This is a genomic window from Flavobacterium azizsancarii, from assembly GCF_027980145.1.
GTDB lineage: Bacteria > Bacteroidota > Bacteroidia > Flavobacteriales > Flavobacteriaceae > Flavobacterium > Flavobacterium azizsancarii.
In genome coordinates this window covers 1-45,172 of record NZ_JAMZNK010000046.1, presented here as the reverse complement: position 1 = coordinate 45,172, position 45,172 = coordinate 1, and the positions used below count along the sequence as shown (strand labels likewise).

General features: G+C 33.5%; 40 protein-coding genes. 13 read left to right on the top strand and 27 right to left on the bottom strand.

The genetic code is table 11. The features are described 5' to 3' along the window. Positions 1 to 509 precede the first annotated feature (509 nt). From NJT12_RS20415 to NJT12_RS20400, 4 genes are all read right to left on the bottom strand, one after another. On the bottom strand, positions 510 to 1,562 hold the full coding sequence (locus tag NJT12_RS20415) for an NAD(P)-dependent alcohol dehydrogenase (protein ID WP_271337794.1): 1,053 nt from the start codon (positions 1,560 to 1,562) through the stop codon (positions 510 to 512). A gap of 324 nt (positions 1,563 to 1,886) precedes the next feature. Beyond that, complete coding sequence (locus NJT12_RS20410; protein ID WP_271337793.1) at positions 1,887 to 2,291, bottom strand: cupin domain-containing protein; 405 nt, start codon at positions 2,289 to 2,291, stop codon at positions 1,887 to 1,889. A 96-nt stretch (positions 2,292 to 2,387) separates the two neighbouring features. After that, a complete protein-coding gene (locus NJT12_RS20405) occupies positions 2,388 to 2,804 on the bottom strand; it encodes a (R)-mandelonitrile lyase (protein ID WP_271337792.1) in 417 nt (138 codons plus the stop codon). A 188-nt stretch (positions 2,805 to 2,992) separates the two neighbouring features. Then, entirely contained in the window at positions 2,993 to 3,865 is an 873-nt protein-coding gene (locus NJT12_RS20400) for a helix-turn-helix domain-containing protein (protein WP_271337791.1), read from the bottom strand. A 385-nt stretch (positions 3,866 to 4,250) separates the two neighbouring features. Here NJT12_RS20400 and NJT12_RS20395 point away from each other — a divergent pair, with 385 nt between their 5' ends. The 4 genes from NJT12_RS20395 (at position 4,251) to NJT12_RS20380 (ending at position 7,578) form a co-directional block, all read left to right on the top strand. Further along, positions 4,251 to 4,841, top strand: a complete 591-nt coding sequence (locus tag NJT12_RS20395; RefSeq protein WP_271337789.1) for a TetR/AcrR family transcriptional regulator — start codon at positions 4,251 to 4,253, stop codon at positions 4,839 to 4,841. Between the two features lie 63 nt (positions 4,842 to 4,904). Beyond that, positions 4,905 to 5,354 carry a PaaI family thioesterase gene (locus tag NJT12_RS20390; RefSeq protein ID WP_271337787.1) on the top strand — a complete coding sequence of 150 codons (450 nt, stop codon included), beginning with the start codon at positions 4,905 to 4,907 and terminating at the stop codon, positions 5,352 to 5,354. Positions 5,355 to 5,669: 315 nt separating this feature from the next. After that, positions 5,670 to 7,220, top strand: coding sequence for a DHA2 family efflux MFS transporter permease subunit (locus NJT12_RS20385; RefSeq protein ID WP_271337786.1), 1,551 nt, complete (start codon positions 5,670 to 5,672; stop codon positions 7,218 to 7,220). Positions 7,221 to 7,350: 130 nt separating this feature from the next. Then, the gene (locus tag NJT12_RS20380; protein ID WP_271337785.1) at positions 7,351 to 7,578 is read left to right on the top strand and encodes a hypothetical protein; all 228 of its coding nucleotides are present in this window, start codon (positions 7,351 to 7,353) and stop codon (positions 7,576 to 7,578) included. A gap of 717 nt (positions 7,579 to 8,295) precedes the next feature. On the opposite strand, the gene NJT12_RS20375 is transcribed toward NJT12_RS20380, so the two are convergent. Then, a complete protein-coding gene (locus NJT12_RS20375; RefSeq protein WP_271337784.1) occupies positions 8,296 to 8,424 on the bottom strand; it encodes a hypothetical protein in 129 nt (42 codons plus the stop codon). A 296-nt stretch (positions 8,425 to 8,720) separates the two neighbouring features. Here NJT12_RS20375 and NJT12_RS20370 point away from each other — a divergent pair, with 296 nt between their 5' ends. Then, on the top strand, positions 8,721 to 9,104 hold the full coding sequence (locus NJT12_RS20370) for a hypothetical protein (RefSeq protein ID WP_271337782.1): 384 nt from the start codon (positions 8,721 to 8,723) through the stop codon (positions 9,102 to 9,104). A gap of 76 nt (positions 9,105 to 9,180) precedes the next feature. Here NJT12_RS20370 and NJT12_RS20365 read toward each other — a convergent pair whose 3' ends face one another. The 4 genes from NJT12_RS20365 to NJT12_RS20350 all read right to left on the bottom strand — a co-directional run bounded on the left by NJT12_RS20365 (position 9,181) and on the right by NJT12_RS20350 (position 11,805). Continuing rightward, positions 9,181 to 9,657 (bottom strand): hypothetical protein, encoded by a 477-nt coding sequence (locus NJT12_RS20365; protein ID WP_271337780.1) that lies wholly within the window; start codon positions 9,655 to 9,657, stop codon positions 9,181 to 9,183. A gap of 26 nt (positions 9,658 to 9,683) precedes the next feature. Beyond that, positions 9,684 to 10,025, bottom strand: coding sequence for a lysozyme inhibitor LprI family protein (locus NJT12_RS20360; protein ID WP_271337778.1), 342 nt, complete (start codon positions 10,023 to 10,025; stop codon positions 9,684 to 9,686). Between the two features lie 127 nt (positions 10,026 to 10,152). Beyond that, positions 10,153 to 11,247, bottom strand: coding sequence for a hypothetical protein (locus NJT12_RS20355; protein WP_271337775.1), 1,095 nt, complete (start codon positions 11,245 to 11,247; stop codon positions 10,153 to 10,155). A 63-nt stretch (positions 11,248 to 11,310) separates the two neighbouring features. Then, positions 11,311 to 11,805 (bottom strand): TlpA family protein disulfide reductase, encoded by a 495-nt coding sequence (locus tag NJT12_RS20350; protein WP_271337774.1) that lies wholly within the window; start codon positions 11,803 to 11,805, stop codon positions 11,311 to 11,313. Positions 11,806 to 12,016: 211 nt separating this feature from the next. On the opposite strand from NJT12_RS20350, the gene NJT12_RS20345 reads away from it, so the two are divergent. Further along, positions 12,017 to 12,319, top strand: a complete 303-nt coding sequence (locus NJT12_RS20345; protein ID WP_271337773.1) for an ArsR/SmtB family transcription factor — start codon at positions 12,017 to 12,019, stop codon at positions 12,317 to 12,319. Positions 12,320 to 12,325: 6 nt separating this feature from the next. Continuing rightward, entirely contained in the window at positions 12,326 to 13,432 is a 1,107-nt protein-coding gene (locus tag NJT12_RS20340) for an NADH:flavin oxidoreductase (protein ID WP_271337772.1), read from the top strand. 302 nt (positions 13,433 to 13,734) lie between these two features. Here NJT12_RS20340 and NJT12_RS20335 read toward each other — a convergent pair whose 3' ends face one another. From NJT12_RS20335 to NJT12_RS20315, 5 genes are all read right to left on the bottom strand, one after another. Further along, the gene (locus NJT12_RS20335; RefSeq protein ID WP_271337770.1) at positions 13,735 to 14,130 is read right to left on the bottom strand and encodes a hypothetical protein; all 396 of its coding nucleotides are present in this window, start codon (positions 14,128 to 14,130) and stop codon (positions 13,735 to 13,737) included. Between the two features lie 397 nt (positions 14,131 to 14,527). Continuing rightward, positions 14,528 to 15,661, bottom strand: a complete 1,134-nt coding sequence (locus NJT12_RS20330; protein WP_271337768.1) for an acyltransferase family protein — start codon at positions 15,659 to 15,661, stop codon at positions 14,528 to 14,530. A 181-nt stretch (positions 15,662 to 15,842) separates the two neighbouring features. Next, the gene (locus tag NJT12_RS20325) at positions 15,843 to 16,490 is read right to left on the bottom strand and encodes a DUF1349 domain-containing protein (protein ID WP_271337766.1); all 648 of its coding nucleotides are present in this window, start codon (positions 16,488 to 16,490) and stop codon (positions 15,843 to 15,845) included. A gap of 277 nt (positions 16,491 to 16,767) precedes the next feature. After that, positions 16,768 to 18,984, bottom strand: coding sequence for a glycoside hydrolase family 3 C-terminal domain-containing protein (locus tag NJT12_RS20320; RefSeq protein ID WP_271337765.1), 2,217 nt, complete (start codon positions 18,982 to 18,984; stop codon positions 16,768 to 16,770). Between the two features lie 211 nt (positions 18,985 to 19,195). Continuing rightward, the gene (locus NJT12_RS20315; RefSeq protein ID WP_271337764.1) at positions 19,196 to 20,839 is read right to left on the bottom strand and encodes a DUF6377 domain-containing protein; all 1,644 of its coding nucleotides are present in this window, start codon (positions 20,837 to 20,839) and stop codon (positions 19,196 to 19,198) included. Positions 20,840 to 21,042: 203 nt separating this feature from the next. On the opposite strand from NJT12_RS20315, the gene NJT12_RS20310 reads away from it, so the two are divergent. Further along, positions 21,043 to 21,387 carry a 5-carboxymethyl-2-hydroxymuconate Delta-isomerase gene (locus NJT12_RS20310; protein WP_271337763.1) on the top strand — a complete coding sequence of 115 codons (345 nt, stop codon included), beginning with the start codon at positions 21,043 to 21,045 and terminating at the stop codon, positions 21,385 to 21,387. A 388-nt stretch (positions 21,388 to 21,775) separates the two neighbouring features. On the opposite strand, the gene NJT12_RS20305 is transcribed toward NJT12_RS20310, so the two are convergent. Both NJT12_RS20305 and NJT12_RS20300 read right to left on the bottom strand, forming a co-directional pair. Then, positions 21,776 to 24,037, bottom strand: coding sequence for an acyl-CoA dehydrogenase family protein (locus NJT12_RS20305; RefSeq protein WP_271337762.1), 2,262 nt, complete (start codon positions 24,035 to 24,037; stop codon positions 21,776 to 21,778). 417 nt (positions 24,038 to 24,454) lie between these two features. Next, the gene (locus NJT12_RS20300; RefSeq protein ID WP_271337761.1) at positions 24,455 to 25,372 is read right to left on the bottom strand and encodes an EamA family transporter; all 918 of its coding nucleotides are present in this window, start codon (positions 25,370 to 25,372) and stop codon (positions 24,455 to 24,457) included. Between the two features lie 176 nt (positions 25,373 to 25,548). Here NJT12_RS20300 and NJT12_RS20295 point away from each other — a divergent pair, with 176 nt between their 5' ends. Continuing rightward, positions 25,549 to 26,967, top strand: a complete 1,419-nt coding sequence (locus NJT12_RS20295) for an aminotransferase-like domain-containing protein (protein WP_271337760.1) — start codon at positions 25,549 to 25,551, stop codon at positions 26,965 to 26,967. 206 nt (positions 26,968 to 27,173) lie between these two features. Here NJT12_RS20295 and NJT12_RS20290 read toward each other — a convergent pair whose 3' ends face one another. From NJT12_RS20290 to aspA, 6 genes are all read right to left on the bottom strand, one after another. Further along, positions 27,174 to 28,121 (bottom strand): bestrophin family protein, encoded by a 948-nt coding sequence (locus NJT12_RS20290; RefSeq protein WP_338083396.1) that lies wholly within the window; start codon positions 28,119 to 28,121, stop codon positions 27,174 to 27,176. A 50-nt stretch (positions 28,122 to 28,171) separates the two neighbouring features. Next, positions 28,172 to 28,894 carry a hypothetical protein gene (locus NJT12_RS20285; protein WP_271337758.1) on the bottom strand — a complete coding sequence of 241 codons (723 nt, stop codon included), beginning with the start codon at positions 28,892 to 28,894 and terminating at the stop codon, positions 28,172 to 28,174. Between the two features lie 77 nt (positions 28,895 to 28,971). Further along, the gene (locus tag NJT12_RS20280) at positions 28,972 to 30,375 is read right to left on the bottom strand and encodes a sensor histidine kinase (RefSeq protein ID WP_271337757.1); all 1,404 of its coding nucleotides are present in this window, start codon (positions 30,373 to 30,375) and stop codon (positions 28,972 to 28,974) included. A gap of 1 nt (position 30,376) precedes the next feature. Continuing rightward, positions 30,377 to 31,051 (bottom strand): response regulator transcription factor, encoded by a 675-nt coding sequence (locus NJT12_RS20275; protein ID WP_271337755.1) that lies wholly within the window; start codon positions 31,049 to 31,051, stop codon positions 30,377 to 30,379. A gap of 164 nt (positions 31,052 to 31,215) precedes the next feature. Next, entirely contained in the window at positions 31,216 to 32,481 is a 1,266-nt protein-coding gene (locus NJT12_RS20270; protein WP_271337753.1) for a BamA/TamA family outer membrane protein, read from the bottom strand. 156 nt (positions 32,482 to 32,637) lie between these two features. Further along, the gene (aspA, locus tag NJT12_RS20265) at positions 32,638 to 34,047 is read right to left on the bottom strand and encodes an aspartate ammonia-lyase (RefSeq protein WP_271337752.1); all 1,410 of its coding nucleotides are present in this window, start codon (positions 34,045 to 34,047) and stop codon (positions 32,638 to 32,640) included. A 331-nt stretch (positions 34,048 to 34,378) separates the two neighbouring features. On the opposite strand from aspA, the gene NJT12_RS20260 reads away from it, so the two are divergent. After that, entirely contained in the window at positions 34,379 to 34,957 is a 579-nt protein-coding gene (locus NJT12_RS20260; protein WP_271337751.1) for a pentapeptide repeat-containing protein, read from the top strand. A 149-nt stretch (positions 34,958 to 35,106) separates the two neighbouring features. Here the strand turns inward: NJT12_RS20260 and NJT12_RS20255 are convergent, their stop codons facing one another. The 4 genes from NJT12_RS20255 to glyA all read right to left on the bottom strand — a co-directional run bounded on the left by NJT12_RS20255 (position 35,107) and on the right by glyA (position 38,971). After that, the gene (locus NJT12_RS20255; RefSeq protein WP_271337750.1) at positions 35,107 to 35,604 is read right to left on the bottom strand and encodes a GNAT family N-acetyltransferase; all 498 of its coding nucleotides are present in this window, start codon (positions 35,602 to 35,604) and stop codon (positions 35,107 to 35,109) included. A gap of 20 nt (positions 35,605 to 35,624) precedes the next feature. After that, positions 35,625 to 36,665, bottom strand: coding sequence for a GMP reductase (locus tag NJT12_RS20250; protein WP_271337749.1), 1,041 nt, complete (start codon positions 36,663 to 36,665; stop codon positions 35,625 to 35,627). Positions 36,666 to 36,942: 277 nt separating this feature from the next. Further along, complete coding sequence (locus NJT12_RS20245) at positions 36,943 to 37,536, bottom strand: MiaE family protein (protein ID WP_271337748.1); 594 nt, start codon at positions 37,534 to 37,536, stop codon at positions 36,943 to 36,945. Between the two features lie 160 nt (positions 37,537 to 37,696). Beyond that, on the bottom strand, positions 37,697 to 38,971 hold the full coding sequence (gene glyA / locus NJT12_RS20240; protein WP_271337747.1) for a serine hydroxymethyltransferase: 1,275 nt from the start codon (positions 38,969 to 38,971) through the stop codon (positions 37,697 to 37,699). A gap of 108 nt (positions 38,972 to 39,079) precedes the next feature. Here glyA and fahA point away from each other — a divergent pair, with 108 nt between their 5' ends. Continuing rightward, positions 39,080 to 40,363 (top strand): fumarylacetoacetase, encoded by a 1,284-nt coding sequence (fahA, locus tag NJT12_RS20235; RefSeq protein ID WP_271337746.1) that lies wholly within the window; start codon positions 39,080 to 39,082, stop codon positions 40,361 to 40,363. Between the two features lie 384 nt (positions 40,364 to 40,747). On the opposite strand, the gene NJT12_RS20230 is transcribed toward fahA, so the two are convergent. Beyond that, positions 40,748 to 41,788, bottom strand: coding sequence for an agmatine deiminase family protein (locus NJT12_RS20230; RefSeq protein WP_271337745.1), 1,041 nt, complete (start codon positions 41,786 to 41,788; stop codon positions 40,748 to 40,750). A gap of 186 nt (positions 41,789 to 41,974) precedes the next feature. Here NJT12_RS20230 and NJT12_RS20225 point away from each other — a divergent pair, with 186 nt between their 5' ends. After that, positions 41,975 to 43,498: a choice-of-anchor I family protein gene (locus NJT12_RS20225; RefSeq protein ID WP_271337744.1), complete on the top strand. Its 1,524-nt coding sequence runs from the start codon at positions 41,975 to 41,977 to the stop codon at positions 43,496 to 43,498. A 221-nt stretch (positions 43,499 to 43,719) separates the two neighbouring features. Continuing rightward, positions 43,720 to 44,988 carry an OmpA family protein gene (locus NJT12_RS20220; RefSeq protein WP_271337743.1) on the top strand — a complete coding sequence of 423 codons (1,269 nt, stop codon included), beginning with the start codon at positions 43,720 to 43,722 and terminating at the stop codon, positions 44,986 to 44,988. Positions 44,989 to 45,172: the final 184 nt, after the last annotated feature.

Sequence of the window (45,172 nt, the reverse complement as noted above, 5' to 3'; positions counted from 1 at the left end):
GATAATGCACCGAAAAATACCTGCTAAAAGCTTATATCAGGAAAATGTAATTAATTCCATCTTTGAAAAATCAAAGGGTTCCAATTATAATTGGGCTGAAAGACAATTGGCCCAGCGTTCCTTGACTGATAAAAAAGACAGTTCCAATACATTATAAAGATAGTGAATAGCAACGATTTAACCTAATGTTTTCACAAAAAAACCTCAGTAATTTGAGGTTTTTTTTGTGTTTTTAAATGATGATTAATTACTCTTTAAACTAGCTATAACTTTTGATTATATTTGTTGAAAAAATGTACATTTCAATTTAGATTTGTGTACATTTCATTTTTTCGATTATAAATTAATAATTAAATCGTCTCCGTTTTTTAAAACAATAAAAAAAGGCCTGACTATTTTCAAGTCAAACCTTTTTTTATTGTTTATGCTTGCTTTTTAGCTCGTGCAATCCAGATATCTATCGGGAGCAAAGTAAAAAACCTTTAAATCTTTGCCACTTTGAACCTTTGTTACTTCAAAGAAGCCATATCAATTACAAAACGGTATTTAATATCTCCTTTTAATAATCTTTCGTAAGCATTGTTTACCTCATCAACGCCAATTAATTCGATATCTGCGGTAATGTTGTGTTCTGCACAAAAGTCCAGCATTTCCTGAGTTTCAGCAATTCCGCCAATTGCAGAACCGGCAAAACTTCTTCTTCCTAATATTAGACTGAACGAAGTTACCGGAAGCGGTTCCATAGGCGCACCAACTAAAGTAAGAGTTCCGTCTACTTTAAGTAAGTTTAGATAAGAATCGATATTATGTTCTGCAGATACACAATCTAAGATAAAGTTTAACGATTTTGCATATTTTGCCATTTGTTCAGGATCTGTAGACAAAACTACTTCGTCTGCACCCAAACGTTTTGCATCTTCGGTTTTAGATAATGAAGTTGTAAAAACTACCACATGAGCACCCATTGCTTTCGCCAATTTAATTCCCATATGTCCTAAACCGCCAATACCAACGATTCCGACTTTTTGTCCGGGACCAACATTCCAGTGCTTTAAAGGAGAATAAGTTGTAATTCCTGCACATAATAAAGGTGCAACTCCGGCAAGATCAAGTTTGTCTGAAATATGCAATACATAATTTTCATCGACTACAATACTTTGAGAATATCCACCAAAAGTCTGACCTCCTAAATGAACGTCAGGAGAATTGAATGTTAAAGTACTTCCTTCATCACAGAATTGCTCTAAATCATTTTTGCAATGCTCACATTCTCTACAAGAATCAACCATACAGCCTACTCCGGCCAAATCGCCAATTTTAAAATGCTTTACGTGATCGCCAATTTTTGTTACTCTACCTACAATTTCATGTCCAGGAACTATTGGATAAACCGTTCCGTGCCATTCGTTTCTGGCAGAATGCAAATCTGAATGGCAAATTCCGCAATATAAAATCTCGATTTCGACATCATGTGATAATACCGTTCTGCGTTGTATGTCTAATGTTTTTAACGGTGCTTCGGCAGCTTCTGTACCAAAGGCTTTTATGTTTTTTGTTTCCATTTAAAAATATTTGTTTAAAGTTTCAGGTTTTCTTTGTTTTTAGGTTTGAAAAATGCCACGAAGGCGCTAATACACGAAGGTTTTTGTTATATTGAAAATGACACGAAGTTATTTTGCTTTCTTTGGGTTAATTTCACGTAGATTTAATTTAAAATAAGATTAGTTCAAATCTTTTTTAAATCTGCGTGAAAAAAATATTTCGTGCAAAGTCCAGTCCACGACGTTTCGGGATCGGGAGCAAAGTTTTCTTTTGTAATACGCTTTTAAGTTTTGAGTTTTTTACTTAGTAACTTAGAACCTTAGCAACTCAGAAACTTAAAAAATCTATTTTCCAAAACTAAAATACTCTTCATCTGTTACACTCTCTAACCAGATTCCTTTTCCTTTGTCGATTTCTGTAATTATGCTAATGTGCGAGAATCGGCTAAAAGGTGTTGCACCATACCAATGTTCTATGCCAGGTAAAATTGTAATTACCTCATCTTTATGAAGCAAACGAATTGTAGCGCCTTTTTCCTGAAAATAACCTATTCCGTCAGTAGCGATAAATAATTGTAAACTTGCATTAATATGCCACTTGCATCTCGAACCGGGCTCAAAAGAAATTTCTTTAATAACCGTATTGTCCGGATGAATATTGCTGGTTTGTTTTTTATAAGAAACATCACCAGTCATGAAAGTATTTGGGATTTTTCCCTCTTCAATAGCAGAAGTATAAAGTGTTGACATAAAATTGATTTTTTGAGATTGGATTTTTATTTAAATAAGATCTAATAAAACCGTTAATTAATACTTAGATCTCGCCAGACAACACTACTACTGTAATTATTTAAAGTTATTGTATTGTTCGTCTGTTACTGGTTCAAGCCAGTCTACAATACCTTTTTCGGTATTGGTACTAATTGCAATATGAGTAAATTCACTTTCTGGAGAAGCTCCATGCCAATGTTTTACTTCAGGCTGAATATTGACTACATCGCCCTCTTGCAATAATTGAATTGGTTTTCCATCTTCCTGATAATATCCTGATCCTTGTGTTACGATCAGGATTTGTCCGCCGGGATGTGTATGCCAATTATTTCTTGCTCCGGCTTCGAAAACTACATTACCAACAGCAGTATTTAAAACGGGATCATTGGGAACGAGCATTTTTACCCACGCTTTTCCTGTAAAGTAATCTGCCGATGCTAAATCTCCTTTTGGGAAAATGGTTTCGTTTAATTGATTTTTTGTTGCTTTCATAATTATTTGTTTTTAATATCAGTGCCAGAAACTAAATTAGAAAGCTAGAATGCGCTTTATAGAAGTTGTATTTAGTTAGCGAAAAACCGATAAGTAGTTAATACTAATTATTTCACGGCAAAATTACTTTAGCAATGACAATCAGAAATAACGATAATCAAACAAAAAATTAAGAATATGAAACAATTTTACATTCTTAACGATTTGGGAATTGTTCCGGTAAGTCTTTTGAAATAATTATTAAAATAGCTTGGATATTCAAAACCCAGTGAATATCCTATATCTGCAATACTCCAATCAGTATGTTGCAGCAATGCTTTGGCTTCGCCAATGATTCTTTCGGTAATATGTGCCGTGGTAGATTTTCCTGTAATTTCTTTTACTGAACGGTTTAAATGATTTACATGTACAGCAAGACTTTGTGCATAATCCTGAGGCGTTTTTAATACTAAAGGCTCATTTTTTGTTTCTATTGGAAATTGTCTTTCCAATAATTCAAGAAATAAAGAGGTAATTCTGGAAGAAGCATTTTTATGTTTAAAGAAATTTTCTGTAGGTTGCATTTTCATCGATTCATGCAAAATCAAATTGATATAATTACGGATTAAGTCATCCTTAAAAACATAATCGGTTTCTTGTTCTTCTATCATTTTCCTGAACAATGAATCTATAAACACTTTCTGATCAGTTGATAAGGCAAAAATTGGTGTTCCGCCAATTTTAAACAAAGGAGATTCATGTAGACTTTCAGAACGATCATTAGCTTTTAAAAACTCTTCGGTAAAAACGCATGCATATCCGTGAAAAACCGATGAAATAATTTCCCAGGAATATGGAATATGTGGATTTCCAAAGAATAATATTGTGCCATCAGTTTCTATACCACGATCTGCATAATGAATCAAACTTTTACTCGTGTTAATGCAAATCTTGTAGAAATCCCTACGATTATAGGTCGGAATTTTACTTATATCTTCATTTACTTCGTACACTTTAAAGCCTTTCAGTTTTAAATCGTTAATACCAAGTTCCGCAGCCTGAGATTCTAATTGATCTTTCATATTGCAAAGTTATGAAAATCAAACAAACAATATCGTTTCAGGTTTCAAGTTTTTTTAGTTTCAGGTTTCAGGTTTCAGGTTTGAAATGAGAATAAAAAATTAACCATAGAGTTACACAAAGTTTTCTATAGTAGATTGTCTTGACAAACACAAAGAACGCAAAGCTTTGTCAATTAACTTAGCTAACTTTCTATTTTAAAATTGTAAAAATAGTATAAGACTTTGAGTCTTTGCGCGATTAAAAAAGACTTTGTGTAACTTCTGTGGTAAAAATAATATGCTTTAAGTTTCACGGCAATGTATAGAAAACCTGAAACAAAATAAACCCGTAAAAAATTGTTTAATTATACCAATCGGTATATATTTGCATTTAAATTTACCAATCATGAGTAAAGCTGAAAAAACAAAGCAATTTATTATCGAAAAAACTGCCCCTCTTTTTAATATGAAAGGATACAGCGGAACTTCGATGAGCGACATTACCACCGCTACAGGGCTTACAAAAGGGAGTATTTATGGTAATTTCGAAAATAAAGATGAAGTTGCTATCGCCGCCTTTAAGTTTAATGTAAAAAAACTTCAGGATACTTTTGCAAGAGAAATTGAAAAGCAAACTACTTTTAAAGATAAATTACTGGTTTATCCCCGACTCTATTCTGATTATTCTGATTTAAGATTAACACAGGGAGGCTGCCCAATTATTAATACAGCCACAGAAGCTGATGATACTCATCCTGTTCTTAGAAAAAAAGTCAAAAACACTATTCTGGCCTGGAAAAATAAATTAGTCTACTTTATTGAACAGGGAATTATTGCAGGAGAATTTAAAGCCAAAGAGATCGATCCTGAAAAAACGGCATTGACTATAATTGCTATTATCGAAGGAGCTGTAATGATTTCTAAAATAACCGGCAACTTATCTAATTTATCTACTATTATGCTTTCGCTTAATAGGATTATTGATGATCTGGAATAACATTTTTTCACAATAAAATATACCAATTGGTATAATAAATAATCTAATATAGATCAAAACAAAATGGAAACAAAAACAAGATTACAAGTATTACAAGATCACATTGACGGAGAATTTACTGCGTCACCGTCGCCCTTTATGCTCTGGATGAAACCTATAGTAGTTGCTGCCGAAGAAGGTACAGTTACTTTTAAATATTTGGTTCGCGAAGAAATGTCTAATCCTGTCAAGAGTTTGCATGGCGGCGTAACGGCTGCAATTGCTGATGATTGCATTGGAGCTACGATGTTTTCTCTTCATGAAGAAACTTTTTATACTACAATTAATCTTGTTGTTGATTATTTTGCTCCTGCTTTTGTTGGTGATACGATTATTGCCAAAACAGCGATCATTAGAAAAGGAAAACAAATCGTAAATGCACAATGTGAAATCTGGAACAAAGATCAAACCAGATTAATTGCAAGAGCAACTTCTAATCTTCTTAAAACCAATATTATCAAAAAAGAATTGTAAATATTTATAACACAAATTCTGTCGGTTTTCATATAAATCTATGAGTGAATAATTTTTTACGCAGATTAAACAGATTTTTAAAATCAGTAGCTGTGATTTTTAAACACATACAAACATAGATTTTGTAAACTTAAAAAAAGGCGTTTCACTTTACATCAATTCACATAGCTATGTGAAAGAAACGTATTTCTTTTTGACACCTCTTTATTTCTATATAACCTATGTTTCTATGTGTTTAAAATTTTACGCATTACTGCCTAATATTTAAATATTTTTTTTTATTAAAAATATACCAATCGGTATAAAAAAATTATTATGACACCATTACACCGAAAACTACTTATTTTCACAGTCATTCTGGCTGCGATTATGGAATTGATTGATATATCGATCGTAAACGTAGCGTTGTCTCACATGAGCGGAAACCTAGGCGCAACGCTGGAAGATACTTCTTGGGTAATTACTGCTTATGCTATTGCAAACGTAATTATTATACCTATTACAAGCTTTTTGAGTGCCAACCTTGGTCGACGAAATTATTATATTGGATCTGTTATTCTCTTTACTTTCTGTTCTTTTATGTGCGGACATTCTTCGAATATCTGGATGCTGGTATTTTTCAGGTTTTTTCAGGGAATTGGCGGTGGTGCCTTATTGTCAATATCTCAGGTTGTCGTTTTCGAGCTTTTTCCAAAAGAGAAACAATCGACAGCAGGAGCATTATTTGGAGCAGGAATTTTCATAGGCCCCACAATAGGACCTACTCTTGGTGGTTATATTACCGAAAACTATGATTGGCCGTGGATCTTTTTGATCAATGTGCCAATTGGGATTCTTGTAATGATTTCTTGTTATTTTCTATTAAGAGAACCTGCTGTTAAACCTGAAATAACCAAAGTCGACTGGACTGGAATTGCTTTATTAGCAATTGGAGTTGGCGCATTACAAACTGTTTTAGAAAGAGGCGAAGTCGAAGATTGGTTCGAAACCAGATACATTATTGTACTGACTATTATCGCAATTTCTACATTATTAACGTTCATTTATTGGGAACTGACAATCGAAAAGCCGGTTGTGAATCTTAGGGTGCTAAAAAGCAAGTCCTTAAGTATAGCAGCAATTCTAACCTTTGTAACGGGATTTGGTATGTTTATTTCGATATATATCACTCCGGTTGTGGCACAACGCCTTTTGAGTTTTTCTCCTTATCAAACCGGATTGCTTTTACTTCCGGGAGCTTTAATGGCTTTACTGGCTTTAAAATTATGTGGTACATTATTACAAAAAGGAGTTTCTCCTGTTTTAATTATTGCTACGGGATTTCTATTGTTTATTTATTTTAATTGGAGAATGTCCGGAATGACTTTAAACACAAGTGCTTCTGAGGTGGCAACTTCTCTTATTTTTCGTGCCTTAGGTATGGCGTTACTAACTGTTCCGCTTACAATGCTGGCTGTTTCGTCTCTTGATGACAAAGATGTCGGTCAGGGTGCAGCACTTAACAATATGATGCGACAATTGGGCGGTTCTTTTGGCGTTTCGATCATTAATACCTATGTTGCGCACCGATTTTATGCACATCGAAATGAACTTGTTTCAAATATTACGTCCTATAATATAACCGCCGTGGATAGAATAAATGCCTATACAAAATACTTTCAAAACAAAGGTTTTGCTTATAATGAAGCAAAACTAAAAGCACTTAAATTAATGGAAAATGTCGTACTGAAACAATCTTCTTTATTGAGTTACAGAGATGCCTTTTTTCTTGTTGGGTTGTTTTTTGTGGTGACATTACCGCTCCTTTTATTTGTAATGAGCAAATCGAAAAAACCAAAAACGAATATGATTATTTCAGATCATTAAATTATTTAAACACATAAAAATATAAATTAAAGATTGTAATAGATGTCACCCCGCTGGGGTTTTATGGAACCTAATTAATATTTTTCTATAAATATGACATCCCGCTGGGATTTATTTGCCCTGTCTATTAATGATAACGAAGCATTATATTGACAATAAATTAATCGTTAGTATTGGCAGAACTTCTAGGATTATCATATTAATGGAAAATGTCGTTCTAAAACAATCTTCTTTATTGAATTACAGGGATGCTTTCTTTTTTATTGGATTGTTTTTTGTGGTGCCATTACCGCTCCTTTTATTTGTAATGAACAAATCGAAAAAACCAAAAACGAATATGATTATTTCAGATCATTAAATTATTTAAACACATAAAAATATAAATTAAAGATTGTAACAGATGTCACCCCGCTGGGGTTTTATGGAACCTAACTACTAATTTTCTATAAATATGACATCCCGCTGGGATTTACTTGCCCTTTATATTAATGGTAACGAAGCATTATATTGACAATAAATTAATCGTTAGTATTGGCAGAACTTCCAGGAGTATCATATTAATAGAAAAATATCATAATCTATATTAAAATTCCAGAGGAGCGATATATTTATAGAAAACAGATACAGCATTTCGTTAAAGCTCCAGCGGAGCAACATATTTATAGAAAACAGCAAATATTCTTATCAAAGCTCCAGAGGAGCGATATATTTATAGAAAACAGATGCAGCATTTCGTTAAAGCTTCAGCGGAGCAACATATTTATAGAAATCAGCAAATATGCTTATCAAAGCTCCAGAGGAGCGATATATTTACAGAAAACAGATACAGCATTTCGTTAAAGCTCCAGCGGAACAACATATTTATAGAAATCAGCAAATATTCTTATTAAAGCTCCAGAGGAGCGATATATTTATAGAAACAGATACAGCATTTCGTTAAAGCTCCAGCGGAGCGACATAAATTTTACAAACTATTTCTTCTGATTAACATTCAAAATACCAGACTTTAATCCTTTCGCGGAAGCCGATAAAGCTACTTCATTTCACTTTCCTTTTTTTGTGTATCGTATAAATGTCATAATGAAAAATGCCAATCTTTGTCGATTAAAATCAATTCTCTATCTGATTTATTTTGAGCCAATGAACTAAAAGTGACTAATAGAATAAAATACAAAAAAGTTTCTTTGTGAGAAATAGTTTTCATAAGTAATGCAATTAGATAGTGCGATAAAAATATGTCTTTTAAACGAAATAAATTAATAGACTTTTATCAAAATCTGATCGTCAGTTGTATCATTACCAAGTCTTTTTTGAAAATAGAACGTATTATTTTCACCTTAAATATTCTTCTAATTTTTCTCTTTTACTAATTGAATTACAAGCAAATAAATTGCTTTGTTAAAATTTAGAATCATTCTAATGCCTCTCTTTTATTAAATTATTTTGTTTTGATGTAATTTTATATTGAAAATTAACTTAAACAAAAAAAATATTACAATTATGAGTGTTATTAAAGATGAAAATAAACTTATTAGCACCATTAAACGTGTCGATCAAAAAATCGACAAACTTAATGATCAAAAGATCATTGCCTTTTTTGAAGCTCTGGGTTTAACAGAAAGAGAGGATATTCCTAAAAATTTCCTCGAATGGGAGACTATACTTATTGTCGTTCCGGATCGCCATATATCGCACGAATTAAAATATTACAAATATTCGATTGCAAGACTTTCTTTCGTCACAAATCCGAATGCACAGGAAATTCATGTTTTCGATTTTAATGAATGGAAAAATGTTACCCGAAATAAAACGCAATTTCAGATTAGAGAAATGCTGAAAACAACTTTTGGCGGTGTTCGGGATCATTCAGACAGACTAAACTGAGGTTATTGGTTTGTATCTCGTTTTTCTTGTTGATCATCTTTGTCAAAATTTAAAATTTTGACAAAGATTCCTAATCCTAGTCTATTTTAATTTCAAAAATCCTGACAAATTTTTGCTCTAATTTCTTCCACTTTCTTTCCTCTTTCCATCTCGAATAGAAAATAATTATAAGCATAAACAAACTTACAATTGTAGTTGCCTTTCTAAGTCCTCTTCCAAAAAAAAGGAAAAATACATTTAGTGCTATCAGAAAAACTACTGGAGAAAATCTTACCCAAAGCAACTGAAACTTGCTGTTAGGTTCAATAACATAGCTTATTTTAAGCACATTATTGACATTCTTGTATTTTCCTCTTATTATAAAATAAGTTGGTGATGTTGGTGAATTTAAAGTCAGACGAAAACTTTTATCATCAAAAAGTCCATAAAAAGGCTTTGTTCCGCCAAATCGGGGAAATATTCTAAGCAAATTTAATTCTGCTTTTAGAGAACCTATTTCTGTATTATCCTTTAATCTTGTTCTAAATTCAGATAAACTGAGCCTTGATTCCATTGAGCCATTTTATTTTGAAAGCAATGTTACATTTTTTTAATGAGTTCTTTTACTCTTGAAAGAATATAATTGGCTTTTTCGTCAAAAACAACCATATCAAAATCGCCGCTTCCTTCTACAAAATGTCCTTCTTTTTTAGTATCAGAATATACCTTTTCGAAATACAGATCACGTTTCTTTATCCAGTCTAATTGTTCTTTTTTTAATTTTGATTGCTCTTTAGAACTTAATTTAAGTTTTAGGTTCTTATAGGAAACATTCAGCAAACTATCTGAATCATTGTAATACTCAATAGCACAATTCTTCATTCCGTTTCCGCTGTCCAGACATTTCTGATAAGAAGTTTTCAATATACTGACTGTTTCCATTGTTTGCGCATTACAATTGAACGAAAACAGTATAAAGAATAATAGTATCGATTTTTGAATCATGATTTATTTTTAATATTTAATTTATTACATTTTGTTCGAAAACATATTTATTAGATTTTCTCTTTTATTTGGATCTACGCAATTCCATTGAGCCATAAACAGCTCCCATCGCTTCAAAAACTTCATTTTGATTTTCGGTTTGCGTCCAGCCTTTTTTCGAAAGTTCAGATCGTACTTCTTCTCCGGTTTTCCCCTTTATAAAATGATAATTACAAAAATCTAAAACTTCAGTCGGAATTTTCCTTAATTGATAAGATGCTATTATTGAAATTAGCTTTAAGTAGGCTACAAAATAAGTTAATACTAACTGTAAGCCCCAGCTTAAAACCAATCCTATCCAACCTGTATTTAAGGTTTTAATGGTCAATCCTTGCAAAAGCCTAATTTCTATAAATTGTAAAAAATTAATTCCTTCTAAGCTGTTTTCCCTTAAAATAATTTCATATTGAAAATATTGATTCGAAAAATAGGTTAAAAAAACCATTCCATACAATAAAAAGCGAATTTTAGCCAACTCTGTAAAATTTGACCATTGAATCAGATACTTTAATGAAAAAGCAATTGCCAATCCTACTAATACCTCAAACAATCCAATCAAATAAATTCCGTACACAGAAATTTCTGCAATAACAAAACCAAGTCCTAAAGATATTAAAAGGCCTCCAATAACCAAAATTGAGAAATTTTTATTTCTGGGCGTAGTTGGCTCTGCCAGTTTTTCAGGAATGATATAATCATCCCAATTATTCTTCTTTTCAGTTTCTCTCTCCAGTTCATTTAAAGCTTCCCGATCAAACTCTTTTTCCGTCTCTTTAAAAACATGAATAAAGAGTCCTACTCTTTTAGAATTCCTCCCATTATCCCAGATTTCATTTCCTAAGGATTGACTTTGCACCACTACATTTCCATGATTAAAAGTAATTGTAATTGCTTCAGTCCACTTTTCAATTCCTAATGCCAGTTCTTTTCTTTTTGCTTCAACTGAATTGTCATCTTTAAAAACCACATCCCATCCCAATTTTAAAACTGCCTTTTCTACAATAGGAATAAAAACAATTTTACTCAAAGAGGTACGAAATTCTTCTCTATACTTGGGCGTCCAGTTAAAGCTATGCTTTCTTTTAATTGTCCTTTCGTAACTCTTTAATTTTTCTTCCATAGTTTTTCAGATTCTAAATCCTCTCTTGCAATTGTATCAACTTATTATAACTCTATTTCAACTTTATTGTGCCTCTAACAAACTTTTAATCTTTTCATTCAATGCATTACCATGAATGTTTTTAGCTAAGATAATTCCGTTTTTGTCGATCAAAAAGTTTAATGGTACTGATTGAAGTTTATAATCCCCTACAACAGGAGAATTCCAATATTTCAAGTCACTAACATGTGTCCACGTCAATTTTTGTTTTGCGATTGTAGCTAACCAAAGTGACTTTTTAGTATCCATCGAAACGCTGTAGACAGAGAACTTACCTGTATAGGTATTGTTTAGTTTTATCAATTCCGGTTGTTCCTTAATACAAGGTCCGCACCATGAAGCCCAAAAGTCAATTAAAACTAAATCTCCTCTGAGAGAAGAAAGCGCCACATTATTTCCTTTTGTATCGGGCAAATCTATTTCAGGAGCAATATTACCAACATCAGTTCCTACGACCTGGGCCGTTGAAGTTGTTGTTATACAAAATAAAAATCCTAGAATAAGTAAAGTTTTTTTCATAGTTGGGTTAAAGTTATTTATTTGGGGGCATTTTAGTCTTGTAATCCCGATGGACATCAGTATTGCGAGATTAATTCTTCACAAGCAAATATAAATTTTCTTTATTAAAATCCTCCACTGTTTCATACAACTTCCTTCTCCTTGATCTTAAATTTTTGCTAAATATCTTTCTTTAAATTGACATATCGGGAAAAGTCGATATATTTACACCATGGAACATCTAGAAATTTTTAAAGCACTCTCTAATAAGTCCAGATTGCAAATGTTGGAATGGCTAAAGGAACCTGAAATAAACTTTCCGGATCAATTGCAGCATGCAGGATTTGAGCACGGAGTTTGTGTGGGACAAATACAAGCCAAAGCCGGCTTAACGCAATCGACAGTTTCTGAATACCTGTCTATTCTACAACGTGCAGGATTTATAGAATCTAAACGCGTTGGTCAATGGACTTACTATAAACGCAACGAAGGTGCCTTTGAAGCACTCAGTAAATTAATTCAATCTAATTTGTAAATTACTATGAGTACAAACAACCTGTTTTCGCCATTTAACTTAAAAACGTTAAATCTTAAAAATAGAATCGTAATGGCGCCAATGACGCGCTCATTTTCTCCAAACGGAGTTCCAACTGATGATGTAGCTTCTTACTACCAAAAAAGAGCTGAAGGTGAAGTTGGATTAATATTATCTGAAGGAACTGTTATTGACAGAGCTTCTTCATCAAACGACGCTAATGTTCCTCATTTTTACGGCGAAGCTGCTTTAAATGGATGGAAAAAAGTGATCTATGAAGTTCATGCTGCCGGAGGTCAAATGGGACCACAAATCTGGCATATGGGAATTATGGACAATCACCATTCAGGATGGGTTCCACCAGTTCCTTTTGAAGGACCTTCCGGATTAAACCGACCTGATTTTAGAAATGGTGTTACTATGTCTGAAAAAGATATTGAAGACACTATTATTGCTTTCGGAAAAGCTGCTGCTGATGCTAAAAGACTAGGTTTTGATACGATCGAAATTCACGGAGCACATGGTTATTTAATCGATCAGTTCTTTAGAGCTGAAACTAATTTACGTGATGATATTTATGGTGGGAAAACGCTGCCGGAACGTAATCGTTTTGCTATTGAAGTAATTAAAGAAATCAGAAAACAGGTTGGGAATGATTTCGCTTTAATTATGCGATTTTCTCAATTCAAACCTTCTGACTACAACTATAAACTAGCTAAAAATCCACAAGAATTAGAAGCCTGGCTTACGCCGCTTGTTGATGCCGGGGTTGACATTTTGCACTGTTCTCAACGTAGATTCTGGGAGCCTGAATTTGAAGAATCTGATTTAAACTTTGCTGGTTGGGCTAAAAAAGTTACAGGGGCACCAACTATTACTGTAGGTTCTGTTGGTCTCTCGGGAGATTTCTTTGGTGCATTTGCAGGAGAAAGTTCTCAACCAACATCTCTTGAAGAATTAAACAGACGTTTTGACAGAGGTGATTTTGATTTAGTTGCCGTTGGAAGACCTCTTTTATCTGATCCTAACTGGGTGGCTAAAATTAAAGCCGGTAAAACAGATGAATTGAAAGGTTTTAGCAAAGAGGCTTTGGGAGCTTTAGTGTTAGAATAAGTTTTTAAAAAAGGTTCAAAGGAACAGAGGGACAAAGTTTTTCTGATTGAACTAAAATATAAAAAGGGATAAGCTTAATTGTTTATCCCTTTTATTTTACACAAACTTTTCGGTATCTATATCTTACAGGCCTACTTCTGTCTGTATACGCAAATTGCCCACAGATAAAACGGGTTGTACGGATGAAACACTTATTCAAAATCATCTTTATCGTCTGATTCAAAAAAATCATTTGGATCAAAAGGAATATCATCATCGGGATCTTTGTCGTGCGCATTTACACCTGGCGGATTGAATAATCCCTAACTGTCTTTAATATAATTCCATTGATCAAAACTGGCAACCCAATCAATAAACAGTAAGCGAAATTCATCAATAGTGCTTCTCAACAAATCGATATAATCATTATCTGTAATGCCTTCTTCAAAACGTAAACTACCTGCCTGAACATATAATTCTCTTGCGGCCTTTCGAATAATAGCCGCATTTTCCATTCTTAGATCATATACATCTGCTGCTTCTGCACCGGCAATTTTTACAGGAATAATCATTGCATTTTTACGCATAAACTGGACAGTTGTTTCTTGTAAAAATTCATTATCCGGTGGAATAATCTGGACAAGTCCTTCTGTAAGTTTAAAAATTTGTTCTGCCTTTATATAAATTGGCATTCTATCAGTGTTGTCTGGATTTGACATTTTTTTTTGCAAATAAATTTAAAACATTAATAAATACAAATAATAAGAAGTTCTTTTCCTCATTTCTTCAAATGCTTCCAAAATCTTTCTAATCTTTGTAATCTGTGGCAAAAAATGCTCTTAAACTCTTAGTTTTATTTTTTGTTTGTCGATATACCTTGCGTAGATGCACTGCTGTGCATCTCTACGATTATACATATCTACAATTGTCTACTTTTTTTAAATTGTTTATTTCTACATGAAACTATAAATACAAAAGGGATGAAAACATGAAAGTTCATCCCTTTTCTGAATATCTATAACTAACAAAATTTTAGAAATTCAAGATCTTTCTGTAGTTCAAAGGGACGAAGTTTTTCCTTTGAACCTCTGAGCCATTGAACCTCTGAACTTTATTTTAAGAAATTTTTCTTTTTTGAAATTTATTCTGAAGCCAATTACGCACTGGTTCATCGTAGAATTTCAAACATAAATACGCTATTGTGATACTGGAAATTAAAACTCCAATTCCAATCAGGTAACCGTCTTTTAGAGGAACTTTATTATCGATTACCCAAGCTGTATACCAGTAAATTAGTGGGTAATGTATGATATAAATTGGATATGAAATATCTCCCAATGCTTTGCATATTTTAACCGAAACTGCATTTTTTATTTCGCCTCCTGCTCCAATGGCAACAATTAATGGGAAAAAGAAAATAATCACAATTGATTCATATAAACCATTCATCCATAAAGTGTTTTCGTCTCCAATTCTTGGTATCGAAAAAAGAACTACAATTAAAATACTGCAAACCCAGAAAGCTCCTTTTATATGAATTAACTTTCCTAAACGTGAAAGCAAAACTCCTGCAAAAAATGGATATAATAAACGGGTAAAACCAACATTCATTTGCTCTAAGTTTAAAGACCAGCCGCCAATAACATCCCCTTTTGGTCCAAAAACGGTATAATTAACCAGCATTGCTGCGAATATAAAAACAAAGATTCCTAAAACCTTATTCGAGAATTTACGAAAGAACAAGGCATACAAAATATTAGCAATATATTCGAAAAAAAGTGACCATGCAGGTCCGTTGAGCGGATGCATTTCGCCCCAGCCTCTGATTTCCATCGATGGCGGAATTGGCAGTAATGTAAACCCAATTATCATTGTTAAAATCACTTTCCAAGGTGCCATTCCTGCAATTTGCGGAAAAACATCTGATGCCTGAAAATAGTAGAAAATGGCTCCAATAATCATTCCCATAATGACCATTGGCTGCAAACGAATTAAACGTCTTTTATAAAATTCCCATTGGGTTAACTTTCCCCAGCGATCATCATAAGCATATGCTACAACAAATCCGGATAAGAGAAAAAAGAAATCGACAGCCAGGTAACCGTGATTAATAATTTGTTTAAATCGGCTTCCTTCATTAAAGGCTTCTAAAATATGAAAGACAACTACTAAGATAGCAGCTACTCCCCGCAAGCCGTCTAAAATTTCATAATGTTTTTTTGGTTTAATATCAACAGAAATTGAACTCATGTTGTTTTTTTGTGGTTAAAGGTTAGTTGTTTTTTTGGTATTAGCTAAAATAATATATTTTCTAAACAATCTCAGTTTTGTTAAGATAGATTAACTGCAAAGTTCACAACGTTTTTTGCGAAAAAATGTAAGGAAGAATTTTAAACAAAGTATAAAATAATCTCATCATCTATTTGCTCAATTACTGATGACTTTTAAGCCATTCTAATCTGCGTTGATCCGGTAAATGTGTTACCTTAAAATTTTCGAATTTAGCTTCGAAACCTTTTCCGTCTGGTGATGCGGCCATTAAGCCAACCATAACTGGTGTGTTGTCCTGCAACGGCGCATTTCTGGTCATAATATAATTTTTGTCATCATAAGAAAAGAAAACCTCAACGGCATCTAATCTTCTCACGACTTTTATCCATACAAATGGCGGTGCTTTTTCTAAAGTAGTCACACTCCAATCGCTTTTATCATGCGTCACAACTGTACTGATATTAAATTTTCCATCAACAAATTCAACTCCCGTTTTAATGTAGTTTTTTTCATCGATACGAAGCATTAATCCCATTTGGTCAAAACGGGCAATATAGTTGCCGGTTAATTTTACTTTAGCTTCAAATTCCCCTCCATAAGTCGCAAAATAAAATGGGGCATCATCTACGGTAAATCCGTAATGTGAAATACGCCAATAGTCACTGTTGGCTGTGACATTCATGATTAAAGCATTATTTTTAATTTCCCATTTTTCAGGTTCATTAAACCATTGCATTTTATTTAAAGTCTGCGCCGAAAGATTTTGCGCCAAAAACAAGGTCATAACGCTAAGTACAATTTTTCTCATTTAAATTAATTTAACAATTAATATCTTTTTTGAACCATTAAGAGATTAAGAAAATTAAGTTACAATGCTTAATCGTTCAGAATGTCTTAATGCTTTTTTTAAGCTTAGTAACCACAAAGCTTAATGAAACTTAAAATCTTAATGATACATACTTTTTTAGTCCAGTAACCATAAAGCTTAATTTTCTTAATCTCTTAATGGTAAAATCATTTTAAAAGTAAAGCTGCAAATTTTTACACTTGCAGCTTTACAACCAACCAATTTAGAAATAATGAAATTATTTAAGTGAGAACCCCACTTTAGATTTTATATCTGTAGAAGATGCCCCAACGATTGCTTCAAAAGCTCCCGGTTCAGCAACCCAGTCGTGTTTTTTATCATCAAAAAAGCTTAATGCTGTTTTATCTACTGTAAAAGTTACTGTTTTTTCTTCTCCTGCTTTAAGCGCAATTTTCTCAAATCCTTTTAATTCTTTTATCGGACGTGGTAATGAAGATTTTAAATCACTGATATAAAGCTGTACTACTTCTGAACCTTCTCTCGATCCTGTATTTTTTACTTTAACAGAGAATGTAATTTGATCTCCAGCAGCCATTTGTTTTTTGTCTGCTGTTACTTTTCCATATTCAAAAGTCGTATAACTTAAACCGTGACCAAAAGAGAATAATGGTTTTGCTTTTTGTTTGTCTGCCCAACGGTATCCAACAAAAATGCTTTCATTGTATTTTACTTCGTCACCACCAGGAAATTCTCCTAATGCATGAGCTCCGTTATCTGCTAATTTTACAGGAAAAGTAAAAGATAATTTTCCTGAAGGATTTACATCTCCAACCAAAACATTAGCCAACGCACTTCCTGCTTCTGTACCTAAAAACCATCCTTGTACAATTCCCGGAACTTCTTTTACCCACGGCATCGCCACAGCATTTCCTGAAATATTTACAAAAACCACATTTTTATTTACTTTAACCAAGTCAGCAATTAATTTATCCTGACCGTATGGTAAACCCAGTTCTTTACGATCATGTCCTTCTGCATCCTGATTATCACTTTTATTCAAACCTCCAATAAAAAGAACAATATCAGCGTCTTTAGCTATTTTTAAAGCCTCAGCAGATAATTCTGCAGGAGAACGTTTTTCTTCTAAACTTACTTTTGCTACTACTCCATTATACTCACTTGTTGGATCTCCAACATAACCACGAGCGTAAACGATTTCAGCCTGGTTTCCAATTCTTTTCTTTAATCCTTCAAGTGGCGTAATTTCATATCTTGCTTTAAGCGAAGAACTTCCTCCACCTACGGTCATCATTTTGATTGCATTTTCACCAATAACTGCGATTTTCTTTGTTTTAGAAAGGTTAATTGGTAAAATATTATTGTTGTTTTGTAGCAATACAATTCCTTCTTCGGCTATTTTACGGCCAGCATCTGCATGCTCTTGTGTTCCAAAAGAACCAAAAGGTCTGTTTCTGTCCATTGTAGTTAAGAAAGACAAACGTAAAATACGACGTACTTTTTCGTCTAATTCTTTAGTTCCAACCTGACCTCTGGCGATCATATTAGAATATGGTTTTGCCAGGTAATAACTGTCGTAAGCATTACTGGCACCTTCAGTAAGTCCGTTTGTCCATGAACCAAACTCCATGTCCAAACCGTTATGAATTGCTTGTTTTGTATCATTAACTCCACCCCAATCTGACACTACAACTCCTTTGAAACCCCATTCTCCGCGAAGAATATCATTCAATAAAAATTCGTTGTGGCAACATTGCTGTCCTTTGTATTTGTTGTATGAACCCATAATAGCCCATGCATCACCTTCCTGAACGGCAGCTTTAAAAGCCGGCAAATATATTTCGTATAACGCACGATCATCAACAATTACATTTACTGAGTTACGTTTTGTTTCCTGATTGTTTAAAGCGAAATGTTTTACACATGCAGCAACTCCATTGGCCTGAACACCTTTAATATAAGGAACAACCATTTTTGCAGCTAAGAAAGGATCCTCGCCCATGTATTCGAAGTTACGTCCGTTTAATGGCGTTCTGTAGATATTAACTCCTGGCCCTAACAATACGTTTTTGTTACGATAACGAGCTTCTTCTCCAATCGATTTACCATATAAAGCTGATAACTCTTTGTTCCAGGTTGCAGAAAGTGCTGTAAGAGCCGGAAATGCAATACAAGAATCATTTGTCCAGCCAGCCTGATCCCATTCGTCCCATTTTACTTCAGTACGAATTCCGTGTGGTCCGTCAGTCATCCAGTTTTCAGGAATCCCTAAACGTGGTACACCTGGTGAACTGAATTTTGACTGCGCATGAATCATGGCAATTTTCTCGTCGGTTGTCATTCTTTTAAGAGCATCTTCTACACGCTCATTAATTGGCTTTTTATCATCTAGATAAACCGGAACTTTATTCTGTGCATTCACACCGATAGAGCTCAACAAAAGTAAAACAACAATTGTTTTAACGTTTTTAAACATAACTATTAATTTATTAAAGCATTTAATATACAATATAAAAGGGATTATAAAAACGTATAACCCTTTTAATAATACCGTAAAGCTAAAACGTTATAGTTCGTTTTGAATTTTTAAACGAAAAAAAGTAGTAAAACAAAAAATCAAGTATTTGATTTACAGATATTTAATTAAAAATATACCCCGAAAAAAGTAGTGATTTTAAAATAAAAAACTACACTTTTAATGATATTAAACCAATTTTAATGACCATTTCTTCAAAATCATTTCTCGAAACTGCAGCTTTATTTCGGGCTCTAGTACGATAATTATAAATTGTGCTTAAAGAGTAACGAAGAAAGGCTGCGATCTTTACGCTGTCATTAATTCCTAATCTAATCAAAGCAAAAATCCGAAGTTCAGTGTTGAGTAATTCGCCCTGCTTTAAAACGATCTGTTCTTCCTTAATTAAAAGTGCATTGAAATCTTTGACGAAAGTGGGATATAAATTCAGAAAGATAATATCAAAATTTTTATACAATTCTTCGAGTTCATTATCAACCAAAGTAGTTGATTTTAGCATTTTATAAATCTCATCAAATTGTTTTGCATTCGCCTTTTTATTTAAAATAATGCGATAATTTTCCAACTTATTGATGTAAGTGGAACAAAGGCTGAAAAAGTGCGCTATATACTCTTCCTTAATATGATTGGATTCTGATAATTGCGCATTACGTTCCTGCAGCTGATTATTTGTTTCTGTAATATCTTTATTTAATTCGGCTAATTTCTGACTGGTTTCATAAAGTTCTCCTCTTATTTTAGAAACTTTTTTCATTTGTTTGTAAACGTAGATAACGGCTACGATCAAAAATGCCGAAAGCAGACTAATGCATAAAAGATACAATTGAAGTTCGGTTTTTCGCTGTGCTTCTCTTTCTAAATATACGGTATTGATAATCGAATAAACCTGTGACATTAAAAGCGTACGAAACTGAACATTGCAGTACAGTGCATCTTCGACAGCTGATTGCGTTAATTTATATGCCATATCAACATCGCCAATTTCATAAAAAACCTGTGCTAATTCCTGAAGCGATGCATTGTCTTTATTGGCATTTTTTAAATCTGAAGTGGCTGAAAGTGCGTAATATTTTTTTCTTGGCTCGAGCTGATGTCTTTCTTCATAGATGCTTCCCAAAAGATAGGTAACCATAGCATATTGCGGATTATCTTCTTTGATGGTATTGAATAATTGCAACAATTGCTTCTCAGCAATGGCAAGCTTTTTCTGAGACATGACTTGTTGAATCTTTGTGATCTGATAGTTTAGTGTATTAGGTTCTAAAACTGTCAATAATGAATCACGGTATTTTCGTATTTGCTGAATGTACTTTACATCATAACTATTAGCAGCGTAATGTTCGAAAAACTCCCGATATGCTACGTAATAATTTTGAAGCAGGGATTTTGAAAGTGTTTTTTTATCTATGCTTTTTAACAATGCTTCAGATTCACGGTATTTTCCAGAAGAAGAATAAAGTGTTACGAGTTGCAGGTTCGCTAAATTTAGTAATTCCTGATCATGAAGTTCATTGGCGATTTTAAGGTTCTTTTTTACATAAAAAATAGCCGAATCTGAATTGAATTTTTGATATTCTGTATAAAGAGTTTTGTTGTAATTATACTCTTGCTCCCTGGTTAGATTTTCTGACTTTATTTTTTTAAAATTCAAAATACGTTCTTCTTTTAGACGAACATAATTGCCTTTATTTCTCAATGCATCATTTAGTTTTGCCAAAATAGTATCTGTACTATCCGATGAATAAACAGGATTTGCCAATAGAACTAAAAAACAAAGCAACAGATAATTTTTCAAACCAATTTGAGATATAATGAGATTTCACAAATATAAGAAAGTGTGAATACAAAAAATGATTTTTTTATAAGTCGCAAATTTTAAATTTCGTAACAAGTAAAAGAGACTTTAAAAAAACAAACACAAAGAAACCTCCTTACACCAATTGGATTTTTGTAAATTTGATTGTACTCAATTTCTATAATCTAAAAATACATCTACAAATGCCTCATTTTATCATTGATTGCTCAGAAAATGTAATTCGTCTAAAATCTGCAGAAGACATCATGCAGGATGTTTTTAACGCTGCATTATCAACTGATCTTTTTACGGAGTCTGAAATTAAAGTACGTATTAATCCCTTTGCGTATTATAACAACGGCAATTCCTTAAACGATTTTATTCACGTTTTTGCGTACATTATGGAAGGCCGAAATACAGATCAAAAAGCAAAACTCTCTAAGGCAATTGTTATTAAGCTGAATGAAGTACTTCCTGAAATTCCGGTAATTTCGATTAATATAAAAGATTTTGAAAAAGCGAGTTATTTTAATAAAACTATGATCTAAAAAATGACAACTCGAGTTTGTCATAAGCAGTAACGAATTTATTGCCACAGATTAAAGATTAAAAGTGATTTCACGTAAAATAAGCACAACAATTGTCTTTTCGACCGAAGGGAAACTAGAGATAGCGAACAGACGAAGTAAATCACACGCGGGGACAACGCACTGTTGCCGAGCTATTTTATGTGATTTCTCCCTTCGGTCGAAATGACAAAAAATGCCTATATCAACTTTGAGCTTAGGCTTCGATAAAGTTCCTCACACCCTTGGTTTAAAACTTTGACAAAGCCCCAATAAAGATCTGTTCTATTATTCTATCCTCTTTATTCTATTCTCTTTATTCTATTCTCTTTATTCTAAAATCTTTATTCTAAAATCTTTATTCTAAAATCTAACTAACAGCAATTGGAGCCGCTAAACAACTCTCAGGAATATCAAACGCATTGACTAATGAAACGGCATCTGGTCGAATATCCCAACACAATTGATTGACCATTTTGCGAATCGCTTTGGTTTTTACGGCTTCCATATAACCATCTTCAAGATACCAGGCTTTGTTTTTTTCTATTTGCGAAAGTGCATATAAATGATTCAGTTTTGTTAATATTTCTTTCGATTTAATGTCTTCGACTTCTTTTATTGCTAACTGAAATTGTTCGAGAACGACTCTTTCTAAATATGCCTGAGCTACATCGATCATCTGGTGCTGTACAACATTAAAAGCGTCGTAAGGTTCTAAACCACCGTCAACTAATTTTTTTATACGTCTTGCGGCAGATGCAAGAATTGTTTTTTCTCTATGAATAAAAGCCTGCAAATGAAACCCTTCGTCTAATAAATGTTCATCGTCTGTTTTGCGGGTTGCAATTGGATTTTTTTCTGTAATGGCCGTTTTTGCATTTTCATACACATAATTAATAATTCCTGCAGCTCCCATTTCACCAAAAGATTTTCTGAATTCTGATAAACGGTTTTTAGCTACTAATTGCATCAAAACGGTATTATCACCTTCAAAAGTCGTGTATATTTCGGTATCGTTTTTTAGGGCATCAATTCTATTTTCAGATAAATATCCTTTTCCGCCACAAGCTTCACGACATTCTTGTAGAATATCCCTTGTACTCCAGGTCGAATAAGATTTCATTCCGGCTGCGAGAGCTTCGATTTCCTGCATTTCGTCTTCGGTTTTATTCAGGAAACGATTTGTAAGGTATTGCAAAGCAAAATGAACGGCGTAAGTTTTCGCTAATGGCGGAATTAATCGGCGTTGGTGCATTCTGTAATTTAAAATCGGAACTTCTGATCCGCCTTCAGGACCAAATTGTCTTCTTTGATCGCTGTAACGAATGGCAATTGTTAATCCGGATTTGGCTGCAGCCAAAGCAGAACGCGGAATCCCGATTCGTCCTCCGACTAAAGTTCCTAACATAGTAAAAAAACGTCTGTTATCACTTGGAATCGGGCTTTCGAATTCTCCTTTATCATTTACAGAAGCGAAACGATCCAGCATATTTTCTTTCGGAATCAATACGTTATCGAAACTAATTGTTCCGTTATCCACTCCGTTTAATCCCATTTTATGTCCGCAATCACCAATAGTGATTCCGTTTAAGGTGTTTCCCTTTGTATCTCTTAGCGGAACTATAAATGCATTCACTCCATAATCATGTCCGTCGATAACCAATTTAGCAAAAACAGTTGCCATTTGTCCGTGAACTGCGGCATTACCAATATATTCCTTTTGGGCATTTTTATTTGGTGTATGAATTGTAAACGTTTGCTCATTATGATTATAAGTAGCCGTCGTTTCCAGCCCTTTTACGTTTGATCCGTGATGAGTCTCGGTCATGGCAAAAGAACCAGGAATTTTAAGGGAACCAATATCTTTTAGATATTTAGCATAATGTTTTTCAGTTCCTAATGACTGAACGCTCATACCCCATAATCCAAACTGAACACCAAATTTTATCACGAGACTTAAATCATGATAGCTTAAGGTTTCCATAATCGCAAAATAATCGGCTATGTTTTCTCCTCCGCCATGTTGCTTTGGATATGCCATATTTCCAAGATTTTCATCTGCTAAGATCTTACACCAATTATAAACTGTTTGGCGATAGACATTAATATCTGTGGAGGTTTCGTAAGCAAATTCGGGTCTTGAAATAACGGACTTTACTTTGTTGATTATTGCAGCTTCTTTACCGTTTAAAATGGCTGTTATTTTTTGAATATCAAAATCAGCATTGGCTTGGGAATTTGCCGTAAACGAACTGGCTTTTGTTTTGAAGTTCTGAAGTGCTTCTTCACCTAAAATTCCAAGATCATTCTCTAATTTTATAAAACTGGATTGTAAGGTCGAAATATCTACATCTTTTTCTGAAAGTGCTACTGCAATATCAAAAATAGATTTTATATCTGTTTTATTCTGAATGCTTTTTTCAATATCCAATTTCCATTGTGTGAGTTCATTTCGCGAAGGCGGATTCGATATGTCTAATCTTGAAAGCAATTCTTGTTTTTCTTCGGGCGAAAGCCAACTTAAATCAGTAATAAATTTCTGAATGGTTGTAAACTCTTTCTGGGTCAGCAAATCATCTGACCATACTAAATAAAATAAAGGAATAAAGGCTTGAAGTTTGGTATTTTTCATATCAATATAGTTGTTCAGTTTATATTTTTTCTTGCCAACGTTTATTGCGCAAAAAAGCAAGAAATGAAAATAGTCATTCCTATTTAAATATCCTGTTAAGATTGTGGTAATTTTAATTCCAGCTATTGAAAAACAAAAAAAAGTTTACCACGAATTACAGTAATTTACGCGAATTTTTTTCTTAATTAACTTTAGAAATTAAACGTAAATAATGAAGCTTCGCTTAGATGCGGCAAAAAAATTTACACAGATTTTGCAGATCAGTCAGATAAAATAATTCGTGTAAATTAGTGTAATTCGCGGCAAAAACCTCTACATAAAAAAAACAGGAATAAAAAATTCATTCCTGTTTAACATATCCTCACGATTCTCGCAATTTATATTTTAAAAACCACTAAAAAATATAAAAAACTCATGTTATTTAGAATCTTTGGATATTGTGGCAAACTTTTGCTTGATTGCAAAAATATGATGTGAATTAAAAACCAAAACTGCCATAAAAACAATTCCGTATGCTATAATTTGTATCAGTCCAAATTGTTCTTTATAGAGAAACATAGCCAAAAGAAAAGCAATCATTGGGTTAATATTTAAAAGCATTCCAACCGTTGAAGAATTAATTCCTGAAAGGGCATATAAATTAAGGAACAATGGAAAAATTGTAAACAGAATTGCAATGGTTTCGATACAGAAATAAAACTTAAATTCTGTGGGAACAGGTCCGCTGTATGATGGAAAAAAGGGCAGCAAAAACAAAGCGATCAGAGTTATATGAAATGTAAGGACTAAAAATTTATCGAAACCTTTATTTACTCTCTGACTTACTAAATAACAAGCATAGGAAAAACCTATAATTACACTAAAAAGCATGTCTGTAATATTAGCATAAGATAAAAGAACACATCCGGAAATGCTTAAACCAACGGCAATCCATTGTGTTTTACTTAGTTTTTCATGCAAAATGAAATAAGCTAACAATGTGGTTAAAATAGGACAAACCAAATAAGCCAAAGATGTGGCTTTTACGCTAACATGGTTCATCACGTAAATAAATGTAAACCAATTTGTCATTATAAAAAGGCTTCCTCCTATATTCAACAAAATAGTTTTGCGTTTCTCTGCTTTTGGCAATTCCTTAAAAGTTTGAATGGCTTCTTTTATTTTTTTTCTTTTAAAAGCAAAAGCTATAAGCAACATTAGAGCACTACAGCTGAAAACACGATAGAATAAAATATCTAACGAAGCATATTCATGTATAGGCTTTAAAACCAAACTGAAAAATCCCCAGATTACGAAACAAGTTATGGCAGCTATATAGTATTTTGTTGTTTTCACGAATATTGTTTTTGATTTTCTTATCAACGCAAATTTCTAAAAAATAAAACAGCAATACAGATACAGTTTTAGTAAATTGCACCATAACAGTTTTTTTTTGAAATCTTCAAGATTATAAATTATAAACTGAAATAAACGATACCACATTCTATTAAAAAAACAAATATTATTTCTGGATGAAAAACTCAAATTACTTGTATCTGCAGTTTGCTGACCGGATCGAAAAGCAAATAAAATCAGGCGTTTTAAATGTTGGTGACAAACTCCCTTCGATACGTGAAGTATGTTCCGAAACAGGATATAGTATGAGTACGGTCAGCAAAGCATATTACGAAATCGAAAGCCGATCATTGATTGAATCCCGACCACAATCCGGTTATTATGTAAGTAATATTTCGGCAAGGACAATTCCTGAACCTTCACCAAGCAGTCCTGTTTTAAAATGCCTTAATATTGACAGGGAGGATCTGATCGATCAGGTTTATGGTAATATGACTGATTCTAATATTACGATGCTTTCTTTGGGTTTTCCGTCAAACGAGCTTCTTCCTATCGCCAAATTAAACAAAGGAATGATTCAGGCAATGCGGAATCTCCCTAATAGCGGAACGGGTTATGAACAAGTAAAAGGCAATCCAAATTTAAGACGTGAAATTGCCCGATGGTCGTTTACCTGGGGAGGATCATTAACCGAAGAAGACATTATTACAATGCCGGGCTGTACAAGTGCTATATCACATTGTCTGATGACTTTGACAAAACCCGGAGATACGATCATTACAGAAAGTCCTGCGTATTTTGGAATTCTTCAATTGGCAAAATCATTAGGATTGTACATCATGGAGTTGCCTACAAATATGACTACGGGAATAGAATTGGACGCGCTAAAAAAAGCACTTTCGTCTAAAAAGGTGAAGCTTTGCTTATTGATGAGTAATTTCAGTAATCCGTCCGGAAGTATGATGCCGGCCGAACATAAAATAGAAGTAGTGAGATTGATGGAATTTTATAATATTCCGCTGATTGAAGATGATATTCACGGTGATTTGTATTTTGGCGCGAGCCGGCCAACGAATTGCAAAACTTATGACGAAAGCGGAATTGTTCTTTGCTGCAGCTCTGTCTCTAAAACATTGGCTCCGGGATATCGCGTTGGTTGGGTTTCTCCGGGGAAATTCAAAAAACAAATATTGCGGAACAAGATTTATCATTCGCTCTCCTCTCCTACTATTACACATCAGGTTGTGGGTGATTTTCTTAAAAATGGACGATACGAAAATCATCTCAGGAAAATACGACAGATATTGAATCACAATTGCAATAATTATATCAATACGATTCTGGAATCTTTCCCAAAAGGAACAAAAGTGAGTCAGCCTCAGGGTGGTTTTTTTCTTTGGATAGAACTTGATAAAAGTATTGATACAGCTGCTTTTTACCATTTGGCAATGCAGCACAATATTAGTATTGCACCAGGAAGAATTTTTTCTTTTCAGGATCAGTTTTCGAATTGTATGCGGCTGAGTTTTGGTTTACCGTGGACAAATGAATTAAGGGAATCCATTCAAATTTTAGGAAGATTACTTCATCGATGATCTAAAATTCATTTAATAAAATACACACAACGTAACCTCAACACAAATTGATAATTTTCTTTGTGGCATTTCTGGTGTGATTTCTCCCTTTGGTCCTAGTGACAAAATTGCATTGTAAACATGGTATACTTTATTCATAAAAAAAGCCAGACAATACTTCTAAAGGTATTGTCCGGCTAACAAATTGAAACCAAAATCAATTTTAATTATAAAACAAAGTAAGCGTTGTTTTCCGCTTTTTTAATTTCGGGTTTAAGATCAAATTCTTTGATAATGTCAAATTCACTTTGATACTCGTTTAACATTTGCATTAGATTCTTTTCGATTGTATTCGAAATAGTGGTTACAGGAGTATCTGTTGGCCTGTTTTCGAAAGGATCCTGTAAATGGATTGCCATTTTTTCGATTAGAAAAAACATTCCTGCAATTACTGTAATCAACGGAATTGCAAACCAACTCAATAAACTAATTAAACCAAAAGGCAATAGTAAAATGAACAAACACAATGTCATTCTGATATACATACTATATGTTGTTGGAAAAATGGTATTTTTAATACGCTCACATTTTCCCATTGCATCACATAATCTTGTCAATGTCTTATCAATTTCTACTTGTTGATAAGCATTTAGTCGTTTGTCTTTTCTCGCAATTCTAAGATCTCTGGCGTGCAACAATAATATTGCGTTTGGAATATTCTGATGATTTTTTACAAAATTCACTTCTTCTTCGCTAATCAATTCTTTAATTGGTTTTATAGCATCTTTGTTACGCAAAGCCTGCCCTAAACTATAACACCATGCAATTTGTCTTTTAGTAAAGTTTTCTTTGAACTCATTTGCTTCTACCGAAAACTCAGGATCCTTATAAAAAGTCAACATTTGCCTTACTAAAGTTCTGGATTCGTTCACAATAGATCCCCAGATAATTCTTGCTTCCCACCATCTGTCGTAAGCCTGATTAGATTTGAAAGCCAATAATAAAGATATAATTGTACCTACCATTGTAGGTATTGCAATTGGAATATCAACGGAAACATTGATGAAATAGTGATGAAAAATTTCAAACAATATAGTGTAAGTCATTACCAAACCTAATTCTACTTTAATTTTTCCGAGAACGTACCTCATGGGAATTCTTTTCTTTAATAACATATTTTTCGGTTTAAAAATTAAACTTGTATTTTTTTAGCAGTAATTAGTTTTTAAACCAATTCTTCATACAGCGATAAGACCGGAAGTCCCAGCTTGTCGTTTACATTCTCTTTTTTCGTTTTTTTGAACTTGATTTTTTCTCCTTTACGGGTTTCTACCAGCAAATCGATGTCGTATTTTGAAATTGCCTCTGTTAAGTAAGGAGCAAATTTTTCGTAGTTGTCGTCGAAATTAGAAGTTTGGCTTACAATTTCGAATGAAAAGTTATCATTCAAAAATTGCTGTACATCTTTTACATGCATATTAGCATGAGCGTTTTCAATATAAAGTGCTTTATTGAAATCGTCTTTGAACTGCTCTGAACCTAAATGTAAAATAGGACATTTTTGATTTCCTGCCAATTGAACAAGATATTGGTGAATTCTTTTTGTTTCTTGTTTATAAGAATGGGTCAGAATTACTAATTTTACCGAAAACACATCAATAATGTGTTTGAAAACCGGAGATGAAAGTCCGTATTGATTGTGTATTTTTATTTTGCAATTTGGAGTATGTTCGATGATATATCGACATGTTTCAAGTACTATTTCCTGACTGGCGGTTAGTCCGGTGCGCATTTCGCGTAAATAACCTGAAGATGAAAAAGTATCTGGAGTATCTGAAACCATCATTAAAATGATTTCGCAACCTGATGATTTTGATTGTTTCACTGCTGATTTTACAGCACAAATAGTATCATCTTTTAGAGTCGTTGGTATAAGGAAATTTTTCATATGTATAATCGTTTAGTTTATACATACAAAATAACTCTACCAAAATTAGAGTGGTCTTAATATAAAATTAGAACTTTCTAAGATTCAACATTAGAATTTTTAATATTAATCTTTTTTATCTTCGACTTCTTGAAAATAATCGTTACAATAGTTCCTTTATTTTGCTCTGATTGCACTTGTATTTCACCATCATGCATACGAATAATTTTTGAGGCTAACGGAAGCCCTAAACCATAACCTATATATTTGGTTGCAATTTTGCCTCTAAAAAAAGGTTCATATAAATGCGGAATATCTTCTGGCGGAATACCAATACCTATATCATTAATGGCAATTTTTATCATTTCCTGATTGGCTGAAAGCGTTACGAACACTTCATTATTATCAGAATACTTGACACCGTTTGTAATAATATTATTGATTGCAAGCTCTAAAAGGGGTTTGTTGCACGGAATTAATAGTAAATTAGAATCGTTTGGAGCAAAATTAAGTTTGATACTCACACGATTGTCAGGATAAATCTTATCCAGATCTGATTTTACATCCATCAACAATTCGTCTATTCTGGCAATATCCAATACCTGTTTCTTACCATCGTAACCAGTTTGGGTTAGTTTTAATAAACTTTCTGTGAGGTTTCCTAATTTAGATGCCTGACTGTAAATATTTTCTAATGACTGAATATATTCCGGAACTTCTCTTTCTTTGAGAAGCATAATTTCAGACTCGGCAATAATCGTTGTTATTGGCGTTTTTAATTCGTGAGAAGCATTATTTATAAAATTAGCCTGGATTTCAAAAGAAGTTTCCAGACGATCCAGCATATCATTAAAAGTTGCTGTAAGATCTGAAATCTCATCTGAATTTTTTACTTCCGGCAATCTATTATGAAGATTAGAAGCGCTTATTCTATTTACTTCTCTGGTTATTCGTGCTACCGGATTAATTACTCTTTTTGCAAGGAAACGTCCCAAAAAGAAAGCCAGAAATATAAAAGCTATACCTCCAAAAAACATAATCTTTATGATATAAATAGTCGTTGTGGGACCTTTTTGATCTCTGGCACCAACAATTACAATATATCTCTGACCGTTCTCAGTAAAAACCTGCCCTAAATAATACTTATTATTTATTTCAAAATAGTCTTCTCCTGTTTTTAAAACATTTGTATAAAACTCATTTGGCAAATCTAATTTTGTATTATAATCAAAACTATTGGCGCTGTTTATTTTAAGAACAAATTCTTCTTCTTCGATAAGTTCTTCAAGACCGTCCTTTTTCAGGTTTTTATAATACTTAATCTTTTCAGGATCATTTTGAAAATGAATAGAAGCCACAATTTTTGCTCTGTCTTCTAATCGTTTTAGAAAATGGTAACGATTATTTTCCTGAAATAAGACAAAAACCACAATACACAATAACAGTGTACTAAAGGTAGAAAGTGCTACATATGTAAAAGTAATTTTTTTTCTTATATCCATTTTATGGCTTTATGACATAACCTAAACCTTTCATGGTATGAATAAGTTTGGTTGCAAAAGGTTTATCTATTTTTTTTCTTAAGTACGTGATATAAACATCGACAACATTGGTGTTCATGTCAAAATTAATATCCCAGACATTATCTAATATTTGATCGCGGGAAACGATTCGTCCACTATTTTTAGCCAGGTAATACAGTAATTTAAATTCTTTAGCGGTCAAAACAATAGATTCACCATCTCTTTTTACTGTTTTGGCTCGTGCATTTATCTCTAAATCTCCTACCGTTATACTGTCTATTCTTTCTGTATCCTGATGCGCTCTTCGATGCAAAGCATTTACCCTGGCATCCAGTTCTCCAAATTTAAAAGGTTTAACCAGATAATCATCTGCACCAGCATTAAGTCCGGTTACAATATTTTCTGAAGTTCCAAGCGCTGTCAAAAGCAATACAGGAACAAAATTTTTACTGGCACGCAGTCGTCTGCAAATTTCGATTCCATTAATATCAGGTAACATTACGTCTAAGATGACAACGTCAAAATTATAATTATGGAGCATTTCAAGAGCAGTTTTACCATCCATTGCTACACTAACTTCATTATTGTTTTCCGCAAACCCTTTTCGTAAAATCGATAAAAGATTTGGTTCATCTTCAACTATAAGTAATTTCATATTTATTAATTGGATTAATAACAAAAATAGGGATTGAGTTTAAAATTAGAAATTACATAGACATAAATTATGATTTAATTAAGAACAATTATCATTGGTAACATCAAAAAAAAAGCATTCGTCGACGGCGAATGCTTTCTTTGTTGCAAACAACATTATACAATTCAAAACGTTTCACCTGCATTCAGATAAAAACCTTTCGAATTATTACCCCACGCATAATCTACAATTAAGTTTGTTCTTGTTTTTTTATCAATTAAAATGCGCAAACCAATTCCGGCAGAAGGCTGAACAGAATTAAAAAGCGAAACTTTGTTATCTATATTACTCGCTGTTACAAAATTGGTAAAAACAGTGCCGCTAAACATCTGATCGCAAGTAATTGGAAACCTGAATTCTGTTGAAAGATATATTAAACCATCTCCTCTAAACAATCCTTGCGTATACCCTTCTCCGCTTCGGCTGCGTTGATCCCAGCCAATTGCGGGTAAGTTTAAATATGGTACTTTTCCGCGCGTTACAAATTGTCCGTAAGCCCAAATTGCTAAAATATATCTTTCATTTTTAGCTGAGACAGGAATAAAATGTCGATATTCTGCATACAAAACATTACTATACTGCTGATTATTAAACAAAACAGGATTAAAACGATAATTGATATTGGCAAACCATCCGTGGGTCGAATTTACCTGATTGTCTCTTGAATCATATACCAAATTAAGACTCATTCCGCTTAAAAAATATTCTAAATTATTAAATCCATGTTCCTGACTGTAGGTATAATGATACGTATATTTTGCATTTTCGACATCTAAATTCTTATCATTAATACTCGAATACCAATCTAGATTTATTCCTCCTCCAACATAAAAGTTTTTGGCGACTTCAAAAGATACTGTCTGATGAAATTTGAAATAATCATAATCCATAGGTTGTGCAATAGAATCGACGTTAAAATGATTTTGCTTGCTGTGATGCGGAATTATATCGGTTCCCAAGCCGTAATTAGGCTGCGAAAAAATATACAATCGATAATCCCCGCTCAGGAAAATCTTGTTGTTGTTGAGCAGAATATTATTTTTTACGTTTACGAGCCATTGCTTTTTCGTAGTATATGTTATGCCTAAATTGGCGATAGAATATTTATCTGATGCTTGTTTCCCTTTGAAAGTATATTGCGCGACTCCGCCAAAAAAGAATCCGGTTGCGGGCTGAGATCCAATTGCGGGAATAATAAGGAAAAAATTGTTTTTTGTAGGTTTAACAGCGTATACTGAATCTTTCTTTTTGAAAATTTCGAGAATAGTTTTAGGCGAACATAATTCTGAAGTAGTACTTTCTGTTTGTCCTGTTGAATTAAGAGAAATAAAGAAAAGCAACCCTAAGATTTTATATTGATTAAAGTAAATATTTTTTAAAAATTCTACCATTTTAAAGTTTTAATTTTCCGAAAAAACCTTTAATCCACATGTAAATATATGCCTTATTTTCAACACTTTAACAAAAACAACATTAGATTTTACCCAATAAAAAAGCCGCCAATAAAAAAACTGGCGGCTTTTGAAATATATTTTAAAATAATACTTTTATTTCGTGATAAACTTAGGATTAATTAAGTTTTCTAATGAATAAATTTCATCCCATTTTTCCTGTGTGATTAATTTTCTTTCTACCACTACAATTTCATGTACGCTTTTATTCATTTTTAAAGCTTCTCCCGCAATACTGGCACTTACTTCGTAACCCAAAATAGGGTTCAATTGTGTTACAATTCCAATACTGTTCATTACCATATTGTAGCAATGATCTACATTTGCAGTAATCCCAACGATACATTTATCTATTAAAGTCTGAATTGCATTTGAAAGATAATCTAATGATGTAAACATTGCAAAAGCAATTACAGGTTCCATTACATTCAATTGCAATTGTCCTGCTTCAGCAGCCATTGTAACTGTTAAATCCTGACCAATTACATAAAAACAAGTCTGGTTTACTACTTCCGGGATTACAGGATTAACTTTTCCAGGCATGATCGAAGATCCCGGCTGGCGTGCAGGCAAATTGATTTCATTGAAACCAGTTCTTGGCCCTGAACTCAATAATCTTAAATCGTTACAGATTTTAGATACTTTTACCGCTGTTCTTTTCAATGTTCCCATAATCTGAACATAAGCTCCGGTATCAACAGTAGCTTCAATTAAATCTGGTGAAAGCGTTAACGGAATACCTACTTCTTTGGCTAAATAGTTCACACAAATTTCAGGATATCCTTCCGGTGCGTTTACTCTTGTTCCAATTGCAGTAGCTCCCATGTTAATTTCTAAAACCAGGCTTTGAGCTTCTTTCAACCTTTTAACATCTTCTCCTATAGTAGTAGCATAAGATCTGAATTCTTGTCCTAAAGTCATAGGAACCGCATCTTGCAATTGCGTTCTTCCCATTTTTAAAACACTTTTGAACTCTTCTCCTTTTGCTGCAAAAGCAACTTCTAAACCTTCTAATGTTTTAATAAAACTTTCCATTTTCATGTAAAGTGCTATTCTAAAAGCCGATGGATAAGCATCGTTTGTAGATTGAGAACAGTTTACATGATTGTTTGGATGCAAAAAGTTATATTCACCTTTTTTATGCCCCAGATATTCCAGACCAATATTAGCAATAACTTCATTTGCATTCATATTTACCGATGTTCCGGCTCCACCCTGAATTAAATCGCTTACAAATTCCTGGTCAAATTTACCTGCAATAACCTGATCACTTCCGTAACAGATTGCCTCGGCAATTTTTGGGTCAAGTGCTCCACAATCTTTATTTGCTAAAGCTGCTGCTTTTTTTACATATCCCAAAGCCTTAATAAATAAAGGTTCTTTTGAAATTGGAATTCCGGTAATATTGAAATTCTCTACAGCTCTGAAAGTTTGGATACCATAATATAAATGATTAGGAATATCTAATTCCCCTAAAAAATCATGTTCTTTTCTTGTTGATCCCATATAATATAAGTGTTACGTTTTAACTTAAAAATCAGTGTAAAGCTACAGCAAATTAATATTATAATAAAACATTTTAAATTAAATATTAATAAATTTTTATAAATATAAAGCTTAAAAATTAAACACTTATCATTTTAAGGCTTTAAAAATATCATATTCATAAAAAATAGGCATAAAAAAAACGTCTTGATTTATAAAATTACATGACCAATGTGCTTATTTTATCAAGAAAAACCAATTTTAGAAAGTGTAAAAATTAATGCAGTTTAGTGCTCTGTTTTTGCAACGTAATTATTATCTTTTCGCTCTTAAATAATTATGAAAAATTGCCTTGAAAAAAGAGTCCGAATATTTTCTTGATAAAGAATACAATACTATTACTTATAACAGAGATGATGCGAATTTCAAGGATTTTGAATGCTGCGTCTTTAATAATTGTAATTTCTCTGCCTGTACTTTCTTAGCAGTAACTTTTATTGACTGCGTTTTTAATGATTGCATTTTTAACGAAGCCAAAATAAATTACGTGGCTTTTAGAACAGCTACTTTTAATAGATGTGAAATCAAAGAAGTGAATTTTGCCATGTGCGACAAACTCATCTTCGAAGTAAATTTTTATGATTGTATTTTAGATTTTTCGAAGTTTTATACCTTAAAAATAAAAGGGACTACATTTACTAATTGTAGTTTGATTGCCGTAGATTTTATGGCAACAGATCTTACAAGCGTTCTTTTTGATAATTGTGACTTGTATCGCTCAGAATTTGATAAAGCGATCGCTAATAAAGCCGATTTTAAAACAAGTTACAATTATACTATTGATCCATCAAAAACTAAACTGAAGAAAGCTGTTTTTTCTTTGAAAGAGGTAAAAGGCTTATTGTTTAAGCATGATGTTGTTGTGAGTTAAGAGCAAAAATCGTACACGAATTTACTTCGTCTGTTCAACTTTCTGTCTTGAGTCACGAATTGTTACGAATTATTTAGTGAAAATTAATTTCAAAAAATAAACCAGACATTAAGAATTAGTGATAATTCGTGAAATTCGTGTTTACTTTATTACAACTTCTTCTCCATAACATAATCTTCCATCAGGTAACCATTTCCGATTTCAATATCTACTTCTTGAGCAACTTCAAAACCTATTTTTTTATAGAAACCTAAAGCGGTATTAAATCGGTTTACGTTTAACAATAATGCTTTTGAATTGTTATTTTTAGCTAATTTTTCAATCTCATCGACCACTTTTTTACCAATTCCTTTTCCTTGCGTTTCTGGTAAAAGATATATTTTATGAATTTTAGTTGCTGCTTGTCCGTTATAATTATGTTCTATTCCGATAAACCCAATATTAGCTTCATCCTCATCAATCATATAAAACAACTGTACTTTTTTATTGTACTGTTCCGTTAAAGCTTCCGTAGAATAAAAAAGCCCCAACATATAATCTAATTGTTCTTTTGACAGAATCTCACCATAAGTAATTGGCCATGTAATGTTTACTATATTTTGAATTTGTTTAATGTCGTTTATAGTTGCTTCTGAAATCGTGATCATGTTGTATCTAAAATGTTTTATTATTTTGTAAAAATTTGATTTTCCTGTTCGCTTACTCTTATAAAGGTGGTTCGCTTTGTAAGTTCTTTTAATCTGGAAGCTCCAACATAAGTACACGTACTTCTTAAACCTCCCAAAATATCCAATATTGTATTGATAACCTGCCCTTTAAACGGAACCTGAACTGTTTTACCCTCACTTGCCCTGTATTCTGCCACTCCTCCAACATATTTATCCATTGCTGTTGTCGAACTCATTCCGTAAAATTGTTTAAATTTTTCGCCATTTACTTCGATCAATTCTCCTCCGCTTTCATCATGTCCGGCAAGCATTCCTCCCAACATTACAAAATCTGAACCTGCGCCAAAAGCTTTGGCAACATCTCCCGGAGTTTTACATCCGCCATCGCTTATAATGTGCCCGCCCAAACCGTGAGCCGCATCGGCACATTCTATAATAGCTGAAAGTTGTGGATATCCAACACCTGTTTTTACACGAGTTGTACAAACAGAACCGGGACCAATGCCAACTTTTACAATATCTGCTCCGGCCAGTAATAACTCCTCAACCATTTCGCCGGTAACTACATTTCCGGCAATAATGACTTTGTCCGGATATTGTAGTCTCGTTTGTTTTAAAAACTGAACAAAATGTTCTGAATACCCGTTTGCAACATCAATACAAATAAATTTAAGTAACGGATTGGCTGTGATAACATGACCAATTTTAGCAAAATCTTCTTGTCCTGTTCCTGTACTAATCGCTATATAATTGTAGAAATCAGGTGTAACATTTTGTAGAAAATCATTCCATTGCTGAAGTGTGTAATGCTTATGAATAGCGGTAAAAAGTTTTTCTCCGGCTAAAACCTGAGCCATTTCAAAAGTCCCCACAGTATCCATATTAGCGGCCATAATAGGAATTCCTGTCCAGGTTGCAGTACTGTGCAAAAATTTAAAATTTTGCTCTAACGAGACTTCTGACCTGCTTTTTAATGTAGATCTTTTAGGCCTAATCATCACGTCTTTAAACCCTAATTTCAAATCAGTTTCTATTCTCATGGTTTTAAATTTTCGTTACTCCCAAATATAAGAAATTTTAGATTATTAAAACTTTGCGATTGGTTGGCTCGCGGATGACACGGATTTTAAACGGATTTTTTTTATTTAGACTTTACGTAAAAGGTTTCAATAGCAACGTGTTTCGACTTCGCTCAACGTGACAAGCGCAAAAACTAAGACTGAGACTGAAAACTTTCTCATTGGAACGCGTTTCGACTCCGCTCAACGTGACAAACGTGAAAACTGAAAACCGAGACTGAGACTAAAAACTAAAACCCTACCCGTGAATCGTTTCCCCTTTTCCGTAGTTGGTAATAATTGATTCTTCGTAAGCAAGCCATTCCCTCCATCGTTTTTCAACGTCGATTCCTACTCCGTATTTTCTGGCATAGGTAATAAAAGTAACATAATGTCCGGCTTCACTCTCCATCAAATCTCTGTAGAAAACAGATAATTCTTCGTCTTTGATATTTTCAGACAAAACTTTGAAACGTTCGCAGCTTCTGGCTTCGATCATTGCCGAAAAAAGTAATCTTTCAACAAGACCAGAAACTCTGCTTCCGTCTCCGCTTTTCTTCATGTACAAATACAATTCGTTTACGTAATCGTCTTTGCGTTCGCGTCCTAGTTTCAATCCTCTTTTGATGATGATATTATGAACTTGCTCAAAATGGTCGATTTCTTCTTTGGCTAAAGCCAATAAATCTTTTACCAAATCCTGATGTTCTGAGTTATTAGTAATAATCGTGATCGCGTTTGTTGCTGCTTTTTGCTCGCACCAAGCGTGATCTGTCAGGATTTCTTCAATATTTTTTTCTACAATATTTACCCATCTAGGATCTGTTGGCAATTGTAATCTTAGTACGCCCATGGTCTCTTATTTTGTTTTATTTTGTTTCAAGTTTTCTTTGTTTCAAGTTGTTTTAAGAACGAAAAAAGTTTAAAGTTTTGTTATGCGCATGTTTTACGCGTCACAAAACTTTAAACTTGAAACCTGAAACTTGAAACAATTAAGTTTCAAATTTTATTTTTTAGTATACGAAAATTGGTCTTTCGCTCATCATTTCATTTACTTCGTTTGCTACTTCTTCGATAACTGCTTCATTTGTGTGATCAGCAAGAACTTTATCGATTAAAGCTACGATAGTTTCCATATCTTCTTCAACTAAACCACGAGTTGTGATTGCAGCTGTTCCAACACGAATTCCTGAAGTTACAAATGGTGATTTATCATCAAATGGAACCATATTTTTATTTACTGTAATTTCTGCTTTTACTAACGCGTTTTCAGCTTCTTTACCAGAAATGTTTTTATTTCTTAAGTCAATAAGCATCATGTGGTTATCAGTTCCGCCAGAAATAATGTTGTATCCTCTTTTTACGAAAGCATCTGCCATAGCATTTGCATTTTTTTGCAATTGCAAAGCATAAGTAAAGAATTCATCTTTTAATGCTTCGCCAAAAGCTACAGCTTTAGCAGCGATAATGTGCATTAAAGGTCCTCCTTGATTTCCAGGGAAAACAGCAAGATCTAATAAAGCAGACATCATTCTGATTTCTCCTTTTGGATTTGTTAATCCCATTGGATTTGGAAAATCTTTCCCCATCAGGATCAAACCTCCACGTGGTCCACGTAATGTTTTGTGTGTTGTTGTAGAAACAATATGACAATGTGGAATTGGGTCGTTCAATAATCCTTTTGCAATAAGACCTGCAGGGTGCGAAATATCAGCAAACAAGATTGCTCCTACACTGTCAGCAATTACTCTGAAACGCTCAAAATCCATATCACGAGAATAAGCCGAAGCTCCTGCGATGATTAATTTTGGCTGTTCTTTTGTTGCTATTTCCTGAATTTTATCATAATCTAAACGACCAGTTTCTTTATCTACTCCGTAAAAAACAGGAACATAAACACGTCCTGAAAAATTTACAGGAGATCCGTGGGTTAAGTGGCCACCGTGAGATAAATCGAAACCTAATATTTTATCCCCTGGCTGTAAACAAGCATGATATACTGAAGCATTTGCCTGAGATCCTGAGTGTGGCTGCACGTTTGCATATTCAGCACCAAATAATTCTTTAGCTCTGTCTATTGCAATTTGCTCAATAACGTCAACTACTTCGCAACCTCCGTAGTATCTTTTGCCAGGATATCCTTCAGCATATTTGTTAGTTAAAACAGAACCAGCTGCTTCCATTACTTCATCACTTACAAAATTCTCTGAAGCGATAAGTTCTAATCCGTGAATTTGTCTGTCTTGTTCCTCTAGTATAAGGTCAAAAATTTGTTCGTCGCGTTGCATTTTTTCGTTTTTCGTTAATTTCCTGCAAAAATACAAAAAAACGTTTGTCAAACTGCTAGATTATGATATATTTGACATAGAATTTTTCAACAAATAATTAACATTCACATGCCAATAACCGCTAACGATACCAAAAGAAAATCATGGTTAGAAGTGCCAGAAAATAGCGACTTCCCTATTCAAAATATTCCTTTCGGTGTATTTCTTACCAAAGAAAATGTCGTTACAGTAGGAACACGAATTGGCGATTACGCTATAGATTTAGGAGCTTTACAACAATTAAACTATTTCTCAGGAATAGATTTAACAGATGATATGTTCATGCAGGATACGCTTAATGATTTTATTTCTGATGGAAAAAAAACATGGCGTTTAGTTCGAAATCGCATCGCTGATATTTTCGACGAGACTAATCCTCAACTAAGAGATTCAACAAAAGATCGAGATATTGTTATTTTTAAAATTGATGATGTCGAAATGCAATTGCCTGTGTTAATAGGCGATTACACTGACTTTTACTCCAGTAAAGAGCACGCTACGAACGTTGGAAAAATGTTTCGTGATCCTGAAAATGCTTTATTACCAAACTGGCTGCATATTCCGGTTGGGTATCATGGAAGAAGCTCTACAATTGTTCCGTCCGGAATTCCGGTGCACAGACCAATGGGACAAACTTTACCGGCTGGAGAAAAATACCCTGTTTTTGGTCCGTCTCGTTTAGTAGATTTCGAATTAGAAACTGCTTTTATTACGACTGATGTTAATATAATGGGAGAAAATATCCCAACGTATGAAGCCGAAGATTACATTTTCGGAATGGTTTTACTGAATGACTGGAGCGCGCGCGATATTCAGAAATGGGAATATGTGCCTCTTGGACCATTCTTAGCCAAAAACTTTGCTACATCAATTTCTCCATGGATTGTGACTATGGATGCTCTTGAACCTTTTAGAACTAAAGGTCCTAAACAAGATCCGTCGCCGCTTCCTTACTTACAAACTAAAGGTAAAAAAGCTTTTGATATTCATTTAGAAGTTTCAATCAAACCTGAAGAAGCTGAAGAAACTATCGTTTCTAAATCAAATTTTAAATATTTATATTGGTCAATGAGTCAGCAATTAGCACATCATACCTCAAACGGTTGTCGTGTAAATTCTGGTGATATGATGGGTTCAGGAACTATTTCAGGCCCAACTCCTGATAGTTTTGGTTCTATGTTAGAATTGACTTGGGGAGGACAAAATCCGATCAAATTAAAAGATGGCAGCGAGCGTAAATTTATCGAAGATAATGATACAGTAATTATTAGAGGTTTCTGCGAAAATGCTGAAGTACGTCTTGGTTTTGGAGAAGTTGCGAGCCAGCTTTTACCTCCATTTATCAGGCCATGAAGAGCAGATAAATTATCTGAAGAGATATAAAAAATATAAAGCCTCGAAAGTGATTTTCCGAGGCTTTTTGTTTATTCTTTCACCACAGATTAAAGGATTAAAATGATTTTTTCTCATTTTATGTCATTTCGACCAAAGGGAGAAATCACATTCATGAATCGACAAAGATTAACTTCCTTTGCGGAGTTCCTTGTGTGATTTCTCCCTTTGGTCGAAATTGACAAATTCTGGCGTTATACCCCAGAGGTTTTTAAAACCTGTCGGGTTTGTGAGACTAAAATTATTATACAAAACTTTGTGAGGTTTCTCCAAAAACTTTGGGATCGATCAGCTTCACAAGCATACAAAAAAAAACGTAGCAACTTCGTGCCTTCGTGGTTAAACCTAAACCGGAATCTGTTGGCTCAAGCAATGCAATGTCCCAAATCCCCAGATAAAATCAACACAACTTATTCCGATTACTTCTCTGTCAGGGAAACATTCTGCTAATATATTTAGCGCAACTCTGTCATTGCTATCATTAAAGGTAGGAACCAAAACACAATTATTCAAAATTAAGAAGTTGGCATAACTTGCCGGTAATCTTAAATCTTCAAAATCTACTCGTTTTGGCATTGGCAATGCTACAATAATTGGAGATTTTCCATCTTCTAATTTTGCATTTTGCAAACGCTTCAAATTATCCTGTAATGGTTTGTAATTGGCATCATTTTTATCTGTTTCTACAATTGTTACAATCGTATCTTCGTTTACGAATCGGCATAAATCGTCGATATGACCGTGCGTATCATCCCCTTCTATTCCATCTCCTAACCAAATTACATTTGTAACCCCTAAGTATTCCTTGAAAACAGCTTCGTAATCTTCCTTCGTAAAATTCTTATTTCGAACCTGTATAGATGGATGCATCAAACATTCTTCAGAAGTCAATAAAGTTCCTAGTCCGTTTACATCAATCGCACCACCTTCTACAATTACCGGCTTTCCTTTATATACCACTTGTGTTAAGGGAACATCAATAAATTCAGCAATTTTAGACGGAACAAATTTGTCTAACTGATAATTTTTATATTTTGCCCAACCATTAAAATTGAAGTTTAATGCTTCTCTTTTCGAACCATTTTTTACAATAATTGGTCCTGAATCACGCATCCAGCTTCTGTTGGTTTTATGAATGATAAAAGAGACGTTTGCAACATTTACATGGGCTCTTTCTAACATTTCGGCTACTTTTTCTTTTAGTTTTTCATCGGCTACGACCAAAAAAACAGTTTCAAAAGTGGCTACTTTTTTAATAAATTCTACAAAAGCCCATTGAACAGCCTCGTATTTACCTGGCCAGTCGTTGCCATTATGCGGAAAACACAATACGATTCCTTGTTGTTTTTCCCATTCTGCTGGAAATCTTCTATTATTTGTTGACATAAAGAGGTTCTAAATTTGAAAGAGTACAAAGATAATCATTCAAAAGGATTATAAAATAGTACAACTAAAATCATATCGTATTTATATAAATTATCTGATAAAAATTAAGTTAAAGATTAAATAATACAGCATTAATATACACTCAGGATCTCCTAATTACATTTGGCAAAACTAAAAACACAAAAAATGAAAAAACTAAGTATGTCCTTATTAGCAGCTTTATCGATTATGATAAGCTGTAATAATGACGAAAATTCAAACAACGGAGTACCTGAAGTTGTTGTCAATGAAAACCCGGGAACTTTTAAAGAAATAGGCTCTATCACAATAGGTGGCGAAGGCGCAGCAGAAATAACGGCTTACGACGAAAAAACAAAGAAACTTTTTGCAGTAAATAATAGCGGAACAAACCAAATTGATGTAATTGATTTAACTGATCCGACAAAACCAGTCAAAATTGGTAAAATAGACCTGACTCCATATGAAGGAGCATCTAATAGTGTTGCTGTTTATGACGGAAAATTAGCCGTTGCCTTAGAATCAACTGTAAACAAACAAGGAAATGGAAAGGTGGTAATCTTTAATACTACTGATTATAGCCTAATCAAACAAATTACTGTAGGCGCATTGCCGGATATGGTTACTTTCTCGCCTGACGGAAAATATATTATGACAGCTAACGAAGGAGAACCAAATACTGATTATTCGCAAGATCCAAACGGTACTATTTCTATCATTGAGGTTGCTAACAATTATGCCGTTACGACTTTAGATTTTAGTTCTTTCAGCAGTCAGGCGGCTGCTTTGCAGAAAGAAGGTTTCAGAATTTCGAAGTTCGCAAAAAGTTTCGCACAGGATATCGAACCAGAATATGTTACAATTTCTGATGATTCGAAAACGGCCTGGGTAACATTACAAGAAAATAATGGTGTTGCAAAAGTAGATTTGACTTCTAAAACTATTACCGCAATTTACCCGTTAGGATTTAAAAATTTCAATACTGCAGAAAATGCTATTGATGTTAGCGACAAGGATGATAAAATAGCTTTTAATCCCTGGAAAGTAAAAGGGATGTATATGCCTGATGGTATTAGCCACTTTTCTGCTAATAACGTTCCTTATTTTGTAACGGCAAACGAAGGTGATGCAAGAGAATATACCGCTTATTCTGATATTAAAAGAATGAAAGACATGAAACTTGATGCAACTGCTTTTCCTGATGCCGCAACTTTAAAACTAGAAACAAATCTGGGAAGATTAAATCTTATTGCGGATATGGGAGATACTGATGGAGATGGAGACCTTGACGAACTAGTTGCTTTTGGAGCTCGTTCTTTCTCAATCTGGAACGGAAATACCGGAAAAATTGTTTACGACAGCAAAAATGATGTTGACAAAAAAACGAATGAACTTGGTACTTATGATGACAAACGCAGCGATGATAAAGGCTCAGAACCGGAAGCTGTGGTAGCTGTTAAGATGGGAAGTCAGAATATTCTGTTTGTTGGCCTGGAAAGATCAGATGCTTTTATGACTTATGATGTAACCAATCCAAATTCGCCACAATATTTGCAAACTGTAAAAACCGGAGATGCCCCTGAAGGGATTTTATTCATCCCAGCTTCTAAAAGTCCAACAAAAAGAAGTTTGTTAGTTGTTAGTAGTGAGGGAGATGGCACAATAAAAATATACCAACCAGATTTAAAATAACTTTCACATTTACAAATTCCAAAAGGGGCTAAATATAAATTTAGCCCCTTTTTTTGCCCAAATATTTTGATTGTTTTAACGTATTTACATAAATAAAACCCAAAAGGTGGGAATTATGTAACACCAAATAGAACACAAATTAAAACTCCTGCTATAATTTTGTCAATGAGTTTAAAACGAAAAACTCTTAAATAATAACAATTAAATAAAAATTGGATATCATGAAAAAGAAATTAGCTTCAGTCTCGCTTTTACTACTAACATTCGCTGCAGGCGCGCAAAATATGGCAACGACTTCGACTCAGCCATCAATTGACAAACCTGAATACAATAAATGGTCTGTTGAATTGAATGGCGGGGTAAACAAACCACTTAGAGCAATAACTCCTGGTTATTCTACTGAATCTCTTAACCTGTTTCACGCAGATTTAGGTGTAAGATATATGTTTAATCCTAAATTTGGTTTGAAATTGGATGTTGGTTATGATCAATTTCAAGAACGTGATGACACTCCTGAATTTGATAGTAAATATTACAGAGCGAGTTTACAAGGGGTTGTTAACCTTGGTAGAGCTTTAAACTTTGAAACCTGGACCAATACTTTCGGTTTATTAGCACATGGTGGTTTTGGTGTTTCTCAATTAAGCTCCGACAAAGGTTTTGACGGAAAAGATTACATGGCTCATGGAATCGCTGGTTTAACAGGACAAATTAGAGTAAGTGACAGAATTGCAATTACTGGAGATCTTACCGGTATTGTTAACGGAAGACAAAACCATAACTTTGATGGTCAGGCAACAACTACTACTGGTTCATTAGACGGTGTATTATTGAATGCTTCTGTTGGTTTGACTTTTTACTTAGGTAAAAATACTAAACATGCTGATTGGTATTCAGAAGAAAATGAAAGATTAAATCAATTAGAAAACAGAGTTACTACTATTGAAACTAATCTTATTGATACTGACAAAGATGGTGTTGCTGATTTATACGACTTAGAACCTAATACTGTTTCCGGAGTTGCTGTAAATACAAAAGGACAATCTATTGACAACAATCAAAATGGTGTTCCGGATGAATTAGAAAGTTACCTAGACAAAACTTATGTTAAAAAAGGAAGCGAAAGTACAACTACAAACAATACTGTTGAAGAATTGATTAACGGTGGTTATGTGAATGTATATTTTGACTTTAACTCTTCTAAACCAACAAATGCTTCGTTATCAGGTGTTGATTTCTTAGTGAAATACTTGAAAAACAATCCAGGTAAATCTGCAGATATCATAGGATATGCTGACGAAATTGGAAGTTCTAGTTATAACACTGAATTATCAAGAAAAAGAGCTGAAGCTGTGAAAAAAGTAGCTGAAAATGCTGGAATTGATTCTTCAAGACTGAATGTAATCGCTAATGGTGAAGACACTTCTGTGAACAAAAAATCTAAAGAAGCTCGTCAAATCGTAAGAAGAGTTACTTTCCAGGTAAAATAATCTTTTTATAAATAATAGTAAAAAGTCCGCTTCAAAATATTTGGAGCGGACTTTTTTTTACTGCAGGAAATAAAAAAAGAGGCTGTCCGAAAAGTAATTTCGGGCAGTTTTTTTTTGTTTTACACATTGATTTTTCTTATATTTAAGTACTAAAATCAATGATTATGCAGCCAGTTTTTAAGCC

Bases quoted from the DNA above. Each gene is read 5' to 3' on its own strand.
- NJT12_RS20415 (WP_271337794.1), bottom strand. From the start codon at position 1,562: ATGGAAACAAAAAACATAAAAGCCTTTGGTACAGAAGCTGCCGAAGCA.
- NJT12_RS20410 (WP_271337793.1), bottom strand. From the start codon at position 2,291: ATGTCAACACTTTATACTTCTGCTATTGAAGAGGGAAAAATCCCAAAT.
- NJT12_RS20405 (WP_271337792.1), bottom strand. From the start codon at position 2,804: ATGAAAGCAACAAAAAATCAATTAAACGAAACCATTTTCCCAAAAGGA.
- NJT12_RS20400 (WP_271337791.1), bottom strand. From the start codon at position 3,865: ATGAAAGATCAATTAGAATCTCAGGCTGCGGAACTTGGTATTAACGAT.
- NJT12_RS20395 (WP_271337789.1), top strand. From the start codon at position 4,251: ATGAGTAAAGCTGAAAAAACAAAGCAATTTATTATCGAAAAAACTGCC.
- NJT12_RS20390 (WP_271337787.1), top strand. From the start codon at position 4,905: ATGGAAACAAAAACAAGATTACAAGTATTACAAGATCACATTGACGGA.
- NJT12_RS20385 (WP_271337786.1), top strand. From the start codon at position 5,670: ATGACACCATTACACCGAAAACTACTTATTTTCACAGTCATTCTGGCT.
- NJT12_RS20380 (WP_271337785.1), top strand. From the start codon at position 7,351: ATGATAACGAAGCATTATATTGACAATAAATTAATCGTTAGTATTGGC.
- NJT12_RS20375 (WP_271337784.1), bottom strand. From the start codon at position 8,424: ATGAAAACTATTTCTCACAAAGAAACTTTTTTGTATTTTATTCTATTA.
- NJT12_RS20370 (WP_271337782.1), top strand. From the start codon at position 8,721: ATGAGTGTTATTAAAGATGAAAATAAACTTATTAGCACCATTAAACGT.
- NJT12_RS20365 (WP_271337780.1), bottom strand. From the start codon at position 9,657: ATGGAATCAAGGCTCAGTTTATCTGAATTTAGAACAAGATTAAAGGAT.
- NJT12_RS20360 (WP_271337778.1), bottom strand. From the start codon at position 10,025: ATGGAAACAGTCAGTATATTGAAAACTTCTTATCAGAAATGTCTGGAC.
- NJT12_RS20355 (WP_271337775.1), bottom strand. From the start codon at position 11,247: ATGGAAGAAAAATTAAAGAGTTACGAAAGGACAATTAAAAGAAAGCAT.
- NJT12_RS20350 (WP_271337774.1), bottom strand. From the start codon at position 11,805: ATGAAAAAAACTTTACTTATTCTAGGATTTTTATTTTGTATAACAACA.
- NJT12_RS20345 (WP_271337773.1), top strand. From the start codon at position 12,017: ATGGAACATCTAGAAATTTTTAAAGCACTCTCTAATAAGTCCAGATTG.
- NJT12_RS20340 (WP_271337772.1), top strand. From the start codon at position 12,326: ATGAGTACAAACAACCTGTTTTCGCCATTTAACTTAAAAACGTTAAAT.
- NJT12_RS20335 (WP_271337770.1), bottom strand. From the start codon at position 14,130: ATGTCAAATCCAGACAACACTGATAGAATGCCAATTTATATAAAGGCA.
- NJT12_RS20330 (WP_271337768.1), bottom strand. From the start codon at position 15,661: ATGAGTTCAATTTCTGTTGATATTAAACCAAAAAAACATTATGAAATT.
- NJT12_RS20325 (WP_271337766.1), bottom strand. From the start codon at position 16,490: ATGAGAAAAATTGTACTTAGCGTTATGACCTTGTTTTTGGCGCAAAAT.
- NJT12_RS20320 (WP_271337765.1), bottom strand. From the start codon at position 18,984: ATGTTTAAAAACGTTAAAACAATTGTTGTTTTACTTTTGTTGAGCTCT.
- NJT12_RS20310 (WP_271337763.1), top strand. From the start codon at position 21,043: ATGCCTCATTTTATCATTGATTGCTCAGAAAATGTAATTCGTCTAAAA.
- NJT12_RS20305 (WP_271337762.1), bottom strand. From the start codon at position 24,037: ATGAAAAATACCAAACTTCAAGCCTTTATTCCTTTATTTTATTTAGTA.
- NJT12_RS20295 (WP_271337760.1), top strand. From the start codon at position 25,549: ATGAAAAACTCAAATTACTTGTATCTGCAGTTTGCTGACCGGATCGAA.
- NJT12_RS20290 (WP_338083396.1), bottom strand. From the start codon at position 28,121: ATGTTATTAAAGAAAAGAATTCCCATGAGGTACGTTCTCGGAAAAATT.
- NJT12_RS20285 (WP_271337758.1), bottom strand. From the start codon at position 28,894: ATGAAAAATTTCCTTATACCAACGACTCTAAAAGATGATACTATTTGT.
- NJT12_RS20280 (WP_271337757.1), bottom strand. From the start codon at position 30,375: ATGGATATAAGAAAAAAAATTACTTTTACATATGTAGCACTTTCTACC.
- NJT12_RS20275 (WP_271337755.1), bottom strand. From the start codon at position 31,051: ATGAAATTACTTATAGTTGAAGATGAACCAAATCTTTTATCGATTTTA.
- NJT12_RS20270 (WP_271337753.1), bottom strand. From the start codon at position 32,481: ATGGTAGAATTTTTAAAAAATATTTACTTTAATCAATATAAAATCTTA.
- aspA (WP_271337752.1), bottom strand. From the start codon at position 34,047: ATGGGATCAACAAGAAAAGAACATGATTTTTTAGGGGAATTAGATATT.
- NJT12_RS20255 (WP_271337750.1), bottom strand. From the start codon at position 35,604: ATGATCACGATTTCAGAAGCAACTATAAACGACATTAAACAAATTCAA.
- NJT12_RS20250 (WP_271337749.1), bottom strand. From the start codon at position 36,665: ATGAGAATAGAAACTGATTTGAAATTAGGGTTTAAAGACGTGATGATT.
- NJT12_RS20245 (WP_271337748.1), bottom strand. From the start codon at position 37,536: ATGGGCGTACTAAGATTACAATTGCCAACAGATCCTAGATGGGTAAAT.
- glyA (WP_271337747.1), bottom strand. From the start codon at position 38,971: ATGCAACGCGACGAACAAATTTTTGACCTTATACTAGAGGAACAAGAC.
- fahA (WP_271337746.1), top strand. From the start codon at position 39,080: ATGCCAATAACCGCTAACGATACCAAAAGAAAATCATGGTTAGAAGTG.
- NJT12_RS20230 (WP_271337745.1), bottom strand. From the start codon at position 41,788: ATGTCAACAAATAATAGAAGATTTCCAGCAGAATGGGAAAAACAACAA.
- NJT12_RS20225 (WP_271337744.1), top strand. From the start codon at position 41,975: ATGAAAAAACTAAGTATGTCCTTATTAGCAGCTTTATCGATTATGATA.
- NJT12_RS20220 (WP_271337743.1), top strand. From the start codon at position 43,720: ATGAAAAAGAAATTAGCTTCAGTCTCGCTTTTACTACTAACATTCGCT.